The organism is Pseudomonas sp. UBA5706, assembly GCF_002419965.1.
Lineage (GTDB): Bacteria > Pseudomonadota > Gammaproteobacteria > Pseudomonadales > Pseudomonadaceae > Aquipseudomonas.
This window is the reverse complement of record NZ_DIHC01000035.1, coordinates 1-47,323: the sequence shown is the minus strand read 5'-3', so window position 1 is coordinate 47,323 and position 47,323 is coordinate 1. Positions and strand designations below refer to the sequence as shown.

The following is a 47,323-nucleotide window of genomic DNA, read 5'->3' as shown; positions in this document are numbered from 1 at the left end:
TACCGGACACTAGTGACCCTCCCGCGTGGGAACGCCGCCCTGGATGCTCCGCGTCCATCCGCTGGCTGACGCGCCGCGTCAGAGGGTGCATCGCCACGCAGTGGGGCTGATGAATCCATCAAGTTACAGATATGTGTTGTTCTGATCGTTCCCACGCTCCTGCGTGGGAACGCCTCCTGGAGGATCCAGTTGTTGTGGGCCAGCAACCGAAAAACACCAACTCCCTCACATGCTGACTGCTGGCACATTGATATTTTTAACCCTTGCCAAGAGTTGGACAGCTTTTCTGATCGTTCCCACGCTCCTGCGTGGGAACGCCTCCTGGAGGATCCAGCTGTTGTGGGCCAGCAACCGAAAAACACCAACTCCCTCACATGCTGACTGCTGGCACATTGATATTTTTAACCCCTGCCAAAAGTTGGACAGCTTTTTGCAATAACTGCGTTACAGCGCCTCTGGCGTCAAAAGTTTGATTTAACGCGAAGGTAAAGAATCGGTGGATCGCTCACAGTTAATCTCTAACGCTCGCATTGGACTGGTCGGCCTGGGTCGCGGCCAGTTGGGCGTGCCATTGCTGTTGCTGGTCATGCTGGCGATGATGATGCTGCCGATGCCGCCGTTCCTGCTGGACGTGTTCTTCACATTCAACATCGCGTTGTCCATCGTCGTCCTGCTGGTCTGCGTCTACGCCCTTCGCCCTCTGGACTTCTCGGTCTTCCCGACGATTCTGCTGATCGCCACCTTGCTCCGGCTGGCGCTCAACGTAGCCTCCACGCGTGTGGTCATGCTCCACGGCCAGGACGGCCATGCCGCTGCCGGTAAGGTGATCCAGGCCTTTGGTGAGGTGGTGATCGGCGGTAACTACGTGGTCGGTATCGTGGTGTTCGCGATCCTCATGATCATCAACTTCGTAGTAGTGACCAAAGGTGCCGGTCGCATCTCCGAAGTGAGCGCGCGCTTCACCCTCGACGCGATGCCCGGCAAACAAATGGCGATCGATGCCGACCTTAACGCCGGCCTTATCGACCAACCTGAAGCCAAGCGTCGTCGTCTGGAAGTGGCCCAGGAAGCCGAGTTCTACGGCTCCATGGACGGTGCCAGCAAGTTCGTACGCGGCGACGCCATCGCAGGTCTGCTGATCCTGTTCATCAACCTCATCGGCGGCGTCCTGGTAGGTATCCTCCAGCACAACATGAGTTTCAGTGACGCTGGCAAGGTCTACGCCTTGTTGACTATCGGTGACGGTTTGGTGGCGCAGTTGCCGTCCTTGCTGCTGTCCACCGCGGCGGCGATCATGGTGACCCGCGCCTCCGGTTCGGAAGAGATGGGCAAGCTGGTCGGCCGTCAGATGTTCACCTCGCACAAGGCTCTGGCCGTGTCGGCGGGCATCATGGTCGTCATGGGCCTGGTGCCGGGCATGCCGCATTTCTCTTTCATCAGCCTGGGCCTGATGGCGGCGGGCGGCGCTTATCTGCTGTGGAAAAAACAGAATCAGGTCAAGCTGGCGGCGATTCAGGAAGTCAAGCGTCAGCAGGAATTGTTGCCATCGCCGACCCGCGCTCAGGAATCCAAGGAGCTGGGCTGGGACGACGTCACCCCTATCGACATGATCGGCCTGGAAGTGGGCTACCGCCTGATTCCACTGGTGGACCGCAATCAGGGTGGTCAACTGCTGGCACGGATCAAGGGTGTGCGCAAGAAGCTCTCTCAGGAGCTGGGGTTCCTGATGCCCACCGTGCACATTCGCGACAACCTCGACCTGGCGCCGAGCGCCTACCGTCTGACGCTGATGGGCGTGACGCTGGCCGAAGCGGAGATCTACCCGGACCGTGAACTGGCGATCAACCCCGGTCAGGTATTTGGCAGCCTCAACGGCATCACTGCCAAAGACCCGGCGTTCGGCCTGGAGGCGGTGTGGATCGAAATCAGTCAGCGCGCCCAGGCGCAATCGCTCGGCTACACCGTGGTGGACGCCAGTACTGTAGTGGCAACGCACTTGAACCAGATCCTCTATAAGCACTCTCATGAGTTGATCGGGCACGAGGAAGTCCAGCAGTTGATGACATTGCTGGCCAAAAGCTCGCCCAAGCTTGCCGAGGAACTGGTTCCGGGTGTGTTGTCGCTGTCGGCGCTGCTCAAGGTGCTGCAGGCGCTGCTGGCCGAGCAGGTTCCGGTACGCGACATCCGCAGTATTGCCGAAGCCATCGCCAACAACGCTGCGCGGAGTCAAGATACCGCCGCCTTGGTGGCCGCCGTACGGGTCGGATTGTCCCGAGCGATCGTGCAAAGCATTGTCGGCATTGAGCCGGAGCTGCCTGTTATCACGCTCGAGCCAAGGTTGGAACAGATATTGCTCAATAGTCTGCAGAAGGCAGGTCAGGGTCAGGAAGAAGGCGTTCTACTCGAACCGAGCATGGCTGAGAAGCTTCAGCGCTCGTTGATCGAAGCGGCGCAGCGTCAGGAGATGCAGGGGCAGCCGGTTATTTTGTTGGTCGCAGGTCCGGTTCGCGCCATGTTGTCCCGCTTTGGACGTCTGGCAGTACCGAATATGCATGTTTTGGCTTACCAGGAAATTCCTGACAACAAGCAAGTCACCATCGTAGCGACTGTCGGGCCTAACGGCTGAGGTAGTGAGTCATGCAAGTTAAGCGTTTTTTCGCCGCCGATATGCGACAAGCCATGAAACTGGTTCGCGATGAGCTGGGCGCTGAAGCCGCCATCATCGGTAACCGGCGGATCGCCGGCGGCGTGGAACTGACTGCCGCGCTGGACTATAAACTGTCGGCGCTGGCGCCGCGTGTGCCGAACGTGGAGCTTGAGGACGAGCTGCGCAAGACTCAGTCGCGCATCGTCACCGCGCAGGCCGAACTGACTCATCGTAGCGAGCTGGACACGGTCGCCAACCGCCAGCTGTTCACCGGCTTGGCGATGGATGACAGCAAACAGATCGAGCCGACGCTGGACGAGCCCTTTCGCCCTTCGATCCATGCCGCTATCGCCGCTGACCGCGCCGAACGTCAAGCGGCAGCCGAGCCCGGTGTCAGCCAGCGTGCCTATGAGTCGATGCGCTCGGAATTGAACGGCCTGCGTGAACTGCTGGAAGTCCAGTTGGGTTCGCTGGCCTGGAATCAGCTGCAAGGCAGCCGTCCGCAGCAGGCCAACCTCTGGCGCCGCTTGCAACGCGTCGGGCTGTCCGGCCCGCTCTCGCGCGATCTGCTGGCCATGGTCCCGGACACCGATGATCAGCCTCATGCCTGGCGCATGGTGCTGGCCCATCTGGCGCGCATGATCGTCACTCCCGACATTGAGCCGCTGGAAGAGGGCGGTGTCATCGCGATGGTCGGCCCTGCCGGCATGGGCAAGACCACCACTCTGGCAAAACTGGCGGCCCGTTATGTGTTGAAATACGGCGCGCAAAATATCGCGCTGGTGAGCATGGACAGTTTTCGTATCGGGGCGCAGGAACAGCTCAAGACCCTGGGACGCATTCTTAATGTGCCGGTGACCCACGTCGACCCGGGGCAATCCCTGGCGCAGGCGCTGGAACCGTTGCTGCGCAAGCGCGTGGTGCTGATCGATACCGCAGGCTTGCAGGCCAGCGATCCGGCACTACGCCTGCAGCTTGAGAGCCTGGCCGGTCGTGGAATCAAGGCGCGCAACTACCTGGTCCTGGCCACTACCAGCCAGAAACAGGTGTTGAGCGCGGCGTATCACAGTTACAAGCGTTGCGGCTTGGCCGGGTGCATCCTGACCAAGCTCGATGAAACCGCAAGCCTGGGCGAAGTGCTGAGTCTGGCGGTGACACATGAACTGCCCGTGGCCTATCTGACCGATGGCCCACGGATACCCGATGATTTGCATCTGCCACGTCGGCACCAGTTGGTCAGCAGGGCTGTCAGCGTGCAGATGCAGGAGGAGCCTAGCGAGGAAGCGATGGCAGATATGTTTGCGGATCTTTATCACAGCCCCGGCAAACGTGCGGGCTAGGTAGGGAAAATGACACTGGAATCTACCTGCATCGATGGTCTGCCAGGCATTGTTCACACACTGAACGTGCAGCCCGAAATGTGGCTTTGGTCTAAGCAAGACAAGGTAAAAAATTAACATGGGCAGCATGCATCCCGTACAGGTTATCGCGGTGACCGGTGGCAAAGGTGGCGTAGGCAAGACCAACGTGTCAGTGAATCTCTCGCTGGCATTGGCCGAGCTGGGACGTCGCGTCATGTTGCTGGACGCCGATCTGGGTCTGGCCAATGTCGACGTATTATTGGGGCTGACCCCCAAGCGCACCCTGGCGGACGTCATCGAAGGGCGCTGCGAGCTGCGCGACGTGCTGCTGCAAGGCCCGGGCGGCGTTCGTATCGTGCCTGCGGCGTCCGGCACCCAAAGCATGGTGCACCTGACCCCGGCCCAGCACGCCGGTCTGATCCAGGCGTTCAGTGACATCGGCGACAACCTGGACGTGCTGGTGATCGACACCGCTGCCGGGATTGGCGAGTCGGTGGTCAGCTTCGTACGCGCAGCACAGGAAGTGCTGCTGGTGGTCTGTGACGAGCCAACGTCGATCACCGATGCCTACGCGCTGATCAAGCTGTTGAATCGTGATTACGGCATGAACCGCTTCCGCGTGCTGGCCAACATGGCGCAGAGCCCGCAGGAAGGACGCAACCTGTTCGCCAAGTTGACCAAGGTCACCGACCGCTTCCTGGACGTGGCCCTGCAATATGTCGGCGCGGTGCCGTATGACGAATGCGTGCGCAAGGCCGTGCAGAAGCAGCGGGCGGTGTACGAAGCGTTTCCGCGTTCCAAGTGCGCGCTGGCGTTCAAGGCCATCGCGCAGAAGGTCGATACCTGGCCACTGCCGGCGAACCCGCGTGGTCACCTTGAATTTTTCGTTGAGCGCCTGGTTCATCAGGCCAGCGCAGGGCCTGTGTCATGACACCAAGTGGCTATCGCATGTACAGCAAATCATCCAAAGATTCCCAGTATGAGCTGATCGAACGCTATGCCCCTCTGGTCAAGCGCATCGCCTACCATTTGCTGGCGCGACTGCCGGCCAGTGTGCAGGTCGAAGACCTGATCCAGGCGGGCATGATCGGGCTGCTTGAGGTGTCGACCAAATACGACTCCACCAAGGGTGCGAGTTTCGAGACGTATGCGGGTATCCGTATTCGCGGCGCGATGCTCGACGAGGTGCGCAAGGGCGACTGGGCACCGCGTTCCGTTCACCGCAATACGCGCATGGTCAGTGACGCGATTCGGGCGATTGAAGCAAAAACCGGCCGTGACGCTAAAGATCACGAGGTTGCTGCCGAACTTCAATTGAGTCTCGACGATTATTACGGGATTTTGAACGATACCTTGGGCAGTCGCTTGTTCAGTTTCGACGACCTGTTGCAGGACGGCGAGCATGAAGGACTGCACGAAGACGGCGCGAGCCAGTCGCTCGAGCCGTCACGGGATCTGGAAGACGAGCGTTTCCAGAGTGCACTGGCGGAGGCCATCGCCAACCTGCCAGAGCGTGAACGCCTGGTGCTGGCGCTGTACTACGACGAAGAGCTGAACCTCAAGGAAATCGGTGAGGTCCTGGGTGTCAGCGAGTCCCGTGTCAGCCAGTTGCACAGCCAATGCGCCGCACGTCTGCGAGGACGTCTGGGAGAGTGGCGCGCACGTTGATTCCAGGCTGCAGGCGTGTGCCGCTTGTTTGCGTCTGGAAGCAGGGCGGGCCGTGCAAGGCGTAGTGTGGGAAGCAAAAAGAAACAAGGCAGGCGCTGGTCGGATCAGGTTTTCAGGACTGTTTTGAGCAGCGCTTATTACATGTTTCTTCGAAAGACCCCCTCGTTTTCGTGTAACCGGTGGTTTGCTGTGCCGGTATTGATTGAACGCGCGTCCAGGGGCTGGACGCGTTAAAGACTGCTTGGAGGTCGAATTGGACAAGAACATGAAAATCCTCATCGTTGATGACTTTTCAACGATGCGGCGGATCATAAAAAACCTGTTGCGTGACCTCGGGTTCACCAACACGGCCGAAGCAGATGACGGTACCACCGCATTGCCGATGCTGCACAGCGGTAGTTTTGACTTCCTGGTGACTGACTGGAACATGCCTGGCATGTCCGGCATCGACCTGTTGCGTCAGGTGCGTGCCGACGACCGCCTGCGCAGCCTGCCGGTACTTATGGTCACCGCCGAAGCCAAGCGCGAGCAGATCATCGAGGCCGCCCAGGCCGGCGTGAATGGCTATGTGGTCAAGCCGTTCACGGCCCAGGTGCTCAAAGAGAAAATCGAGAAGATATTCGAGCGCGTCAATAGCTGATGTCCGCTGCGAGGGCGCTATGGATTCTAAAGATTCGACAATGGGTGACTTCGAGTCGACCCTGAAGAAACACGCACAAGAACTCGTCGCCAGCCTTGAAAAGGGCAAGTTCGGCGATGCCGTGCAACTTATCCATGAGCTAAATCAGACACGCGATCGCGGCCTGTATCAGGAGGTTGGCAAGCTGACGCGCGAGCTGCACAGTGCAATCGTCAATTTCCAGATTGACCCGCACATGCCGCAAGCCGAGGAAGTGTCCCAGATCACGGATGCCGCCGAGCGCCTGTCGTATGTTGTCAGGCTCACGGAAGGTGCGGCCAACCGCACGATGGACCTGGTAGAGCAGAGCACGCCATTGATGAATGGTCTCACTGCCGATGCCAAGGCCTTGAGTGCTGATTGGGGACGCTTTATGCGTCGCGAGCTCAGCGCTGAGGAGTTTCGCGAGCTGGCCCGCCGCGTCGATGGTTTTCTGACACGCAGCGAGCAGGAGACTCACGAAGTCGCGACTCACCTGAATGACATTTTGCTGGCTCAGGACTATCAGGACCTGACCGGCCAGGTGATCAAACGCGTCACGACCCTGGTGACTGAAGTCGAAAGCAACCTGCTCAAACTGGTGCTGATGGCCAGCCAGGTGGACCGCTTTGCCGGCATCGAGCACGACCAGGAAGAGTTCCGCAGGCAAAAAGAACAGGAAAAACTTCATTCCAAGGGTGAAGGTCCGCAGATTCATGCCGATAAACGTGAAGACGTCGTATCCGGTCAGGATGATGTTGACGATCTGCTATCCAGCCTCGGGTTCTGATGTGAAGAATCAGGCCCCAGGTTCTATGTGAAAGTGGCTGCAGGTCTGCGCGCCAATGCTTCGACGAAGGCAATGCGCGCAGGCCGATGATGCACCTGCTGGATCGGTTTGACGGTTAATTTTAGGAGCACCCCCCAATGAGCTTCGGCGCCGATGAAGAAATCCTTCAGGATTTTCTGGTAGAGGCCGGCGAAATTCTGGAGCAGTTGTCCGAGCAGTTGGTCGAGCTGGAAAGCCGACCGGATGATGCGGATCTGCTCAATGCAATTTTTCGCGGTTTTCACACTGTAAAAGGGGGCGCCGGCTTCCTCCAGCTCAACGAGTTGGTCGAATGCTGCCACATCGCCGAAAACGTGTTCGACATCCTGCGCAAAGGTGAGCGCCGGGTCGACTCGGAGCTCATGGATGTCGTGCTTGAAGCCCTGGACACCGTCAACAGCATGTTCGGTCAGGTCCGCGAGCGGTCGGATGTCACGCCCGCCACCCCTGAACTGCTCGCAGCACTGGCACGCCTGGCAGAACCTGCAGCCGCTGAGGAAGTGGTGGCGACGCCTGCGGTGATTGAGGAGCCGGTGGCCGAAGCGCCCTCCGAAGACATCACCGATCATGAGTTCGAGCAACTGCTGGACTCGCTCAATGCGGTCAAGGCTGAAGCGGCAGGGGCTGTTGCAGCGGCTCCCGCGGCGCCTGTCTCGACGCCTGCGCCCGTTGCGCCGGCGGCCAAAACCGACAGTGACGAAATCACGGATGCTGAATTCGAGTCGCTGCTCGATCAACTGCATGGCAAGGGTCAGTTCGCCGTTGATGCGGTGGTTGCGCCCAGCGCCGCTCCTGCGCCGGCTGCCGCACCGGCTGCGCCTGCCGGCGACGAAATCACCGATGACGAATTCGAGGCATTGCTCGATCAGTTGCACGGCAAAGGCACCTTCTCGCCTGACGCTGCGGTAACGCCAACGGCTGCGGTACCCGCTGCGACGCCCGCGGCGAATGCGCCGAATGCGCCGACGTCGGATGAAATCACCGATAACGAATTCGAAGCACTGCTTGACCAACTGCATGGCAAGGGTAAGTTCGAGCCTGCCGTTGCCGCGAGTGCTCCGGCTGCGGCGGCCACAGTGCCCGTGCAGAAGGCTGAGCCCGCAAAAGCCGAGCCTGCCAAACCTGCGGCCTCTGCACCTGCCGCAACCCCGGCGCCCGCAAAAGCGGCTCCGACACCCGCAGCGGCTCCTGCGGCTGCCCGTGCCCCAGCACCGGTGGCGGCCGATAAAGCCCATACCGAAGCCGAGACCACCGTGCGCGTTGACACTGCGCGGCTGGACGAAATCATGAACATGGTTGGCGAGCTGGTGCTGGTGCGTAACCGTCTGGTGCGCCTGGGGCTCAACAGCGGCGACGAAGCCATGTCCAAGGCCGTGTCCAACCTGGACGTGGTGACCGCCGACCTGCAGACCGCGGTGATGAAAACCCGCATGCAGCCAATCAAGAAGGTCTTCGGTCGTTTCCCGCGACTGGTTCGCGACCTGGCGCGTCAATTGAAGAAAGAAATCAATCTTGAACTGGTAGGTGAAGAAACCGACCTGGACAAAAACCTGGTCGAGGCCCTGGCCGACCCGTTGGTGCACTTGGTGCGCAACGCGGTGGACCACGGCATCGAATCGCCTGAAGAGCGCGAAGCGTCGGGCAAGGCCCGTGGCGGTCGTGTCGTGCTATCAGCGGAGCAGGAAGGCGATCATATCCTGCTGTCGATTTCCGATGACGGCAAAGGCATGGACCCGGCGGTGTTGCGCGCCATCGCGGTCAAGCGCGGGGTAATGGACAAGGACGCGGCCGATCGCTTGAGCGACACCGACTGCTACAACCTGATCTTCGCTCCGGGCTTCTCGACCAAGACCGAGATCTCCGACGTCTCAGGCCGCGGCGTGGGCATGGACGTGGTGAAAACCAAGATCGCGCAGCTCAATGGCTCGATCAACATCTACTCCACCAAGGGCCAGGGCTCGAAGATCGTCATCAAGGTGCCGTTGACCCTGGCGATCATGCCGACCCTGATGGTGATGCTGGGCAATCAGGCCTTCGCCTTCCCGCTGGTCAACGTCAACGAAATCTTCCACCTGGACCTGTCGACCACCAACGTCGTCGATGGTCAGGAAGTGGTCATCGTGCGCGACAAAGCGTTGCCCCTGTTCTACCTCAAGCGCTGGCTGGTCAGTTCGGCCGCGCACGAAGAGCAGCGCGAAGGTCACGTGGTCATCCTGTCGGTTGGAACCCAGCGCATCGGCTTTGTCGTCGATCAACTGGTGGGGCAGGAAGAAGTGGTTATCAAGCCGCTGGGCAAGATGTTGCAAGGTACGCCAGGCATGTCCGGCGCCACGATCACCGGTGACGGCCGCATTGCGCTGATCCTCGACGTACCGAGCATGCTCAAGCGTTACGCCGCGCGGCGTATTTGATGTCAGCGAGCATGCTCGCCGCCACGGCATCGCACGCTCTGTAACAGCACGGCTTGGCAGCGGGGGCGTCAGTCCTATCGGCGCCGCCAAGCCGTGCTGCTCCACAGCCGTGACCGTGTTTTGACACTCTTAGTGTCAAGTTTGATGAAACGGGCTGCAGGCATGGCCCGTTTCGCCTAATGGAGTTTTTATGGCAGTCAAGGTTCTGGTGGTAGACGATTCCGGCTTTTTTCGCCGGCGCGTCTCGGAAATTCTCTCTTCAGATCCCACGATTCAAGTGGTGGGTACCGCCACAAACGGCAAGGAAGCAATCGACCAGGCGCTGGCCCTTAAGCCAGACGTGATCACCATGGACTACGAAATGCCAATGATGGATGGCATCACTGCTGTCCGGCACATCATGCAGCGTTGTCCTACACCGGTTTTGATGTTTTCCTCGCTGACCCACGAAGGCGCCCGGGTGACGCTGGACGCGTTGGACGCTGGTGCGGTTGATTTCCTGCCGAAGAACTTCGAAGACATCTCCCGCAACCCGGAGAAGGTCAAGCAGATGCTGTGCGAGAAGGTGCATACCATTTCCCGCAGCAACCGTCGCTTCACCGGCTACGGCTCCGCCCCGGCAGCGCCGGCTCCCACCCCAACCCCAACCCCAACCCCAGCCCCTGCGACGGCCGCTCCAACAACCAGCTCCTTGCGCAACCCGGCGCCGTCGCCTAGCGCTACCCGGCAGCCGGTGCAGGCTGCTGCGTCGGCGCGGGTAAGCACTTCTCATGCACCGACCTCGCCAGCGCCCAAGCGCAAAGCCTACAAACTGGTGGCCATAGGCACTTCAACCGGTGGCCCGGTGGCGCTGCAGCGGGTCTTGACCCAATTGCCTGCCAACTTCCCGGCGCCCATCGTGCTGATCCAACACATGCCCGCTGCGTTCACCAAGGCCTTCGCCGAGCGTCTGGACAAGCTGTGCCGGATCAGCGTCAAGGAAGCCGAGGACGGTGACATCCTGCGCCCGGGCCTGGCGCTGCTGGCCCCTGGCGGCAAGCAGATGATGGTCGATGGCCGCGGCGCAGTGAAGATCCTGCCTGGCGACGAGCGTCTGAACTACAAGCCGTGTGTCGACATCACCTTCGGTTCTGCAGCCAAGTCCTATGGCGACAAAGTGCTCGCGGTGGTGCTGACCGGCATGGGCGCCGACGGTCGTGAAGGCGCGCGCCTGCTCAGGCAGGGCGGCAGCCACATCTGGGCCCAGGATGAGGCCAGCTGTGTGATCTACGGCATGCCGATGGCCATCGTCAAGGCCGATCTGGCGGACGCTGTTTACAGCCTGGACGACATCGGACGGCATCTGGTCGAGGCCTGTCTGTGATGGATGTGTTGACGCTCCTTGGGATCATCCTCGCTTTCGTCGCGATCATCGGCGGTAATTTTCTGGAAGGCGGTCACCTGGGCGCCTTGCTCAATGGGCCAGCGGCGCTGATCGTACTGGGCGGCACCCTGGCGGCCTGTCTGTTGCAGACGCCGATGAGTGCCTTCAAGCGCGCCATCCAGATCTTCATCTGGATTCTGTTTCCACCGCACATCGATCTGGCGGGCGGCATCGATCGGGTCGTGTCGTGGAGCCTGACCGCGCGCAAGGAAGGCCTGCTGGGGCTGGAAAGCGTTGCCGACTCCGAGCCTGACGACTATTCGCGCAAAGGCCTGCAGTTGCTGGTCGACGGTGTGGAACCCGAGGCCATCCGCAGCATTCTGGAAGTGGATTTACTGACTCAGGAAAGCCGCGATATCCAGGCCGCCAAGGTGTTCGAAAGCATGGGTGGCTACGCGCCGACCGTGGGCATCATCGGCGCGGTCATGGGCCTGATTCACGTGATGGGCAATCTGGCCGACCCCAATCAACTGGGCAGCGGCATTGCCGTGGCGTTTGTGGCGACCATCTATGGGGTGGCCTCGGCCAACCTCATCCTGCTGCCGGTGGCCAACAAGCTCAAGTCCGTAGCCATCCGTCAGTCGCGCTACCGCGAAATGCTGCTCGAAGGGCTGCTGTCGATTGCCGAGGGTGAGAACCCGCGGTCCATCGAGCTGAAGCTGCAAGGCTTCATGGAGTGATGCGCTGATGGCACGTCGACGTCGCGTTGAAGAACACGAAAACCACGAACGCTGGCTGGTGTCCTATGCGGACTTCATTACCTTGCTGTTCGCGTTTTTCGTGGTCATGTATTCGATTTCATCGCTCAACGAAGGCAAATACAAGGTGCTTTCGGAGGCTCTGGTCGGGGTGTTCAACGAGGCCGAACGTAGCGTCAAGCCGATTCCGATTGGCGAGCAGAAACCCCAGACCATGCGTCCCGCGGACCCCCTGGTGCAGGACAGCGAGCAAACCGACGCCGGGTTGGGGCAGGCAACGCAGGACCCGCTCAAGACGATTGCCGACGACGTTAATACAGCCTTTGGTGACCTGATCGCTTCAGACCAGATGACCGTGCGTGGCAACGAGTTGTGGATCGAGATCGAACTCAATTCCAGCCTGCTGTTCGGCAGTGGCGATGCCATGCCCAGCAACCAGGCGTTCGACCTGATCGACAAAGTGGCGAAGATCATCAAGCCGTTCGACAATCCGGTTCACGTCGAAGGCTTCACGGACGACCAGCCGATCAGCACCGCGCAGTTCCCGAGCAACTGGGAGCTGTCGTCCGCTCGCTCTTCGAGCATCGTGCGTTTGCTGGCCATGGACGGGATCAACCCGGCGCGTCTGGCGTCCGTTGGTTATGGCGAGTTTCAGCCGCTGACTTCCAACGCCACCGCTGATGGTCGCGCGCGCAATCGTCGCGTTGTGCTGGTGATCTCGCGCAATCTGGAGGTGCGTCGCAGCCTCACCGGCTCCGGCACTGCTGCCAATGCAACACCCGATGCAGCGTTGCGTCGTGCTGGCACACAAACTGCACCTGTCCCAGCCAAAGCGCCGCAGGGCGTCAAATCTTCGTCATCTGCCCCTTAAATCAGTCTCGGTCATGGTTGTGATGACTGGGGGGAACGCGAACACATGAGAGTTTGGGCAGTAGCCAATCAGAAAGGCGGGGTCGGCAAGACCACCACCTCCATCGCTTTAGCCGGTTTGCTGGCCGAGGCGGGCAAGCGCGTGGTCGTGGTTGACCTGGACCCCCACGGCTCGATGACCAGCTATTTCGGGCATGATCCCGATACGCTGGAGCACAGCTGTTTCGATCTGTTCCTGCATAAAGGTGTGGTGCCTGATGGCTTGCCCGGGCAATTGCTGTTGCCGACCAGCGATCAGCGTATTTCTCTGCTGCCGTCGAGCACCGCGCTGGCCACCCTTGAGCGCCAATCGCCTGGGCAGAGCGGTTTGGGCCTGGTGATTGCCAAGAGCCTGGCGCAGCTATGGCAGGATTTTGATTACGCGATCATCGACAGCCCGCCCCTGTTGGGCGTGCTGATGGTCAATGCGCTGGCCGCCAGCCAGCAGCTGGCGATTCCGGTGCAGACCGAGTTTCTGGCGGTCAAGGGGCTGGAGCGCATGGTCAACACGCTGGCGATGATCAACCGTTCGCGCAAGGTGCCGCTGCCGTACACCATCGTGCCTACCTTGTTCGATCGCCGCACCCAGGCGTCGATGGGTACGCTCAAGCTATTGCGCGACAGCTACCCGGAGCATGTCTGGAAGGCTTACATACCGGTTGATACACGCCTGCGTGATGCCAGCCGGGCAGGGCTGACACCGTCGCAGTTCGACAGCAAAAGCCGCGGTGTATTGGCATACCGCACGCTGCTCAAGCACATGCTTACCGAGCAGCTCGTCGGGCAGGTGGCCTGAAGTGTCCGCTGATCGTTTATTTGCACGCCTTGCGTCTGCGCATTCAAGTCGATCTGCCGTGCAGCCGATAAGAAGTACAGGCGGTAATCGCATCACTTATTTTCGGGCTCCCGTATGAACCGCCCCTTGGACATTGCAACACGGCCACAACTGGCGCTGCAGAACTATCTGGACGCGTTGCTTCAGGACGCCACCGAAGAACTGGAAGTGGTCCAGAGTATCGATGACTTTCAAGCCGCGGTTCTGGAAGAACAGGCCCACGACGCGCGTATGCACGCGGCGGCCGTGTCCGCACCGGTCAACCGTCCGGCGCCGGTGCCGCTGGCCTACGAGCCGCAGCCCGCACCTGTGCGTGAGGCCCAGCCTGAACCGCGGCCTTTTGCCGAGCCGGTTGTTGAGACCGTTGTCGCCAGAATGCTTGAGCAACCGGTCACGCTGCCTCAGGTCATCGCACCCGCGGTCGCCCCGGCAGTGGTCGAGCCGGTCGCCGACGTGTATTTGCCGACGCAACGCACACCGACCCCTCCACCGACCGCCGATGCGCGTCCGGATTGGGCCGCCGAACCCTTCGAATGCCTGTTGTTCGATGTGGCCGGGCTTACGCTGGCGGTGCCGCTGGTGTGCCTGGGTTCGATTTATCCCTTGGCCGGGCATGATTTGACACCCTTGTTCGGCCAACCAGACTGGTTCCTCGGGATTCTGCCCAGCCAGGCGGGCAACTTGAAGGTGTTGGATACCGCGCGCTGGATCATGCCCGATCGTTATCGCGACGACTTTCGACAAGGCCTGCAATACGTGATTTCGGTTCAGGGCTATGAGTGGGGATTGGCGGTGCATCAGGTCAGCCGTTCGCTGCGCCTTTCGCCCGACGAGATCAAATGGCGCACCCATCGCGGTCAACGGCCCTGGTTGGCCGGGACGGTGATCGAACACATGTGTGCGTTGCTGGACGTTTCCGAACTTGCCGAGCTGATTGCCAGCGGCGCGGTCAAGCAGATGCAGGCACGCAACTAAACATCATCAGATAAACACAAGACGCCGCGCACGCGTCGTCTGCAGAGCACAACACGCAAGGGGTTAGGGGTATGAACAAGTCGTCAGCACAGGGTTCCGAAGATCCGATCCTGCAATGGGTCACCTTTCGCCTGGACAACGAGACGTATGGCATCAACGTGATGCAGGTTCAGGAAGTGCTGCGCTACACCGAGATCGCGCCAGTCCCGGGCGCGCCGAGCTACGTGTTGGGCATTATCAATCTGCGCGGTAACGTGGTGACCGTCATCGACACCCGCCAGCGCTTTGGTCTGCCGCCGGTTGAAGTCAGCGACAACACGCGTATCGTGATCATCGAGGCCGACAAGCAAGTGGTCGGCATCCTGGTCGACAGCGTGGCTGAAGTGGTCTATCTGCGTCAGTCGGAAGTCGAAACCGCGCCGAACGTGGGCAACGACGAGTCGGCCAAGTTCATCCAGGGCGTCTGCAACAAAAACGGCGAGCTGCTGATTCTTGTGGAGCTGGACAAGATGATGTCCGAGGAAGAGTGGTCCGAGCTGGAGAACATCTGATTGATTTTCGAGGTGGCGGTCATTTTTCTGGCGGTGTTGTGGGTTGCGACCATTGCGATGTTCATGGCCCATACCAAGCGCCAGCGCACGTTGGCCATGCAGCAGGTCGAAGCTGACTCGCTGCGTGATCAGCGCATCCGTGAGCTGGCCCGGCGCCTGGAAAACTACCAGGGCGGTACGGTGAAGATGGGCGAGGATCTGCACGAGTTGCGGGCCATCGTCGCGCCGCTGCCGGACAAGATTACGGCGCTTGAACAACGTGATCCTTCCACGCTGTCCTTTGCCCAGGCTGCACGTCTGGTCGGCATGGGCGCCAGTGTCGATGAGCTTACTCAGTCCTGTGGTCTGACTCAGGCCGAGGCGCAGTTGATGAGCAGGCTGCACGGGAACCGTTGATAGCGGTGGTGGTTGCGGCAGCCGAGGGGCAGAAGCAGCCGTTCAGTCAAACTTATGTCGCCTGACCCACCGCCTTCGCCACTGTCGCACAGCTCTAGAAGCTCCTACAGGTCCAGCGGGGTTTGCATGGCTTCCGCCAGACGCGATCCCTGTAGGAGACGCCGGAGGTTACGACGGCAGCGAAGGCGACCGTTCAGTCAACTCAACGCCACCTGCCCGATCGCTTTCGCCAGCCAGCGGGCGCTTACAGGGCAATGATTACCGGTTTCGCCCAGGGGTGATATCCCGCTCGACAGGCTGCGGATCCGGGTCGAAGCCCACCGGGTATTTGCCTTTCAAATGCCAGGCGAATGCGATGATTTCGGCGATGGTCAGGTACAGCTCCTGCGGGATGCTGTCGCCCAGTTCCATGCGCGCGAGCAGGGTCACCAGTTCGGCGTTTTCGTAGATCGGTACTTTGTATTCGCGGGCAATGGCCAGGATCGCTTCCGCCAGGGCGTCGTCGCCTTTGGCGGTGAGGGTCGGAGCCTGGTGGCCGTCGTAATTGAGGGCAATGGCCTGGCGCGGTGGGGATTCGGACTTGCTCATCAGGCGTTCTCGTCGATCCAGCGTTGTTCCAATACGGTACGCGGACCTTGGGCCGGAATTCCGCGATTGCACGCCAGGTCCTTCACATTCAGGCCGCAGGCCACCAGACGCGCCCGAAGGTTGTCCAGTTCTGCTGAAATCAATTCGGCAGCGCCTTCTCGCTGGGCCCACATCTGGCTGGAGAGACTGCCGCCGATCAACTGAGCCTGAACCTGCAACGGCCCCAGTGGCTCCAGGTCGAATGCCAGTTCGACGCGCCAGAGCTTCTCCTTTTCCTTCTCCTTGACCTCAGGGCTTGGGGTTTGCGGGGTGTCCTCCTGCTCAGGAGCGTCTTCACGTTGCAGCTTAACCTGCAACGGTACGATGTCGTGGGCGTTGCGCATGGGTATTTCCAGTTGCCAGGTGGTGACCTGAGTGCCATCGGCGTTGGTGCGCGTCTGCTCCAGCCCACCGAGTTGATGACTTTGCAGACGAGAGATGGCTCCCGCTGCTAGCTTTAACAGGGTTTCCAGATCGTCCTTGCTTTCAGGATTACCCAAGGCCCGCGACGGTAAAGGAAAGTTGATCGGCACGCTGGGCGCCGCAACCAGTCCCAAGGTGCCCAAGGCATTGCGAATCACACTGGGCATCGCCCGCGCCAGGGTGTTGGCGGCAGCAGCGGCGTCGTAGCTGACGTTATCCGGCAGCCCCGGGAGCAACTGCGCGATGACCCGCAACAGGTTGGCTTTCATGTCCGGCACCAACGTCGGGTTTTGCCCGGCCAGAAGGCGCGACTCCATGAACAGCCCGCTGGCATTCAGCGCCTGTGCCACGCCTTTTGCGGTGGTCATTTGCTCCAGGTCGGGCAGGTCTGCGAACAGTTGATCAATGCTGGCGCGCAGTGACGGCGGCAGGCTGTCGACGTCGCCGGTACTGGCACCCGACGGGGGCGGTGGAAGGTTCTGCAGTGCCGTGAGCAAACCTTGCAGCGAACCCTGACGGCTTTGCTGAGTGGAAAGCTGCTGCGCCAATGCCAGTTCGTCAAGACGATTGGGCATGGCCACGAAATTCAGCGCCTGACTGCCCTGCACCTGAGCGCTGAGCAAGCTGCCGACGCGCAGCGGTTGGGGACTGTCGAGGGTCAGGCTGCTGCCCGCCAGGGCGGTATTGAGCAGCATCACGATCGAGCGGTAAGTGGTCGGCTGCGTCGCCGCGTTGGCACTCGGTTGTCCCGTAAGCTGTGCGGCATTGGTTGCCGCGACCTGCGTGGTCAGCACTTTGCCCTGCAGCAATGTGCCCGCCGGAAGCTGACGGGTGTCGAGGCTGGTCAGGCTGTTGGCGATGGCTTTCTGCAGGTCCTGCACGTTGATGGTCAGGGTCTCGGCGGAATCCTGGGCGACGTTGACGGTGGTGCCCGGCGTCAGTGGCAAGGGGCTGCTCACTGGCAACGTCGTCTGACGGCCATTGTCCATCGTCAGCTTAAGCAGCAGCTGAAAGTCCTCGCCGAGCTGCTTAAGGCTGACCACCTCGGCATTGGCCACCTGGCCAGCGTTCAGAAGGCCCTCGCGCGGCTCCATCAGCTTGAGCACTTCGCCCGGCGCGATGCCGGCGCGCAACAGCGCGGTAGCGGCGGCCACTGGAGAAAGATGGGGGATATCGCCTGTCATCGGATCAAGACTCGGTAAATTTGCGCTCTACAGGGCTCAAGCTGGCATAATCCTGCCCCGACGTCATTGGCGGGCGGTCAAGGTGCATCACTATAGCGGCCGGCCTGCCCCCGACTTGAACCGCCGTGCACACTTGCTATCCGAAAAGAAGGCCCACATGTCGATCCTTGTTCTTGAAGCCGTGGCGCTCAGTTGTGAGCGTGACTGGCGCCTGCTGTTCGAGAATCTCGACCTGCGGCTGACAGCGGGCGACATGGTACAGATCAGCGGGCCCAACGGCAGTGGCAAGACCAGCCTGCTGCGGCTGCTGAGCGGTTTGATGCAGCCCACCTCGGGCGATGTCCTGCTCGATGGCAAACCCTTGACGCAGCAACGCAGTGAGCTGGCGCACAACCTGTTGTGGATCGGTCACACGGCAGGGATCAAGGAGCTGCTCACGCCGGTCGAAAATCTCTCGTGGTTATGCGCCTTACACCGCAGCGTGGCCACCGATGTCATCTGGCAGGCCCTTGAAACGGTTGGCCTGAGCGGTTTCGAAGACGTGCCCTGTCACACCCTCTCAGCCGGTCAGAAGCGCCGCGTGGCGTTGGCTCGCCTGTATCTGCCAGGTCCCGCCTTGTGGATGCTCGACGAGCCGTTCACAGCCCTGGACAAGCAGGGTGTTGCGCAATTGGAAGCGCATCTGGCCGGGCATTGCGAGCAGGGCGGCAGGGTGGTGTTCACCACGCACCACACGCTCAGTCGCAAACCGACCGGCTACCGTGAACTGGACCTGGGGCAGTGGGCGGTATGAGTCGTGTGTTCAGGCTGTTGATTGCCCGTGAGGCCCGTCTGCTGTTTCGGCGTCCTGCCGAATTGCTCAACCCGCTGGTGTTCTTCGCCATCGTCATTGCCCTGTTTCCCCTCGCCGTCGGACCCGAATCACACCTGCTGCAGACGATTTCACCCGGACTGGTCTGGGTCGCGGCGCTGCTGGCGGTGCTGCTGTCGCTGGACGGGCTGTTCCGCAGCGACTTCGAAGACGGCTCGCTTGAGCAGTGGGTCCTGTCATCGCACGCATTGCCGCTTCTGGTGCTGGCCAAAGTGCTGGCACACTGGGCGTTTTGCGGGCTGGCGCTGGTTTTGCTCGCACCGTTGCTGGCATTGATGCTCGGCTTGCCGACAGACTGTTTACCGGTGTTGCTGTTGTCACTGTTGCTGGGCACGCCGGTGCTGAGTCTGCTCGGCGCGGTCGGAGCGGCATTGACCGTAGGCCTCAAGCGCGGCGGCCTGCTCCTGGCATTGCTGATCCTGCCGCTGTATATCCCGGTGCTGATCCTGGGCAGCGGCGCACTGCAAGCCGCCCTTCAGGGGATGCCTGCGACCGGTTATCTGCTTTGGCTTGGCAGCCTGACCGCACTGTCGGTAACCCTGACACCTTTTGCAATCGCCGCTGGTTTGAAGATCAGCGTTGGCGAATAATCGTTACCTGACCAGGTGGACAACTTTTAAACGCCTAACCAGGATTATTTAATATCCGCGACAGGACGCTTGAGCTAAAAGGAGCGCCTGATTGACCAAGACTGTGATGAAAGAAGGTAATGAAGGCAGCATGATGAACACACGCGCCAAGGCTAAAAATGGCATCAGTTGGGCCTGGTTCCACAAACTCGGATCGCCGAAGTGGTTCTATGGCATCAGTGGCCGTCTGTTGCCGTGGCTGAGCGTCGTTGCCGCAGTGCTGATCGGTATCGGCATGGTATGGGGACTGGCCTTTGCGCCACCGGATTACCAGCAGGGCAACAGTTTTCGCATTCTCTATATCCACGTGCCATCGGCCATGCTGGCGCAGTCCTGCTATGTGATGCTGGCGGTCTGCGGCGTGGTCGGTCTGGTTTGGAAGATGAAAATGGCCGACATCGCGCTGCAATGCGCTGCGCCCGTGGGTGCCTGGATGACTGCGGTGGCGCTGGTCACTGGCGCCATCTGGGGCAAGCCGACCTGGGGTTCGTGGTGGGTCTGGGACGCTCGGCTGACCTCGATGCTGATCCTGCTGTTCCTGTACTTCGGCCTCATCGCGCTGGGCAATGCCATCAGCAATCGTGACAGCGCCGCCAAGGCCTGCGCGGTGCTGGCGATTGTCGGCGTGGTTAACATTCCGATCATCAAATACTCGGTGCAGTGGTGGAGCACGCTGCATCAGGGCGCAACCTTCAGCCTCACCGAGAAACCGGCGATGCCCGCCGAAATGTGGCTGCCGCTGCTGTTCACCGTGTTGGGGTTCTACTGCTTTTTCGGCGCCGTATTGCTGCTGCGCATGCGCCTGGAAGTGCTCAAGCGTGAGTCCCGCGCCAGTTGGGTCAAGGACGAGGTACTGAAAAGCCTGGGCCACGTTTCGAGCAATGGCGCATCGCGCAAGGGGGGCGGGCAATGAGTTTCGATTCCTTCAGCGATTTTCTGGCGATGGGCAAACACGGGCTGTTCGTCTGGAGCGCTTATGGCATCTGTCTGAGCGTACTGGCAATTAACGTCGCGTCACCGCTGCTGGCGCGCCGGCGTTACCTGCAACAAGAGGCGCGCCGTTTGCGCCGGGAGAGCACTACGTGAATCCGCTGCGAAAAAAGCGCCTGTTGATCATCGTGGCGATCCTCGCGGGGGTCTGCATCGCGGTGACCCTGGCGCTCAGCGCCCTGCAGGAAAACATCAACCTGTTCTATACCCCGACCCAGATCGCCAGCGGCGAAGCGCCCCATGGCACGCGAATTCGCGCAGGCGGGATGGTCGAAAAAGGCTCGCTGCGACGCTCTGCCGATTCGCTGGACGTCACCTTCGTGGTCACCGACTTCAATCGGTCGGTGACCATTACCTATCGCGGCATCCTGCCCGATCTATTCCGTGAAGGGCAGGGCATCGTCGCGCTCGGCAAGCTCAATGCGGACGGCGTGGTCGTGGCCGATGAAGTGCTGGCCAAACATGACGAGAAATACATGCCACCGGAAGTCACCAAAGCCTTGAGGGACAGCGGGCAACCGGCGCCTGACTCGTCCACATCTGCAAAACAGGGGTAAACCATGATTCCCGAACTCGGCCACCTGGCCATGATTCTGGCCCTGTGCTTTGCCATCGTGCAGGCCAGCGTGCCGCTGATCGGTGCTTGGCGTGGCGATCGCATCTGGATGGGCCTGGCCCAGCCTGCCGCCTGGGGCCAATTCGCGTTTCTGCTGTTCGCGTTCGGTTGCCTGACCTACTCGTTTCTGGTCGATGATTTTTCGGTGACCTACATTGCCGAAAACTCCAACAGCGCCTTGCCTTGGTATTACAAGTTCAGCGCTGTCTGGGGCGCCCACGAGGGTTCGCTGCTGCTCTGGGCGCTGATTCTCGGAGGCTGGACCTTCGCCGTGTCGGTGTTCTCCCGGCAGTTGCCCCAAGTCATGCTGGCGCGGGTGTTGGCAGTGATGGGCATGATCAGCGTCGGCTTTCTGCTGTTCCTGATCCTGACCTCCAACCCTTTCAGCCGTATCCTGCCGCAGATCCCCCAGGACGGGCGCGATCTCAACCCCCTGTTGCAGGACCCAGGCCTGATCTTTCATCCGCCGATGCTGTACATGGGGTATGTCGGTTTTTCGGTGGCTTTCGCCTTCGCCATTGCGGCGTTGCTCGGAGGTCGGCTGGACGCCGCCTGGGCGCGCTGGTCGCGTCCATGGACCATCGTTGCCTGGGCGTTTTTGGGCATTGGCATCACCCTGGGTTCTTGGTGGGCCTATTACGAGCTCGGTTGGGGCGGCTGGTGGTTCTGGGACCCGGTAGAAAACGCCTCGTTCATGCCGTGGCTGGTGGGCACGGCCCTGATCCACTCGCTGGCGGTTACCGAAAAACGTGGCGTGTTCAAAAGCTGGACCGTGCTGCTGGCCATTGCCGCGTTCTCACTGAGCCTGCTGGGCACCTTCCTGGTGCGCTCCGGCGTGCTTACGTCCGTGCACGCGTTCGCCTCCGACCCGGCCCGTGGCGTGTTCATTTTGGTGTTTCTGCTGCTGGTGGTGGGCGGCTCGCTGACCCTGTTCGCGGTCCGTGCGCCGGTGGTAAAAAGCCACGTCGGCTTTGGCCTGTGGTCGCGGGAAACGCTGCTGCTGGGTAACAACCTGGTGCTGGTGGTGGCCGCCTCGATGATTCTGCTCGGCACCCTCTACCCGCTGGTGCTGGATGCGTTGAGCGGAGCGAAGATGTCGGTCGGCCCGCCTTATTTCAACGCGCTGTTCGTGCCGCTGATGGGCCTGCTGATGGCCGTGATGGCTGTCGGTGTACTGGTGCGCTGGAAAGACACCCCGGTCAGATGGCTGCTGAGCATGCTGGCGCCGGTGCTGGTCGCAAGCGCGGTGCTGGCAGTGGTCGCCGGTTTTGTAATGACCGATTTCCACTGGGCGGTGCTCGCCACCGTGGCGCTTGCTGCCTGGGTGCTGCTGGCCGGCGCGCGCGATCTGCTGGACAAGACCCGACACAAAGGTCTGCTCAAGGGCCTGCGCACGCTGACTCGCAGTTACTGGGGCATGCAACTGGCACACATCGGCATCGTGGTGGTCGCCCTGGGCGTGGTCTTGTCGAGCCAGAACAGCGCTGAACGTGACCTGCGCATGGCACCCGGCGACTCGGTGGAACTGGGCGGCTACACGTTCATCTTCGACGGCGCGCGGCATGTTCAAGGCCCCAACTACACCTCCGATGAGGGCACCCTTCGTGTGCTCGCCAATGGCAAGGCCGTCACCGTGCTGTACCCGGAAAAACGCCTATACACCGTACAACGTTCGATGATGACCGAGGCCGGTATCGACGGTGGTTGGACCCGCGACCTGTACGTTGCGTTGGGTGAGCCACTGGACAACGGCGCCTGGGCCGTGCGCGTGCATGTCAAGCCGTTCGTACGCTGGATCTGGTTCGGAGGCCTGATCACTGCGCTGGGCGGTTTGCTGGCGGCGCTGGACAAGCGCTATCGGGTCAAGGTCCGGGCTAGGGTACGTGACGCGCTGGGCTTGTCGCAGGTGGTGGTATGAAACGTTGGGTGTTGTTGATTCCGCTGGTGCTGTTTCTTGGCCTGGCGGTGTTTCTTTACAGAGGTTTGTATCTGGACCCGTCGGAGCTGCCGTCGGCGTTGATCGACAAGCCTTTCCCGGAGTTTTCCCTGCCCTCGGTGCAGGACGGCAAGCCGCTGACCCGGGCTGATCTGCTGGGCAAACCGGCGCTGGTCAATGTCTGGGGCACCTGGTGCGTCGCCTGCCGCGTCGAGCACCCGGTGTTGACGAAACTGGCGCAGCAGGGCGTGGTGATCTACGGCGTCAACTACAAGGACGTTAACGCCGACGCCTTGAAGTGGCTCAAGGATTTCCATGATCCGTACCAGCTGAACATCAACGATGAAACGGGCAGCCTGGGTCTGAATCTGGGCGTCTACGGCGCCCCGGAAACCTTCCTGATCGACCGCAAGGGCATCATCCGCTACAAACACGTTGGTGTGATCGACGAGACGGTGTGGCGGGAGAAGCTTGCCGGGCTGTATCAGGGATTGGTGGACGAGGATAAGCCATGAAGCGCTTGCTTGCTGCTGCCGCGCTGGCCTTGAGCTGCCTGGGCGTTGCCCACGCGGCCATCGACGCTTATACCTTCAGGGACGACGCCGAGCGTGCCCGTTACACCGAGCTGACCCGTGAGTTGCGCTGTCCGAAATGCCAGAACCAGGACATCGCCGACTCCAACGCACCGATTGCCGCCGACTTGCGCAAAGAGATTTACCGCATGCTTGGCGAAGGGCAGAGCAACCAGCAGATCATCGATTTCATGGTCGATCGCTACGGGGAGTTCGTGCGTTATAAGCCTGAACTCAATGCGCACACCTGGTTGCTCTGGTTCGGCCCTGCCGCTTTGCTGCTCGGCGGCGCGCTGCTGATTGGCGTCATTGTCGTGCGCCGTCGCCGCCAAGGGGACGAAGATGCCGATATGCTTTCCGACGAGGAGCGTCAGCGCCTCGCCCACCTGTTGGATAAAAACCACGAATGATCGATTTCTGGCTAGCCACCAGCCTGCTATTGCTGGTGGCCTTGAGTTTCCTGCTGATCCCGCTGGTGCGGGGTCGCCGTGCACAGCGCGAGGAAGATCGCACTGCCCTGAACGTCGCGCTGTATCAGGAGCGGCTGACCGAGTTGCAACAACAGCAGGCCGAGGGTGTGTTGTCCACTGCACAGATGGACAGCGGCCGCGCCGAAGCTGCACGTGAATTGCTGGCCGATACCGAGGAGGGGGCAGCCGAACGGGTTGCTCGCTTGGGCAAACCGTTGCCAGTGCTGGTGGCGGTGCTGGTCCCGGTAGTGGGACTTGCGCTGTATCTGCATTTCGGCGCCAGCGACAAGGTCGAGCTAACGCGCGAGTTTTCCCAGCCTCCCGGCTCGCTGGCACAGATGACCGACCGCCTGGAACGTGCCGTGAAGGCGCAGCCGGATTCGGCACAAAGCCTGTACTTTCTCGCACGCACTTACATGGCTCAGGACCGTCCCGCCGATGCAGCCAGGATGTTCGAGCGCGCCGTCGCGGTGGCGGGGCGTCAGGCCGAACTGCTGGGGCAGTGGGCGCAGGCGTTGTACTTTGCAGGCAACAAGGCCTGGACGCCACAGATTCAGGGGTTAGCCGATGAAGCGCTGAAGATTGATCCTAACGAAGTGACCAGTCTGGGGCTCAAGGGCATCAATGCGTTCGAAAGCCGGCATTTTCAGGAGGCAGTCGACTACTGGAAACGTCTGCTGGCGGTGTTGCCACCGACCGATCCTTCGCGCTCGGCGCTTGAAGGTGGAATTGCCCAGGCCCGCGACAGGCTGGTCAAGAGCGGCGGTCAGGTGCAGGACGAACCGTTACTGGCAGCGCCTGCTGCACACCTGAAGGTTCGAGTGACACTGTCGGATGCGCTGAGAAGCAGGGTTCAACCGGGTGATACCGTGTTCGTGTTTGCCCGTGCGGTCTCCGGGCCGCCCGCACCCTTGGCGGTCAAGCGTGTAAAAGTGGCTGATCTGCCGGTGGAAGTAGAACTAACCGACGCAGATGCCATGATGCCTGAGCTGAAACTGTCCAACTTTCCTGAAGTCCAATTGGTGGCTCGGGTGTCACGCGCAGGCCAGCCCACTGCCGGAGAGTGGATAGGGCGCAGCCCGCCGTTGCCCAGCAACGTGACTGCCCGTCAGGCCCTGACCATTGACAGCCCCGATCAGTAGCCTGATCGCGCGGCTCAGCCACAGTCCATACACACAATTGGGGAGGACCTATGTATCGCGTCGCACGATTTGCCTTGTTGAGCGTGGTGGTGGCCTTGAGCGCCGCCTGTGCGGTCCAGCACCCTGGTCCGCAGAGTTCGGAGCCGATTCCGACCGTTCCGGGAGGCTCTGCCAACCCGCAGCCGACCCCCCAGCCGGGCACGCCTCGCACCACGCCACAGACCCCGCCGTCGATACCCATACCGTCCGGCCCGAAAACCTCTGCCAACTTCGCGCCGCCGCCGGGTGGCAACAGTCACTGGGATGCCAAGCTCGGGGTGCATGTACTGGACAACGTGCCCAACACTTTCTACCGCCAACGCACCTACTACCGCTGGAACAACGGTTGGACCTGGGCCACCTCGCCAGCCGGCCCATGGCAGCAAACCGACGCCAGCGGCGTACCACCGGGGTTGAGCAAACAGTTCGGGAATTGAGCGGATCTGCAGGATTGTGCTTCTGCGGAAGGTGGGCAGGGGCTTGTTGCGGCGTCAAGTGGCGTTGCTGTGTGGGATGACGCTTGACCCACTTGTAACTCGGGTTTCATCCGGGGTGCAAAAGTCGTTGAATTGTCACCTCGATCCGCTTGGTTTACTCGGCATTATTTTTCGGTTGCATCGGGTTATGTTCAGCATCTTTTCTTATCCCCCACCGATGGTATTCAGGTTTTAGGCAGCGTTCGGGGATCACATCTCGCTCGACAGACAAAAACGGCGACCTTCTTTAGGTCGCCGTTTTTTGTCTGGCCCAGTCCGCTTATTTGGCCGGATAGATCTGGTCGAACACCCCGCCATCATTGAAGTGGGTCTTCTGCACGGTGCGCCAGTCGCCGAAGGTTTTCTCCACGTCGAGGAAGTCGACTTTCGGAAAACGGTCGGTGTATTTGGCCAAAACCGCGGGGTCACGAGGACGCAGGTAGTTGTCCGCAGCGATCTGCTGACCCTTCGGAGACCACAGGTATTTGAGGTACTCCTCAGCGGCGGCGCGGGTGCCTTTTTTGTCGACGACTTTATCGACCACGCTCACCGGCGGCTCGGCTTCGGCGGATACGCTGGGGTAGACGACTTCGAACTGATCGCGGCCAAACTCGCGGGCAATCATTTCGGCTTCATTTTCGAAGGTCACCAGTACATCACCGATGTGGTTGGTCATGAACGTCGTGGTCGCGCCGCGGCCACCGGTATCGAGCACCGGCACATGGCTGAACAGCTCACCGACGAACTTTTTCGCCGCTGCTTCGTCACCGCCATTTTTCAGCGTATAGCCCCACGCAGAGAGATAGGTGTAGCGTCCGTTGCCCGAGGTTTTCGGATTGGGCACGATCACTTCCACGCCATCTTTGACCAGATCGTTCCAGTCTTTCAGCGCCTTGGGGTTGCCCTTGCGCACGATGAACACCGTGGCCGAGGTAAACGGCGCGCTGTTGTTCGGCAGACGGGTGACCCAGTTATCCGGCACCAGTTTGCCGTTATCGGCCAGGGCGTTGATGTCGGTGGCCATGTTCATGGTGATGACGTCCGCCTGCAGGCCATCGATGACCGCACGCGCCTGTTTGCTTGAGCCGCCGAAGGACATCTGCAGCGTGACATCTTCCTGATGCTCGGCTTTCCAGTGTTCCTGGAAGGCAACGTTGTAGTCCCGGTAGAAGTCGCGCATGACGTCATACGAGACGTTGAGCAATTGAGGCGCGGCATGGGCGGCGCTGCCGAAGGCCAGTCCGGCAGCCAGCAGGGAAGCGGCGAAAAGTTTGTTCACTGCGAAATTCCTTTGTCGTGTGTGGAATTGTTCTTATGAATAAAAAGCTGGCTAATGGCCGCGACTATATCGAAAACCCCCTGCGGCCCATAGATTAAAAACGTCTGTGCTTATGTTTTTCCAGAGGGCGTGGATGCAGGAATCGAGTCAACCTTAGGGAACAGCGCGTTGCCGCACCTCGAGCAGAATGCGGCGCTGTGCTCGTGGCTGTCCTTGGCGCATACCGGGCAATGGTGCTCCAACTGACCGCCGCGCATGGCATTGGCCAGCTCCGCAGTAAAAATGCCAGTGGGAACGGCGATGATCGAGTAACCGGTAATCATCACCAGTGAGGAAAGTATCTGGCCGACGGGAGTCTTCGGCACGATATCGCCGAAACCGACGGTGGTCAGCGTGACGATTGCCCAATAGATGCCTTTCGGAATGCTGGTAAAGCCGTGCTGCGGGCCTTCGACGACATACATCAGCGTGCCGAACACCGTCACCAGGGTGGACACCGTGACCAGAAAGACGATGATCTTCTGCTTGCTGCCTTGCAGGGCCGCCAGCAGGTAATTGGCCTGTTTCAGATATGGGCTCAGCTTGAGCACGCGGAAGATTCGCAGCATCCGCACCACACGTACGATCAACAGGTACTGCGCATCGCTGTAATAGATCGCCAGGATCCCCGGCACGATGGCCAGCAGGTCAATCAGCCCATAGAAACTGAACGCGTATTTCAGCGGTTTCGGTGAGCAGTACAGGCGCAGGATGTATTCGACGGCGAAGATGAAGGTAAGGCCCCACTCGATCCAGGCAAACAGATCGGCGTACTGGCGATGCACCGACTCGATACTGTCGATGATTGCCACCAGCAGGCTGCAGAGAATGATCACCAGCAGGATCTTGTCGAAGCGTCGGCCGGGTTTGGTGTCACTTTGGAAAATGATAATGCGCAGCTGTTCGCGCCAGCGGGTGTTGCTGTCCATGAGGCAGTTCCGATTGCAAGGTCGCCAGAGCCTGTGACAAACCGCTCAGGAGCGCAACCGTTGATCGTCGATTGTCTGCTGCCACAGGCGGGCGCTAGCCTGCACCAGCCAACACGCGAGGATGAAGGGGGCGGTCAGGGTGGCCAGGCCCAGGCTTAAGAATCCTGGTTGAAGCAATATGGCGAGGATAATGGCGACGCCTGGCATCCAGGGCCTGTCACGCGTCTGACTGAAGGCCAACGCCGCTAGCGTCGGGTTGTAGCCGCAAAGACCCAGCACAGTGAAATCGCTCTGCTGCTGGGACAGCGCAAAGACGACGCCGCTGGTGCAACCCAGGACCGCCCAAAGCGCAGCACGGCGATTGGCGATCAGCAGACCAACGCCGATCAACGCTCCCGCCAGCGGATGGTCCAGCAGAAACACCTGGCCCAGACCCAGCGGCAGCGCGTGAAGCAAGTTCGAATCGGCAAGTTGCGGAGCGGGCAACGGTTCGGTGAAGACTAGCAATATCCAGCTGAACAGCACGAAGGGCGCGGTGTAGGCTTTCAGCGACGATGCTCGTGGGGCGAATTGCTGCCAGGCGTGAATCAGCATGGCACTGAGGCCGCCGCAGGCGATGATCAGCAGCGGTACCAAGGGCGAGGATTCGAACCGGTAACAGATCAGCAGCCCAAGCAGCACGCCGTTATAGCTGTAGATCCCCGACTGTCGCTCGGCCTTGGCATAGCCGCGACGCTGCGCAGTGAGCAGTCCCGCGACCGCACCCAGCAAGGCGCCACCGAGGGAGGAGGGGGCACTGACGAGAATCGCCAGCAGGCAAAGCAGGCCACAGGCAGGGCTGCGTTGCAGCAGCACCTGGCTGAAGCCGTTGAGCAGGGCTTCAGCCCAATCGGGGCAATGGGAGGAGGTATGATTCAGGATGTGCATGTGTGTATTCAATATTGTTATTTATTGTATACATAATGGCTTTGCACTCTAGGTTAATCAAGATCCTGAATGATCGTTTCCCGGGAAAAGCGCGCTCCTGCAGATGTTCGGTGGGTCGGACGTAGCTGCCTTGGATCACGCACCGTCTTCCTGCTGTCGTAAGCAGCCACGTCTCCCACAGCAACTGCGCACGACCGCAGATGTCCGCGCTCATAACGCCAGGCGGCTTTCTTCACACCCGGAACTGCCTCAACAACGTACTCAACTGCTCACTCAACCCTTTGAGTTGCGCACTGGCGGCGCTGGATTGTTCGGCTGCCACCGCTGTGCTCTGTGATAACTGCGCGGCCTGAGTGACGTTCTGATTGATGTCCTCAACGACATGGGATTGTTGCAGAGTGGCACTGGCGATGGATGCATTCAGCCCGTTGAGATTGCGCAATGCCTGACTGATGGAGGTCAGGCTCTTGCCAGCCAGATTCGCTTGCTCGATGGTCAGTTGCGAGGCGCGGCTGCTGTCGCCGATGACCTTCACCGCCGCATCGGAATGGGCTTGCAGGCGTTCGATCATCGTCTGAATTTCGGCGGTGGACTTTTGCGTACGCTGTGCGAGCAGCCTGACTTCGTCGGCCACCACCGCAAAGCCGCGCCCCTGATCCCCCGCCCGCGCGGCTTCGATGGCGGCGTTCAAGGCCAACAGGTTGGTTTGCTCGGCAATCGAACTGATCACCTCCAGCACCCCGCCAATCTGCGTGCTTTCACTTGCCAGGGTACGGATCACCTCCACGGCCTGATCGATGGTGCCTGACAGATGATCGATCTGCTTCAGGCTGCTGTCGATATTGGCCTGCCCCTGCTGCGCCTGGGACTCGGCGTTGCGCATCTCGCTGGCCGCATGCTCGGCATTCTTGGCCACATCCTGTACGCCGTACGTCACCTCGTTGACGGCGGTCGCCACCTGCTCCATCTGCAATGACTGCTGCTGGCTGCGTTCCTGGGCTTGCAGCGCATTGCTGCCCAGCTCGCTGGACGCTTGGCCCAGGCCGATCGCCGACCGTTGCAACTCGGTGACCACCCCACGCAGCTTGGTGGTGAACGTGTTGAAATGGGTAGCCAACTGGGTGATTTCGTCGCGGCCTTGGGTTTGCAGGCTTCGGGTCAGATCGCTTTCGCCACTGGCGATATTGGCCATTGCCTCGACGGTCGCATTCAGCGGGCCGGCGATGCTGCGTCCAATGACCGTCAGCAAGATCGCCATCAACACAATGATGCCAAGGCTGATCGACGCTGCCCTCATCACCTGCTGCCGAAACTCGGCCTGCACGTCGTCCACGTACACGCCCGAACCGATCACCCAGCCCCAGGGCGTAAACAGCGAAACGTAAGAGGTTTTCGGCACGGCGTCGCTGGCGCCAGGTTTTGGCCAGCGGTAGCTGACCAGCCCTGCGCCCTTGGCTTTGGCCACCGCGACGATTTCATTGAAAACCTGGAAGCCGTCGGGGTCCTTGATACCTGACAGGTCCTGACCCACCAGCTTGGGATTGGCCGGGTGCATGATCATCACCGGACGCAGGTCGTTGATCCAGAAGTAGTCAGTCTTGTTGTACCGCAGGCCGCCAATAGCATCCATCGCCTGTTGCTGGGCCTGCTCGCGGGTCAGGGTGCCGGCGCTTTCCAGGCCGTGGTAGTAGTCGAGCAGGCCGCTGGCGGTCTGTACCACGTGCATGGTCTTCTGTGCCTTGGCTTCGTAAAGGTCGTCATGAACCTGCCTAAGCATGGCTGCGGCCAACGTAAACAACATCAACACAGCGACGATGAGGATCAGCCACAGACGCCGACTGATCGAGAGGTTGCGCATAGTCATACCGTCACTCCGTTAGTTGTTCTTGTTTTGCGCGAGTCGTTTCCATTTGCGACTCGCGTGCCGGCAAATCTGCTGCGGTCTTTGAACGCCCAAGCAGGTCCGTCTACAGCATCTCGGCGCTGCTCGACCAAACCTGAGAGCGCTGTCCACATTTATCCACGCAGCCGCGGATTGCCTTATGTGCCCTCGTGCGATCGAAAAAATGACGTCATTTTTTTAACGTTTGTAGCCAAAGGCTTACACGAAGTGGAGATTTTTGCTCTATGTTGGATCCCATCAGCGCGATATATTGGATCCATCAACTGCAGCAACGGACCGCTGCAGGATCAGGGACGATCGACCGTTGCCAAGGTACTGGCGGCCAACAGGAAGTTGGACGGTGTTGCACAAACCCGCTTCGGCGGGTTTTTTATTGCCTGCAAAAAGGCCCATTCTCCCTGCCGCGCTTTGCACCGTGTTGCAGCGTCCTCAACAGCAACCCCAAGGCTTACGAGCCGTACCGTGCCCGTGCATCAGGCGAACCCCTATTCTTACGCTGTCGCGCATTTCCGCTGTTTAACAACCGTTTAAACCAAAACTTATCGCGAAATGGAATTTCCTGCGCCGTCGCCGCTCACATTACCGACAACACCCGAGTCCAGGACAGGGCCGGCCGGGCAGGCAATGGGAAGAATTATCGTGGAAGCAGCGCAAATGGCAGCAAACGTGGAACAAAAAGGGCTGATTCTGGTGGTTGAGGATGAGTCGATCATCCGGGATTTCGTTTGCGAGATTCTTGGTGACGAGGGCTTTTCGACTCATGCGCTCGAAAACGCCGACGAGGCCGAACTTTATCTCAAGGCAAACGCTGACGGCGTATCGCTTCTGCTGACCGACATCTTGATGCCGGGTAGCAAGAACGGTGCAGAGTTAGCCAATCTTTCAGCCGAAAACTGGCCGCAGATTCCGATTCTGATCATGTCGGGTCACGAAACGCCGGAGAGTTCGGGCGTCACGCATCCGGTGACGTTCATTCGCAAGCCTTGGAGCTTTGGGCAACTGCTCGACGGCGTCGATCAGGCACTGGAGTCCGTCAAGACCTCTTGACCGTCAGGGTCGATGGTCCGGCTCGCACCCTTTGAGAACCAGACGAATGATGGTCCGGGCGGCGGCTTCATAGTCGGATTCTTCCAGCTTGGCTTTGCCGGTGACCGTGGAAATCTGCCAGTCGAAATCGGCGTAGGTTTGGGTCGCGGCCCAGATACTGAACATCAGGTGGTGAGGATCGAGCGGCGCGATCAGCCCGTCGTCGATCCAGCCCTGTATGCATTCGATGTTATGGCGGGCCTGGCCATTGAGCTGTTCAACCTGCTCGGGCGTCAGGTGCGGGGCGCCGTGCATGATTTCGCTGGCGAACACTTTGGAGGCGAAGGGCAGGTCGCGCGAAATGCGGATCTTGGAGCGGATGTAGCTGCTCAATACCTCGGCTGGAACCCCTTGGCGATTGAATGGCGTCGATGCCTGCATAATCGGCTCGATGATGCTTTCGAGCACCTCTCGGTACAGGTTTTCCTTGGATTTGAAGTAGTAATACACGTTGGGCTTGGGCACACCGGCCTTGGCGGCGATATCGCTGGTCTTGCTAGCGGCGAACCCCTTGTCGGCGAATTCTTCACTGGCTGCGCGCAGGATCAGTTCTTTGTTGCGCTCGCGGATACTGCTCATAAAGCGGAATTTCCTTGCCTGCTCGGCGGTGGCGAATGTTAGCACCGGCCTTGCGACAGTCTCAAGATTGCTGCACAGCCGCGGCGTGGCCTCCAGTGACACAGGTGCTATTGTGAGCCGGTGGTAGCGTGAGCGGGAAATACGAGGCGCCTTTTTCAAGGCCTGGATGGGTATTCGGTGGCGAGGTGTCGGTTTATGAACAGCCCTTTGTTTTCCAGCGTGGTCGCCTATGCCCAGCACTGTGAGCGGCAACTGGTGGAAATTCTTCATCGCCGGCCGACGCTGGATCGCCAGCAGGTCATGAGCTGGGTCGACGAGCAAAGTCACGCAATGAAAGACCGTGATCCTCTGGATCTGCTGCGCACCCTTAATGCACGGGTCCGAGCGGGCAAGCCCATGCCTTGGGAACGACAGTAGCTCCGATTTCATTAAAGGCGGCTCTGCAATACGGCTCGCCGGCGGCAGGTCTATTAAAGGCGCCGCCGGCCAGCCGTTTTGCGACAGGGTTGTCGGCGGCGCGAAAAAATTAGCGGCAGCGCCGCTGCTGATCAGAAGAACACTTTGACCAACAAACTCGCCGTATTCTGGTCCGTGTCGAAGTAGCGCGAGTCTTCGATCCCGTATTTGTTGGTCCAGTAGTCGTATTCGATGCCCACGTACAGCTGGCGGTCTGGCAGGCTCAGCGCCTTACCCAGGTCATATTTGATCTGCGGATTAAAATGCAGGTTGGAGTGGTAGTCGCCCTTGGTGTTGGACTGCTTGTTGTCCACCACCCAGTCCATATAACCGTCGATCAGGATGTCGGATTTGCCCACGGGAATGGTGTAGGACCAGACCGGGGTGATCTGCCAGGCACCGTAACCAGCGCGATGACCGTCGTTATAGCGCTTGTAGAAGTTGAGCTGAAAATAGTCGAAGCCCGGGATATTCAAGTCGAAACCCGGACCGATCAGATAGGATTCGACATCGCCTTCGCCAAACTCGTAAGTACCCGCCAGTAATACGTCTTTGATGGGGCCAAGTTCAAACTTCTGGTCGAAGATTTTGCCCAGCGAGAGGCGAGGGGAGAATTCGCCATACAGCGTGTTATTACCTACGCCCGGGTCTTTTTTACCGTTGTAAAAGATGTTGTCGACAAACAGGAAGTTGTCGCCGTATTTCCAGCCATCAGCATGTTCGAAAGTAAATGTCTGCTGAATCTCAGGGTTCACGGCAAAGTCTTTACCGTAAAGATACGTCAGGCTGTTGCTCTGCCACTGCAGCAGATCGCCGGACATGGCCGGAGCGGCGGCAAGCAGGCTGCCTGCGGCCATCAGGCTGGAAAGTGTGCGGTTCATGCAAATACTCCCTAAGGTAAAAGTCGATGTTGCCCGGTGATCGACGCTCTGTTTCGGCGTCTTGTTATTGGCTGAGTAACTTGTCTGATTGGTCAGCTTTATGTGGATAGCAAGAGCTGCGCCAACACCCTGAAAAAAGGCACAAAAGTCTCGTCCGCTGTTTGAAAAACAGCCGATTGGGTGATTTTTTGATGCCTTGCCGCGAGTGCAGTCACCGATCGGTTAGTTGTCCGGTCAGTCAGATAACTGTGCAGTAGTGTTTAGGCCCTGTTTTTACGTGCAGTCAGGCGGCGGCGGAGGATACTGACTCGTGCAGCCGCACTCAAGTGCTCTGCCAGAGAGCACATCAGTCAAAAACAGGGCACTGGCGTTAGTGCGAGTGCAGCGGCCCCGCCATGGAAGCCCGCTCAGCACCGCCGAGCACGTTGAACAGCAGGTTCAGTAACACGGCGCTCAAGGTTGCCATAGCGATGCCGCTGTGGGTGATCGGCCCCATCCAGTGGGGCAACTGGCTGAAGAACTCCGGTCGCACCACAGGGATCAGGCCCATGCCGACGCTGACGGCCACCAGCAGTTGGTTGCGACGGTCCGAAATGTCAGCCTCCTGGAGGATCTTGATCCCGGTGGCGGCGACCATGCCGAACATGGCAATGGCTGCGCCGCCCAGTACTGCCGGCGGAATTGATGCCACCAGGTAGGCCGCCTTCGGCAGCAGGCTGAGCACGATCAGGAATCCACCGGCAACGATGGTCACCGAGCGGCACCGAACGCCCGTCATTTGCACCAAGCCGATATTTTGGGCGAACGAGGAGTGGGTAAAGGTGTTCAGAAACCCGGCCAGGAACGAGGCAGCGGCGTCGCACAGCAGACCGCGGCGGAGCATGCCCGGGGTGACTTCGCGATCAGTGATCTTGCCCAGGGCGAGAAACATTCCGGTGGACTCGACGAAGATGATCACCACCACCAGGCACATCGACAGAATCGGCGCCAGGCTGAATTGCGGCATGCCGAAATGCAGCGGCGTGACCACTTTTATCCAGTCGGCCTGGGCCAGACCGCTGAGGTCGACCATGCCGATGAAGCCGGAAAGGATATAGCCCAGGCCCATACCGATCAGCACCGAGATGTTCACCCAGAAGCCATGCATGAAGCGGTTGATCAGCAGGATGGTAAGCAGGACCAGCGCGGCAACGCCCAGGTACAGCGTGTCACCGAAGATGACCGCCTTGCTGCCGCCGCCCGCCCAGTTCACCGCAACGGGGAATAGCGACAAGCCAATGGAGGTGATAACTGTGCCGGTCACCAATGGCGGAAAGAAGCGCACGATTTTCGACATGAACGGCGCGACCAGCATGCCGAAGAACCCCGCGGCGATGGTGGCGCCAAAGATGCCCGGTAAGCCCACGCCAGGCATGCCCGCCATGGCGACCATGCTGCCGACTGCGGCGAAGCTGGCCCCCATCATGATCGGCATGCGGATGCCCAGCGGGCCGACGCCCAGGGACTGGACGACGGTGGCGATGCCAGCCACCAGCAGGTCGGCGTTGATCAGAAAGGCGATTTCTTCACGGGAAAGACCGGCGGCCTGGCCGATGATCAGCGGCACCGCAACGGCACCCCCATACATCAACAGGACGTGTTGCAGGCCCACCAGAATCAATTGCATCAGTGGCAGGGGCTGTCTTGGTGGCGCAGCAGGGATGCGCGCGTGAGTTGACTCGGACATGCAACACCTCATTTGTTATTATTTTTGAGTGCGCCCGGTGCGGCTGGGCGGTGAAACGTTTGGCACGATGAAGCGCGATTCCTGCGGGTGCATGACGCGCCTGCAGGATTTGCGTTGACCCGAGCGGGTCGCTGCCTTAGTTCGTATGGGCCCCCTTGTCGATCCACTGCCCCAACAGGTCACGTTCCTGCTGGGTCATCTGGGTGATGTTGCCCAGTGGCATGATCTGCGCGGTCACCGCCTGAGCCTGGATGCGCGGGGCCAGTTGCTGGATCTGCTGCGGCGTGTCGAACATGATCCCGGCCGGTGCAGTGCTGAACAGCGGGCTGGTCGGTTTGGCCGAATGACAGACTGCGCAGCGTTCCTGAATCACACTGTGCACTTTCTCGAAATCCACGCCACCGCTGTTGCTGGCCTGCACGGGCGCGGGGGCCGATGCCGGGACGGCTTCTGGCTTGGGCTCGTCGGCACGGTGACCGCCGATCGCCGTCGCTGGCAGAGGCTGGTATTCGATCTTCGCTGCGTCCGGACCACGGGGCATCTGAGCAGGGCCGGTCACGTACGCCAGGCAGATCATCCCTAATGCGCCAACCGGCAATGCCCAGGCGAACCTGTGGCTGTTGTGACGAGTGTTGAAGTAGTGGCGCACCAGCACCGCACACACTGCAATACCGGCCAGGATCAGCCAGTTGTACTGGCTGCCGTAGGTGCTCGGGAAGTGGTTGCTGATCATGATGAACAGCACGGGTAGGGTGAAGTAGTTGTTGTGGCGCGAACGCAGCAGGCCCTTGGCCGGCAGCGTCGGGTCCGGGGTGCGGTTCTCGGCGATGGCGGCGACCAGTGCCCGCTGCGCCGGCATGATGATGCGGAACACGTTGCCCACCATGATCGTGCCGATGATCGCACCGGTATGCAGGTACGCACCGCGCCCGCTGAATACCTGACTGAAGCCATAGCAGGCGCCAATGACCAGCACGAACAGCACCAGGCCCAACAGCCCGGGACGCTTGCCCAGCGGCGAGTCGCACAGCACGTCGTAGATGAACCAGCTGGCGATCAACGCGCCGACGCCAATGGCGATGCCTTCGCCGCCGCTCAGGGTGCTGCCGGGGGCCAGCAGATAGAGGGTTGGGTTGGAATAGAACACGATGCACAGCAGCACGATGCCCGACATCCAGGTCCAGTAGGCTTCCCATTTGAACCAGTGCAGGTTGTCCGGCATGGTCGGCGGGGCCAGCTTGTATTTTTCCAGGTGATAAATACCGCCGCCGTGGATCGCCCACAGATCGCCCGACAGTCCGTCACGGGGTTTGGCGCGGTTGAGATTGTTTTCCAGCCAGACGAAGTAAAAGGAAGCGCCGATCCAGGCGATCCCGACGATCATGTGAATCCAGCGCACGCCCAGATTCAGCCATTCCATCAGATGTGCTGCCACAGTCTTTACCGTTAGTCTTCTGCTACTTAACGAGCAGTCAGACCCTTCTTATTGGTGGGGATCGAGAATCATTTTCTGACTCTCTTCGAAGAAATGCTCATCGCAGTTATTGCCGTTGCCACTGCGATCAACCACCAGGAAGTCATCCCGCTTTTCGATCGTCAGCACCGGGTGGTGCCAGACGCCGCGATGGTAATTAACACCCTGCCTGCCATTGGTAAGGAAGGCGCGGGTCAGCTCCGGTACAGGCACATCGCCAAATGGCGCGACCACGACCAGAAAAGGGTTGCCGAGCAGCGGAATGAACGCCTGACTGCCCAGCGGATGGCGCTCCAGCATGCTGATGGTCAACGGCATGTCCTGCGCGTCGGCGCGGAAAATGCTGATGATCGCCTTGTCTTCCGGCGTCGCCGTTGCTACCTCGGCCAAACGATGGAAGCGCATGGTCGAGCCGTTGTTGATCATGAAATGATCGCTACCATCGGTTTCGATGACGTCACCGAAAGGGGCGAAGGCTGCTTTGGTCAATGGCTCGATAATCAATGTGCGCATGCAGGTTCTTCTGTTCTCGGGTTCAAGATAAATGTGCGTTTAGCGCGGTACCTGTCGATCGTTCCCGCGCTCAGCGTGGGAACGCCTCTTTGGTCGCTACGCGTGCGCCGTACACGCACGCCCGGCGTCCGACGGGCCGTTACCAAGCAGAGCGTGGGAACGATGCTCCACCTTACTTCGCCACCTTGCCCAACACCCGCAGCCGGCTCACACCACCGTCCGGGAACACGTTCAGACGAATGTGGGTGATCGGGCCGAGCGTTTTGATCTGTTCGACGAAGGTGTGCTCAGCGTGCATTTCCAGCTTCTGGCTTGGCAGCAGTTCGCGCCAGAACAGGCTCTGGGTTTCAATCTGGCTGTCGGTGCCGCCTTTGACGAAGGCGCCCTGGATCGAGCAGCTGTCCGGGTAATTGCCTTTGAAGTGCAAGGTGTCGACGGTGATCTGTTCGACTTCACCGGCATGCCCCAAAGCCACGATCACCCAGTCGTTGCCCGGCGTGCGACGCCGCGCCGTTTCCCAGCCATCGCCCATGTTCACGCCACGGCCAGGATTGAGGATGTTGCTCATGCGGCCGAAATGCTCGTCGGAGCAGGCCAGGGCGCGACCGCCATTGAGTGCTGCCGCCAGGTCCACCTGTTCGTTGTCGCCCACTGCCAACCAATCGCGATGAGGCACGCCGTACACCCGTAGACGCGCCACGCCGCCATCGGGGTAAATATTGAAACGCAAGTGGCTGTACGCCTTGGCGTCGCTGATCTCGTGATAGTGGTGACTGTCGCCTTTCAGCTCCACGGCCGGCAGCACTTCAGTCCAGACGGTGTTTGCATCCGGCTCGCCCGACGCCAGGAAGCAGGCTTCCAATGAGGCTGATGGCGGGTAGTTACCGGTGAAGTACGAGGTGTCGATGTCCACGCCCTTGATGGAGCCTGCCACGCCCAGGCGGATGACGGCGCTGTCGTAACCTTCGAAACGCTTGCGGCGCGATTCCCAGCCGTCCATCCATTTGCCGTTGTCGTCGAACACGCCCTCTTTCCACACCGCAGGGGTTGGCTGGAACAGGCGGTTGGCGTCGGCGAACCAATCGTCGGTCACGGACAGGATTTTGGTGCCCAGCCGGGCATCGGCCAGGTTGACGAATTTTTCGAAGGGTACGGCGTAAGCTTTCATTCTTTTTGTCTGCCTTTGGTAATGGGCGTGGGGATGGTCAGGGCTCAAAGCGCCTGCAAGCGGAACATCGCGATCTTGTTGATCTCGGCCAGGGCGCAGGCGAACTCGGTTTGCACCGGGTTGTGAATGCGCGTCTCGAACGCCGCGAGGATCTGATGCCGGTTGCTGCCTTTTACCGCCATGATGAAGGGGAACGCGAACTTGGCCTTATAGGCGTCGTTCAGCTCGGTGAAGCGTGCAAACTCCTCAGCCGTGCATTGGTGGATACCGGCGCCAGCCTGTTCGTGGGTGCTGGCTTCGGTCAGTTGACCTTGCACGGCAGCTTTGCCGGCAAGATCCGGGTGAGCGTTGATCAAGGCCAGTTGCCTGGCATGATCGGCGCTCAACAGGATGTCGCTCATACGCGCATGCAGCACCTGGACGTCGTCGATATCGCTGCCCAAGCCCAGGTCGTAAGCCTTTTCGGCGACCCAGGGCGAATGCTCGTAGATGTCGGCGAAGGCTTTAACAAAGTCTTCGCGGCTCAAGGATGAAGGGGTCAGCGTCTGAAAGCGGCTCACTGCGCGTCTCCTTTCAGAGGGTTGCCCTTGAACGGATGGACGTCGTGCCAATGGCGGGCGATTTCCACGCGACGGGCGAACCACACCTGCTCATGGCCTTTGACGTATTCAAGGAAGCGTTGCAGCGAGGCCAGACGGGCAGGGCGTCCGATCAGTCGGCAGTGCAGGCCGATGGAGAGCATCTTCGGCGCCTCGGCGCCTTCGGCGTACAGCACGTCGAAAGCGTCCTTTAGGTAATCGAAGAAGTCGTCGCCCTTGTTGAACCCCTGCACCTGAGTGAAGCGCATGTCGTTGGTGTCCAGGGTGTAAGGGATCACCAGGTGCGGCTTGCCGGTAGGGTTGCTCGGCTCCCAGTAGGGCAGGTCGTCGTCATAGGTGTCGCAGTCATAGAGAAAGCCGCCTTCCTCCATCACCAGGCGGCGGGTATTCGGCCCGGTACGACCGGTGTACCAACCCAGCGGACGTTCGCCGGTAAGTTCGGTGAGGATGCGGATCGCTTCGAGCATGTGCTCGCGCTCCTGCGCCTCGTCCATGTTCTGGTAATCGATCCAGCGGTAGCCGTGGCTGCAGATCTCATGACCGGCCTGGACCATCGCACGGATCACGTCTGGATGACGCTGGGCGGCCATGGCCACGGCAAAGATGGTCAGCGGGATGTCGAACTGTTTGAACAGTTTGAGGATGCGCCACACGCCGGCGCGGCTGCCGTATTCGTAAAGCGATTCCATGCTCATGTTGCGCTGCCCCTGAAGCGGTTGGGCCGCGACCATTTCGGAGAGGAACGCTTCGGATTCCTTGTCGCCATGCAGGATGTTGCGCTCGCCGCCTTCTTCGTAATTGAGTACGAACGACAGCGCGATACGAGCATTGCCTGGCCAGTGGGGATGGGGCGGGTTACTGCCGTAACCGATCAGGTCGCGTGGATAGTCGGCGCTCACTGCAATCTTCCTTATCTACGTGTTGTCTGTGGCGGTGGCCGTCATGGATCAGGCATCGAGGCGTGATCGCATTGCTGGGGAACGCACCGTCGCTGCGATGGATAGATTGTATACAAGTTTATTTGCGATTTGTAAGTCTGTTTTTTGCTTTTCTCATCTCTTGGATGACTGCAAGATACTTGCCCAACTGGTCAGGATCTGCGGAATAATTGCAATGCAATCCTCGAGCGCCGGGAAATCTGGACTTTCTTTGCGAGCCTGCTTTCGGTGACCAAAAATGCCGTTTTTATTGTGTACAATTTTATTAGAAAATGTCTTAATCGCTCATCGCGCGCTTTTCCGTGGCGTGAAAAGCACTGAAAGAGTGCGCTTACCCCATCCAACGATTGAAAGAGGCACTGACACGCCATGGGACGACTGACCACACACGTACTGGACTCCGCGCACGGCTGTCCCGGCAGCGCAATCCGCGTCGCGCTGTATCGGGTCGAGGGCGAACGCCTGGAGAAAATCGCTGAGGCATTGACCAATAGCGATGGCCGCTGCGATGCCCCCTTGCTGCAGGGTGATGCGTATCGTTCCGGGGTCTACCAACTGCAGTTCAGCGCTGGCGATTATTTCCGTACCAAGGGCGTGCCCCTAGGCAATCATGCATTTCTTGATGAGGTGGTGCTGCGCTTCGGCATCGACGCCAGCCAGGATCATTACCATGTGCCGCTGCTGATATCGCCATACAGCTACTCCACTTATCGCGGCAGCTAGGCCCGGCGTTTTCCGTTTCATCGTCCTGCCCCCCCGTTTCTCTTGCCCGCCCCACACTGCGGGCTTTTTTTCGTCCGATATATATGTAGGCCATTTGGCGGCGTGGCATGTGAACACTCCAGTGTTCCTCAGCATTCTGGAGAATTCCCATGACCACCATTGCCGTGCAGCCCCTGGACCTGTTGCCAGCGGACGAAGCCGACGACCAGCCGCTTCAGGAACTGATTGCTCCCATGCCGCCTTGGCTGAGCAACGTCGAACAACCCGTGCGCGATGAATATTGCCGTCGACTCATCGATTATCACGCCAGTGCCGAAGCCCTCGAAAGCCACCTTGAGCAGGTGCTGCCCTCTTTCGAGGATTTCATTCGAGAGACGGTGGCGGCGCGGCTCAAGGAGGATCTGCGCATTGATCTCGACCCGGACACGGCCTTCGTCGATCTGCCGGCCAGCGTGTGGCGCGACTACCGCATCGACCCTCAATTCGCCCGGGTCACCCACTACCAGGCGCCTTGGGTCGCGAGCAGCGAACGCGAGCAGATGAGCCTGTCTGAACTGGCGCGGCGAAACTTCGCGGCCGACGACGAGCAGATGGCACGGCGGCTGGATTTTGTGCAGATCCATGACGCTCCGGCCCTGACCGGGGTGTGGCTGCACGCCGTCATTCCTCAACTCGACGTGACCCAGCGCTATCGTAACCGACTCAGGCAGGTATTCCGGGTGGACCCGGCGGTAACAGAGCAAGACCGGCACGAAGTCGAGCGCCTGCTGCAACCCTACGCGCGCAAGATCGAGCTGGAAGCATTCTGCGAACGCGCCCGCAAACGTCTGAGCGAGGAGGGTTATCAGTTGCTGCAACTGGCAGCGCAGGCGCGTTGTACAGCCGAAACCGACGCCGTGGACCTGGAAATGAACTGGCTGCAGTTCAAGCCGGGCACTGCGGTCAGCGGAGAGCACGACAGCCACACGCTCGCCGGCCTGTGCATGATTCGCCATCAGCATTCGGGCCACACGGTCATTTACCTGCCTGACGCCCCAGCGGATGTCCCGATCATCGAGGCCAATGACCCGCTGTTGGCCAGGTCGCGGCTGATCCAGCATTTGCTCAGCAAACCTGCGTTGGTCAATTACCTCGCTGAGCGCACGCTCGACCCACAGCGCGTTGCCAGCCACGGCAGTTACATCAATCAGGCACTGGCTCGCGGGTTCGACGGCTTTATTCAGTTCGTGCCTGCGCTCGATCTGCAAATCGCCGCGCAGCAGTTGCATGCCCGCGCCTTGATGCATCAGCGCATGACCCGCGTCAGTGCGCGCAGCCGATTCGACATTCAGACAGAGCGCAATTGGGAGCGTAGCGAAGCGTGCCTGGGGTATTTGAAAGCGTGGCTGAGCCTGCTACCTGGCATCGGCACACTGCTCAGCGTCCAGGACGGCTGGCTAAGTGGGCATGAGGCGGCCAAATCCCTTGGCGAAGGGCGCTTGAATGACGGCATGCTGGCCTTGGGCGGGACCGCCTTGAGCGTGCTGGATGTGGTGTTTTCGGTGGTACCGGGCGCCACCGGTATTTTCGTGCTGGCGCGAATGGCGCGTCGCGGCGCGCGCCTTCGTGCGGCGTCTTCAGGGCTTCGCCAACACGTACTCAAACCCTTCGATGGTTACGAAGTGCCGACCTCCCTGAGCACCGCGGTGCCGCAAACCGGTCGTGATCTGGGCACGCGCCTCAAGGACGGCCAGCTGTGGATCGAGCGCGAAGGGCGGGCGTATGCAGTCTATCGGCGTAATGGCGAGCAGACGCTGCGCCTGAGGAAAACCCCGCTGCAGAGCTACGAACCGCCCGTGCGTTTCGAGAATGGCGCCTGGGTGTATCACTGCGACGTTGGTCTTAAGGGCGGGGTGCGCTCCACTATCGCTGAAACGCTCATCGCCAGAGCCCACGATGATCCGGCTTTTACTCATCGACAGGCCCGCGAGTTGCTCGATCGTTACGAATTCCCGGCGGATCAGCAACGCCGTTTGGAACTGGACCTTGCCGTTCACTACCAGAAGCACAAGGTGATTCCCCATTGGGCCGAGGCGTACAGACGCGTTGAACCCCTGCCAGCGCCGCAACCGGGCACCACGCTCAAGCGCAAGGATCCTCCTTCTCCAGCCGCTCAGGGGTTATCATCGGGACAGCCCGGCCCATCCACATTGTCTGCCGTGCCCCCGGGTGTCGAGCATTGGAAACGCTGGGGCCGACCGCTGGATGAGGCGACGGCGCTGCAACAGATCGAAGTCCAGCCGCCGGTCTTGCGCTTGCTCGGTGAACCGGGCAGCGCCGGCTTCGTCAGGATCGACGGCTCGCGGTATGACATCCTGCCCCGCGGCGCGAGTCAGCATCCTTCGATCGTTTTTTTGAAGAACCCGGCGCCGCTGGAGGACGGTTATTCCGGCCTCAACCAGGTGATCCGCCGTGACCGCTTCGAGCAGCCCTGCATGGCGTCTTACCAGAACGGACAGTGGACGGTGCATGGACCGCTGTTCAGGTTGCCGATCCGAGACCTGCTGGAAGAAGCACGACCGGGTCTGACTCCGGCGAGCTACCGGATTCTTGCCGAAAAAATCTTTGACGCTGCCGATCAGACTCACACCGGGCTCACGGCAACCCGGTTGATTAACATCAAGGCGACGCTCAACGCGTGGAAAAAAGGGCAGCGTGCACCTCTGCCCGGGCTTGACGATCCATTGCTGATGCTTGAAGGCTCGCGCATGACCTCCACCGACACGGTCATGCCTCGTCTATGGATCAGTTACGGACCCTCGTCGCGTGAATGCACACGGCTGGATTTTCTGGTCACAGAGCCCTCCCTGGCCCGGCTCCTGGAGACCGTGAGCGGTGGCATGCAGTCGGGCATGTCGGCGAAAAGCGCCATGCGTGAGTTCATGTCGGCACTGCTGAACCACGCAGGGTATCAATTGATCTCGGCGAACGAAGCAGTGTTGAAGGTACGCTCGATTCTGCTGTTTCGCCGCCCTGGCCAGGAGCAGCTCTACCTGCTGAAAACGCGACTGACTTCTGCGCCGCAGCTCGAGTTTCGTCGCACCGATGTGGCGAGCGCCATTGCCTTTTCCAATCGATGGATCGACGAGTGGGCGGCTGCCTGGCCCCGCGACACCGCGCTAAAGACGCTGGTCGAAGCGCGGGATCAGGGGCGGCTGGTCAAACTGGTCGGCGGCGTGAGGATCGGTGGCCGCCTGGGCTCGGGGCCTCAAGTGTTCGTTCAGCGTCTGGTGACTGATGACTGACCGGCAAGCTGCGACGGTAATGAACGGCCTGCGTGCGCGATACATCAGTGACTGAGCAGCGCTGCGGTGCCCGCGCCGCCGAACAATCCGGCACTGATACGGTTAAACCAGCTCTGGCCCTTGCCGGTGCGCAGATAGCGTGCGGCGCCTTGGGCGCTCAAGCCGTAGAACAGCTTGCAGGCCAGATCCAGCAGGGTCCAGGTGATGATCATGGTGATCAACTGGCCCGCAAACGGCTGGTCGGGCTTGAGGAACTGCGGCAGGAAAGCCGCGAAGAACAGGATGTCCTTCGGATTGCTGGCGCCCAGCACGAAAGCGCGGCCGAACAGCGCAGCAAACGCCGGTCTACTCATGGCCGCGGGGACTTGCGATCCGGTGGCAGGCTGGCGCGATTGCTTCCAGCTCTGCCACGCCAGGTAGAACAGGTACAGGCCGCCCACGATCTTCAGCGCGCTGAATAACTGCTCCGAAGCCATCAACAACGCACCCAGGCCCAAGGCCGAAGCGCTGAGCAGGCAAATCGACGCACAGACCCCGCCAAGGAAGGCCGGGTACGAGCGCAGCAAGCCGTAATTCAGGCTGTTGCCAATCATCAGCAACGACAGCGGGCCCGGGATCAGAATCACCACCAGTGCAGCGCCGCTGAACAGCAGCCAGGTTTCCAGCGTCATTCGGGTTCTCCTTAATATGAACATTGCCCCGATCCGACAGGGTGTGCGGCGTATCCGGGATTGGCACCCAGGTTCGGTATTGCAGCGAATCTACAAAAACACAAACTTGGCAATGAAGATCGCGCACAACGCCCATAGGCTCACCGAGATTTCCTTATGGCGCCCGGTACAGGCCTTCAACACCACATAGGTGATAAAACCCAGCGCAATGCCGTCAGCCACCGAGAACGTCAGCGGCATCATGATCGCGGTGACGATTGCCGGAATCGCGTCGGTGGCCTCGTCCCATTCGATATGAGCCATCCCGCCCATCATCAGCATGGCCACGTATATCAACGCACCGGCGGTGGCATAGGCCGGAATCATGCCCGCCAGTGGGGCGAAGAACATCGCGGCGACGAACAGTACGCCGACGGTCACGGCGGTCAGCCCGGTGCGGCCACCGGCCGCTACGCCCGAAGCACTTTCCACATAGCTGGTCACGGGAGGCACACCGACCATCGCCCCGAACACGCTCGACGCACTGTCGGCCTTGAGCGCGCGGGACAGGTTTTCGATACGACCGTCTTCATTCACCAGTCCGGCTCGTTGCGCCACCCCCATCAACGTGCCCGCCGTGTCGAACATGTGCACGAACAGAAACGCGAGCACCACGCTGATCATGCTGACGTTGAACACACCGGCGATGTCCATCGCCATCCAGGTCGGTGCCAGGCTTGGCGGGGCAGACCAGATGCCGTTGTAATGCACCAGGCCCAGACCCCAACCGGCCAGGGTCACGACGATGATGCTGATCAGGATCGCGCCGAATACCCGGTGGTAACTGAGCACCGCGATCATCAAAAAGCAGATCGCCGCCAGCAGCGGGCCAGGCTCACGCAGCGAGCCGAGCTTGATCAGCGTCGTCGGGCTGTCGACCACGATGCCTGCGGTTTTCAGACCGATCAGCCCGAGAAACAGGCCGACCCCCGCACCCATCGCAAAACGCAGGCTTACCGGAATGCTGTTGAGCAACCACTCGCGAATCCTGGAAAGCGTCAGAACCATAAAGATCAGCCCCGAGATAAACACCGCGCCCAGCGCCGTCTGCCAGCTGTAGCCCATGGTACCGACCACGGTATAGGTGAAGAACGCGTTGAGTCCCATGCCCGGCGCCAGGCCCACCGGCCAGTTGGCATACAGCCCCATCAACAGGCACCCCAGCGCGGCAGCGATACAGGTGGCGACGAACGCGGCGCCGTGATCGATGCCGGCGTCGGCCATGATGTTGGGGTTGACGAAAATGATGTACGCCATGGTGATAAAGGTCGTCAGCCCTGCCAGCAGTTCAGTCCGGACGCTCGTGCCATGCAGGCTCAGTTTAAAGATGCGTTCAAGCAAGCCTTTACTTGTTGGGGTGATATTCAACGCAGCGGCTTCGGTTTTGCGACTTTCCACAATGGAATCCTCGGAACGTTCTTATTGTTTTTCAGAGCCGGGACCTGCTCCGTGAGGTGAATCGACCGTCGGCCTTTTGTTGACTGAAAGGTCAGAAACGTGCACGGATGAATTATGCTTTTGTATACAAGAATTGCAAATAATGTTTTTGATTTTGTGACGGTTATTTTTCCGATTGTATTCATGAAGGCTCGCCCGGCAGAAAAGTGTTCAGACCCCGCACTCTGTGTACAATGCGCCATTACGCTTACTGTGACTTCGCACTGATATCTGCTATTGCTTTGTTCATCAGCAGTCACGGTTACGGCCTCCGGGCCGCATTCAGTCTTACGAGTGCCCATGAACGATCAGTTGCAACCTCTCAAAAAACAGCCGCGCGCCGCCAAGACTGGCCGCAGCGGCACCCAGGACGATATCGTCTACGCGCACATTTTCGAGGCGATCCTGGAACAACGACTGGCTCCCGGTACCAAGCTTTCCGAAGAGGCCCTGGGCGAGATTTTCGGCGTCAGTCGCACCATCATCCGCCGCGCATTGTCGCGTCTGGCCCATGAAGGCGTGGTGCTGTTGCGGCCAAATCGCGGGGCAGTGGTCGCCAGCCCCAGCGTTGAAGAAGCCCGTCAGGTGTTCTTCGCCCGACGCATGGTCGAGAAGGCCATCACTGAACTGGCCGTTGAGCACGCCACTGTCGAACAGCTCAACGAGCTGCGCAAAATGGTCAGCGACGAGCGTGACAGCTTTTCCAGAGGAGATCGGGGCGCAGGCATTCGGCTGTCCGGCGAGTTTCACCTGAAGCTGGCCGAAGCGGCAAAGAATGCCCCGCTGATCAGCTTCCAGCGCAGCCTGGTGTCGCAGACTTCATTGATCATCGCTCAGTACGAGAGCGGTAATCGCTCGCACTGTTCCTACGACGAACACACCCGGCTGATCGACGCCATCGAAGCTCGTGATGTAACGTTGGCGGTGCACCTGATGATGCATCACATGGACCACATCGATAGCAAACTCAACCTTGACGAAGACAGCGCATCCGACGATTTGCACGCGGTGTTCTCGCACTTGATGCTGCCCAAGAAAAAGCCAGGGCGCAGCACGACGGTTTGATCGGGTAGTCGCTGCATCTATCGTTCCCACGCTCTCGTCGGTTTTGGACGCGCAGCGTCCGGGTATGCGTTCCCCGGAGCGTGGGAACGATCGGTCATCCGTAAAGCCCGCCGATGCTTCGTGTCTGACGCCACCGCGCAGGCTGAGTCTACTGCCGGTGCCCGGCAGATCGCTGGCAAGCCAGGCTCCTACGGCCTGCGGCCAGAAGCGCATAACATCGCTCGGCGAATGGCTTATCACTCCATGAGCAATGATCGTTCCCACGCTCTGC

General features: G+C 60.2%; 45 protein-coding genes. 29 read left to right on the top strand and 16 right to left on the bottom strand.

All coding sequences use genetic code 11. The features are described from left to right. Window positions 1–496: 496 nt before the first annotated feature. The 14 genes from flhA (at window position 497) to B3I26_RS16905 (ending at window position 15,361) form a co-directional block, all read left to right on the top strand. On the top strand, window positions 497–2,626 hold the full coding sequence (gene flhA, locus B3I26_RS16970) for a flagellar biosynthesis protein FlhA (RefSeq protein WP_296259247.1): 2,130 nt from the start codon (window positions 497–499) through the stop codon (window positions 2,624–2,626). Between the two features lie 11 nt (window positions 2,627–2,637). Then, window positions 2,638–3,987, top strand: a complete 1,350-nt coding sequence (gene flhF, locus B3I26_RS16965; RefSeq protein WP_296259246.1) for a flagellar biosynthesis protein FlhF — start codon at window positions 2,638–2,640, stop codon at window positions 3,985–3,987. A gap of 118 nt (window positions 3,988–4,105) precedes the next feature. Beyond that, a complete protein-coding gene (gene fleN, locus B3I26_RS16960) occupies window positions 4,106–4,939 on the top strand; it encodes a flagellar synthesis regulator FleN (protein ID WP_110947918.1) in 834 nt (277 codons plus the stop codon). Next, window positions 4,936–5,676: an RNA polymerase sigma factor FliA gene (fliA, locus tag B3I26_RS16955; protein WP_062385962.1), complete on the top strand. Its 741-nt coding sequence runs from the start codon at window positions 4,936–4,938 to the stop codon at window positions 5,674–5,676. The genes fleN and fliA overlap by 4 nt, the downstream gene beginning before the upstream one ends. Before the next feature lie 265 nt (window positions 5,677–5,941). Then, a complete protein-coding gene (locus tag B3I26_RS16950) occupies window positions 5,942–6,316 on the top strand; it encodes a chemotaxis response regulator CheY (RefSeq protein WP_296259242.1) in 375 nt (124 codons plus the stop codon). A gap of 19 nt (window positions 6,317–6,335) precedes the next feature. After that, window positions 6,336–7,124: a protein phosphatase CheZ gene (locus tag B3I26_RS16945; protein WP_296259233.1), complete on the top strand. Its 789-nt coding sequence runs from the start codon at window positions 6,336–6,338 to the stop codon at window positions 7,122–7,124. Window positions 7,125–7,261: 137 nt separating this feature from the next. Then, window positions 7,262–9,574 (top strand): chemotaxis protein CheA, encoded by a 2,313-nt coding sequence (locus tag B3I26_RS16940; RefSeq protein WP_296259232.1) that lies wholly within the window; start codon window positions 7,262–7,264, stop codon window positions 9,572–9,574. A 190-nt stretch (window positions 9,575–9,764) separates the two neighbouring features. Then, window positions 9,765–10,937, top strand: coding sequence for a protein-glutamate methylesterase/protein-glutamine glutaminase (locus B3I26_RS16935; protein ID WP_296259230.1), 1,173 nt, complete (start codon window positions 9,765–9,767; stop codon window positions 10,935–10,937). Then, window positions 10,937–11,677 (top strand): flagellar motor protein, encoded by a 741-nt coding sequence (locus B3I26_RS16930; protein ID WP_296259228.1) that lies wholly within the window; start codon window positions 10,937–10,939, stop codon window positions 11,675–11,677. Before B3I26_RS16935 ends, B3I26_RS16930 begins: the two co-directional genes overlap by 1 nt. A gap of 7 nt (window positions 11,678–11,684) precedes the next feature. Beyond that, the gene (gene motD, locus B3I26_RS16925; protein ID WP_296259227.1) at window positions 11,685–12,566 is read left to right on the top strand and encodes a flagellar motor protein MotD; all 882 of its coding nucleotides are present in this window, start codon (window positions 11,685–11,687) and stop codon (window positions 12,564–12,566) included. 45 nt (window positions 12,567–12,611) lie between these two features. After that, the gene (locus tag B3I26_RS16920) at window positions 12,612–13,400 is read left to right on the top strand and encodes a ParA family protein (protein WP_296259226.1); all 789 of its coding nucleotides are present in this window, start codon (window positions 12,612–12,614) and stop codon (window positions 13,398–13,400) included. Window positions 13,401–13,514: 114 nt separating this feature from the next. Then, on the top strand, window positions 13,515–14,414 hold the full coding sequence (locus B3I26_RS16915; RefSeq protein ID WP_296259225.1) for a CheW domain-containing protein: 900 nt from the start codon (window positions 13,515–13,517) through the stop codon (window positions 14,412–14,414). 71 nt (window positions 14,415–14,485) lie between these two features. Next, entirely contained in the window at window positions 14,486–14,965 is a 480-nt protein-coding gene (locus B3I26_RS16910) for a chemotaxis protein CheW (protein WP_296259223.1), read from the top strand. Further along, complete coding sequence (locus B3I26_RS16905; RefSeq protein ID WP_296259221.1) at window positions 14,966–15,361, top strand: DUF2802 domain-containing protein; 396 nt, start codon at window positions 14,966–14,968, stop codon at window positions 15,359–15,361. A 258-nt stretch (window positions 15,362–15,619) separates the two neighbouring features. Here B3I26_RS16905 and B3I26_RS16900 read toward each other — a convergent pair whose 3' ends face one another. Together B3I26_RS16900 and B3I26_RS16895 are read right to left on the bottom strand one after the other, a co-directional pair. Continuing rightward, window positions 15,620–15,949, bottom strand: a complete 330-nt coding sequence (locus B3I26_RS16900) for an EscU/YscU/HrcU family type III secretion system export apparatus switch protein (RefSeq protein WP_296259220.1) — start codon at window positions 15,947–15,949, stop codon at window positions 15,620–15,622. Then, complete coding sequence (locus B3I26_RS16895; RefSeq protein WP_296259218.1) at window positions 15,949–17,595, bottom strand: flagellar hook-length control protein FliK; 1,647 nt, start codon at window positions 17,593–17,595, stop codon at window positions 15,949–15,951. The genes B3I26_RS16900 and B3I26_RS16895 overlap by 1 nt, the downstream gene beginning before the upstream one ends. Before the next feature lie 157 nt (window positions 17,596–17,752). On the opposite strand from B3I26_RS16895, the gene ccmA reads away from it, so the two are divergent. From ccmA to B3I26_RS16845, 10 genes are all read left to right on the top strand, one after another. Continuing rightward, window positions 17,753–18,388, top strand: coding sequence for a cytochrome c biogenesis heme-transporting ATPase CcmA (gene ccmA, locus B3I26_RS16890; RefSeq protein ID WP_296259217.1), 636 nt, complete (start codon window positions 17,753–17,755; stop codon window positions 18,386–18,388). After that, window positions 18,385–19,056 carry a heme exporter protein CcmB gene (gene ccmB, locus B3I26_RS16885; RefSeq protein WP_296259216.1) on the top strand — a complete coding sequence of 224 codons (672 nt, stop codon included), beginning with the start codon at window positions 18,385–18,387 and terminating at the stop codon, window positions 19,054–19,056. Before ccmA ends, ccmB begins: the two co-directional genes overlap by 4 nt. 133 nt (window positions 19,057–19,189) lie before the next feature. Beyond that, window positions 19,190–20,008: a heme ABC transporter permease gene (locus tag B3I26_RS16880; protein ID WP_296259250.1), complete on the top strand. Its 819-nt coding sequence runs from the start codon at window positions 19,190–19,192 to the stop codon at window positions 20,006–20,008. Continuing rightward, window positions 20,005–20,181 (top strand): heme exporter protein CcmD, encoded by a 177-nt coding sequence (gene ccmD, locus B3I26_RS16875; protein WP_296259215.1) that lies wholly within the window; start codon window positions 20,005–20,007, stop codon window positions 20,179–20,181. Before B3I26_RS16880 ends, ccmD begins: the two co-directional genes overlap by 4 nt. Next, on the top strand, window positions 20,178–20,642 hold the full coding sequence (gene ccmE, locus B3I26_RS16870; RefSeq protein ID WP_296259213.1) for a cytochrome c maturation protein CcmE: 465 nt from the start codon (window positions 20,178–20,180) through the stop codon (window positions 20,640–20,642). Before ccmD ends, ccmE begins: the two co-directional genes overlap by 4 nt. Window positions 20,643–20,645: 3 nt before the next feature. Then, window positions 20,646–22,619 (top strand): heme lyase CcmF/NrfE family subunit, encoded by a 1,974-nt coding sequence (locus tag B3I26_RS16865; RefSeq protein WP_296259211.1) that lies wholly within the window; start codon window positions 20,646–20,648, stop codon window positions 22,617–22,619. Continuing rightward, the gene (locus B3I26_RS16860) at window positions 22,616–23,152 is read left to right on the top strand and encodes a DsbE family thiol:disulfide interchange protein (protein ID WP_296259210.1); all 537 of its coding nucleotides are present in this window, start codon (window positions 22,616–22,618) and stop codon (window positions 23,150–23,152) included. Before B3I26_RS16865 ends, B3I26_RS16860 begins: the two co-directional genes overlap by 4 nt. Continuing rightward, complete coding sequence (locus B3I26_RS16855) at window positions 23,149–23,619, top strand: cytochrome c-type biogenesis protein (protein ID WP_296259208.1); 471 nt, start codon at window positions 23,149–23,151, stop codon at window positions 23,617–23,619. The genes B3I26_RS16860 and B3I26_RS16855 overlap by 4 nt, the downstream gene beginning before the upstream one ends. Beyond that, the gene (ccmI, locus tag B3I26_RS16850; protein ID WP_296259207.1) at window positions 23,616–24,821 is read left to right on the top strand and encodes a c-type cytochrome biogenesis protein CcmI; all 1,206 of its coding nucleotides are present in this window, start codon (window positions 23,616–23,618) and stop codon (window positions 24,819–24,821) included. Before B3I26_RS16855 ends, ccmI begins: the two co-directional genes overlap by 4 nt. 50 nt (window positions 24,822–24,871) lie before the next feature. Beyond that, entirely contained in the window at window positions 24,872–25,297 is a 426-nt protein-coding gene (locus B3I26_RS16845; RefSeq protein WP_296259205.1) for a hypothetical protein, read from the top strand. 319 nt (window positions 25,298–25,616) lie between these two features. On the opposite strand, the gene B3I26_RS16840 is transcribed toward B3I26_RS16845, so the two are convergent. From B3I26_RS16840 to B3I26_RS16825, 4 genes are all read right to left on the bottom strand, one after another. Next, on the bottom strand, window positions 25,617–26,615 hold the full coding sequence (locus tag B3I26_RS16840) for a sulfate ABC transporter substrate-binding protein (protein ID WP_296259203.1): 999 nt from the start codon (window positions 26,613–26,615) through the stop codon (window positions 25,617–25,619). A 110-nt stretch (window positions 26,616–26,725) separates the two neighbouring features. Continuing rightward, window positions 26,726–27,583: an ion transporter gene (locus B3I26_RS16835; protein ID WP_296259202.1), complete on the bottom strand. Its 858-nt coding sequence runs from the start codon at window positions 27,581–27,583 to the stop codon at window positions 26,726–26,728. 45 nt (window positions 27,584–27,628) lie between these two features. Further along, window positions 27,629–28,510, bottom strand: a complete 882-nt coding sequence (locus tag B3I26_RS16830; protein WP_296259201.1) for an urea transporter — start codon at window positions 28,508–28,510, stop codon at window positions 27,629–27,631. Between the two features lie 232 nt (window positions 28,511–28,742). Beyond that, window positions 28,743–30,374: a methyl-accepting chemotaxis protein gene (locus B3I26_RS16825; RefSeq protein WP_296259200.1), complete on the bottom strand. Its 1,632-nt coding sequence runs from the start codon at window positions 30,372–30,374 to the stop codon at window positions 28,743–28,745. A 693-nt stretch (window positions 30,375–31,067) separates the two neighbouring features. On the opposite strand from B3I26_RS16825, the gene B3I26_RS16820 reads away from it, so the two are divergent. Beyond that, on the top strand, window positions 31,068–31,460 hold the full coding sequence (locus B3I26_RS16820) for a response regulator (protein WP_296259248.1): 393 nt from the start codon (window positions 31,068–31,070) through the stop codon (window positions 31,458–31,460). Between the two features lie 3 nt (window positions 31,461–31,463). On the opposite strand, the gene B3I26_RS16815 is transcribed toward B3I26_RS16820, so the two are convergent. After that, entirely contained in the window at window positions 31,464–32,078 is a 615-nt protein-coding gene (locus tag B3I26_RS16815) for a TetR/AcrR family transcriptional regulator (protein ID WP_296259198.1), read from the bottom strand. A gap of 195 nt (window positions 32,079–32,273) precedes the next feature. On the opposite strand from B3I26_RS16815, the gene B3I26_RS16810 reads away from it, so the two are divergent. Next, window positions 32,274–32,495, top strand: coding sequence for a hypothetical protein (locus tag B3I26_RS16810; protein WP_296259196.1), 222 nt, complete (start codon window positions 32,274–32,276; stop codon window positions 32,493–32,495). A gap of 131 nt (window positions 32,496–32,626) precedes the next feature. Here the strand turns inward: B3I26_RS16810 and B3I26_RS16805 are convergent, their stop codons facing one another. The 7 genes from B3I26_RS16805 to puuE all read right to left on the bottom strand — a co-directional run bounded on the left by B3I26_RS16805 (window position 32,627) and on the right by puuE (window position 39,794). Then, a complete protein-coding gene (locus B3I26_RS16805; protein WP_296259195.1) occupies window positions 32,627–33,415 on the bottom strand; it encodes an outer membrane protein OmpK in 789 nt (262 codons plus the stop codon). Window positions 33,416–33,785: 370 nt separating this feature from the next. Beyond that, window positions 33,786–35,141 carry a nucleobase:cation symporter-2 family protein gene (locus tag B3I26_RS16800; RefSeq protein WP_296259194.1) on the bottom strand — a complete coding sequence of 452 codons (1,356 nt, stop codon included), beginning with the start codon at window positions 35,139–35,141 and terminating at the stop codon, window positions 33,786–33,788. Between the two features lie 136 nt (window positions 35,142–35,277). Continuing rightward, window positions 35,278–36,576: a urate hydroxylase PuuD gene (locus B3I26_RS16795; RefSeq protein ID WP_296259192.1), complete on the bottom strand. Its 1,299-nt coding sequence runs from the start codon at window positions 36,574–36,576 to the stop codon at window positions 35,278–35,280. Window positions 36,577–36,624: 48 nt separating this feature from the next. After that, window positions 36,625–37,128: an ureidoglycolate lyase gene (locus B3I26_RS16790; RefSeq protein ID WP_296259191.1), complete on the bottom strand. Its 504-nt coding sequence runs from the start codon at window positions 37,126–37,128 to the stop codon at window positions 36,625–36,627. A 172-nt stretch (window positions 37,129–37,300) separates the two neighbouring features. Then, the gene (gene alc, locus B3I26_RS16785) at window positions 37,301–38,296 is read right to left on the bottom strand and encodes an allantoicase (RefSeq protein WP_296259190.1); all 996 of its coding nucleotides are present in this window, start codon (window positions 38,294–38,296) and stop codon (window positions 37,301–37,303) included. A gap of 44 nt (window positions 38,297–38,340) precedes the next feature. Continuing rightward, window positions 38,341–38,856 (bottom strand): 2-oxo-4-hydroxy-4-carboxy-5-ureidoimidazoline decarboxylase, encoded by a 516-nt coding sequence (gene uraD / locus B3I26_RS16780; RefSeq protein WP_296259188.1) that lies wholly within the window; start codon window positions 38,854–38,856, stop codon window positions 38,341–38,343. Further along, window positions 38,853–39,794: an allantoinase PuuE gene (gene puuE, locus B3I26_RS16775; protein WP_296259187.1), complete on the bottom strand. Its 942-nt coding sequence runs from the start codon at window positions 39,792–39,794 to the stop codon at window positions 38,853–38,855. The genes uraD and puuE overlap by 4 nt, the downstream gene beginning before the upstream one ends. Before the next feature lie 408 nt (window positions 39,795–40,202). On the opposite strand from puuE, the gene uraH reads away from it, so the two are divergent. Together uraH and B3I26_RS16765 are read left to right on the top strand one after the other, a co-directional pair. Then, on the top strand, window positions 40,203–40,556 hold the full coding sequence (gene uraH / locus B3I26_RS16770; protein ID WP_296259186.1) for a hydroxyisourate hydrolase: 354 nt from the start codon (window positions 40,203–40,205) through the stop codon (window positions 40,554–40,556). A gap of 149 nt (window positions 40,557–40,705) precedes the next feature. Continuing rightward, window positions 40,706–43,840, top strand: coding sequence for a dermonecrotic toxin domain-containing protein (locus B3I26_RS16765; protein ID WP_296259185.1), 3,135 nt, complete (start codon window positions 40,706–40,708; stop codon window positions 43,838–43,840). A gap of 44 nt (window positions 43,841–43,884) precedes the next feature. On the opposite strand, the gene B3I26_RS16760 is transcribed toward B3I26_RS16765, so the two are convergent. Beyond that, window positions 43,885–44,511, bottom strand: coding sequence for a LysE family translocator (locus B3I26_RS16760; protein ID WP_296259184.1), 627 nt, complete (start codon window positions 44,509–44,511; stop codon window positions 43,885–43,887). Between the two features lie 90 nt (window positions 44,512–44,601). Continuing rightward, window positions 44,602–45,948 (bottom strand): NCS2 family permease, encoded by a 1,347-nt coding sequence (locus B3I26_RS16755; protein ID WP_296259182.1) that lies wholly within the window; start codon window positions 45,946–45,948, stop codon window positions 44,602–44,604. A gap of 339 nt (window positions 45,949–46,287) precedes the next feature. Here B3I26_RS16755 and B3I26_RS16750 point away from each other — a divergent pair, with 339 nt between their 5' ends. Next, entirely contained in the window at window positions 46,288–47,052 is a 765-nt protein-coding gene (locus B3I26_RS16750) for a GntR family transcriptional regulator (protein WP_296259180.1), read from the top strand. The last annotated feature ends 271 nt before the right edge of the window (window positions 47,053–47,323 follow it).

Coding starts and splice junctions, on each gene's coding strand:
- motD (WP_296259227.1), top strand. CDS start 11,685: ATGGCACGTCGACGTCGCGTTGAAGAACACGAAAACCACGAACGCTGG.
- B3I26_RS16910 (WP_296259223.1), top strand. CDS start 14,486: ATGAACAAGTCGTCAGCACAGGGTTCCGAAGATCCGATCCTGCAATGG.
- B3I26_RS16895 (WP_296259218.1), bottom strand. CDS start 17,595: ATGACAGGCGATATCCCCCATCTTTCTCCAGTGGCCGCCGCTACCGCG.
- B3I26_RS16880 (WP_296259250.1), top strand. CDS start 19,190: ATGAACACACGCGCCAAGGCTAAAAATGGCATCAGTTGGGCCTGGTTC.
- B3I26_RS16800 (WP_296259194.1), bottom strand. CDS start 35,141: ATGTCCGAGTCAACTCACGCGCGCATCCCTGCTGCGCCACCAAGACAG.
- B3I26_RS16790 (WP_296259191.1), bottom strand. CDS start 37,128: ATGCGCACATTGATTATCGAGCCATTGACCAAAGCAGCCTTCGCCCCT.
- B3I26_RS16920 (WP_296259226.1), top strand. CDS start 12,612: ATGAGAGTTTGGGCAGTAGCCAATCAGAAAGGCGGGGTCGGCAAGACC.
- alc (WP_296259190.1), bottom strand. CDS start 38,296: ATGAAAGCTTACGCCGTACCCTTCGAAAAATTCGTCAACCTGGCCGAT.
- B3I26_RS16860 (WP_296259210.1), top strand. CDS start 22,616: ATGAAACGTTGGGTGTTGTTGATTCCGCTGGTGCTGTTTCTTGGCCTG.
- B3I26_RS16945 (WP_296259233.1), top strand. CDS start 6,336: ATGGATTCTAAAGATTCGACAATGGGTGACTTCGAGTCGACCCTGAAG.
- B3I26_RS16865 (WP_296259211.1), top strand. CDS start 20,646: ATGATTCCCGAACTCGGCCACCTGGCCATGATTCTGGCCCTGTGCTTT.
- B3I26_RS16810 (WP_296259196.1), top strand. CDS start 32,274: ATGAACAGCCCTTTGTTTTCCAGCGTGGTCGCCTATGCCCAGCACTGT.
- B3I26_RS16750 (WP_296259180.1), top strand. CDS start 46,288: ATGAACGATCAGTTGCAACCTCTCAAAAAACAGCCGCGCGCCGCCAAG.
- B3I26_RS16845 (WP_296259205.1), top strand. CDS start 24,872: ATGTATCGCGTCGCACGATTTGCCTTGTTGAGCGTGGTGGTGGCCTTG.
- B3I26_RS16900 (WP_296259220.1), bottom strand. CDS start 15,949: ATGAGCAAGTCCGAATCCCCACCGCGCCAGGCCATTGCCCTCAATTAC.
- ccmD (WP_296259215.1), top strand. CDS start 20,005: ATGAGTTTCGATTCCTTCAGCGATTTTCTGGCGATGGGCAAACACGGG.
- flhF (WP_296259246.1), top strand. CDS start 2,638: ATGCAAGTTAAGCGTTTTTTCGCCGCCGATATGCGACAAGCCATGAAA.
- B3I26_RS16930 (WP_296259228.1), top strand. CDS start 10,937: ATGGATGTGTTGACGCTCCTTGGGATCATCCTCGCTTTCGTCGCGATC.
- B3I26_RS16765 (WP_296259185.1), top strand. CDS start 40,706: ATGACCACCATTGCCGTGCAGCCCCTGGACCTGTTGCCAGCGGACGAA.
- B3I26_RS16940 (WP_296259232.1), top strand. CDS start 7,262: ATGAGCTTCGGCGCCGATGAAGAAATCCTTCAGGATTTTCTGGTAGAG.
- B3I26_RS16760 (WP_296259184.1), bottom strand. CDS start 44,511: ATGACGCTGGAAACCTGGCTGCTGTTCAGCGGCGCTGCACTGGTGGTG.
- B3I26_RS16950 (WP_296259242.1), top strand. CDS start 5,942: ATGAAAATCCTCATCGTTGATGACTTTTCAACGATGCGGCGGATCATA.
- B3I26_RS16830 (WP_296259201.1), bottom strand. CDS start 28,510: ATGCACATCCTGAATCATACCTCCTCCCATTGCCCCGATTGGGCTGAA.
- B3I26_RS16835 (WP_296259202.1), bottom strand. CDS start 27,583: ATGGACAGCAACACCCGCTGGCGCGAACAGCTGCGCATTATCATTTTC.
- B3I26_RS16825 (WP_296259200.1), bottom strand. CDS start 30,374: ATGACTATGCGCAACCTCTCGATCAGTCGGCGTCTGTGGCTGATCCTC.
- fliA (WP_062385962.1), top strand. CDS start 4,936: ATGACACCAAGTGGCTATCGCATGTACAGCAAATCATCCAAAGATTCC.
- B3I26_RS16820 (WP_296259248.1), top strand. CDS start 31,068: ATGGCAGCAAACGTGGAACAAAAAGGGCTGATTCTGGTGGTTGAGGAT.
- fleN (WP_110947918.1), top strand. CDS start 4,106: ATGGGCAGCATGCATCCCGTACAGGTTATCGCGGTGACCGGTGGCAAA.
- uraH (WP_296259186.1), top strand. CDS start 40,203: ATGGGACGACTGACCACACACGTACTGGACTCCGCGCACGGCTGTCCC.
- ccmI (WP_296259207.1), top strand. CDS start 23,616: ATGATCGATTTCTGGCTAGCCACCAGCCTGCTATTGCTGGTGGCCTTG.
- B3I26_RS16815 (WP_296259198.1), bottom strand. CDS start 32,078: ATGAGCAGTATCCGCGAGCGCAACAAAGAACTGATCCTGCGCGCAGCC.
- ccmA (WP_296259217.1), top strand. CDS start 17,753: ATGTCGATCCTTGTTCTTGAAGCCGTGGCGCTCAGTTGTGAGCGTGAC.
- B3I26_RS16855 (WP_296259208.1), top strand. CDS start 23,149: ATGAAGCGCTTGCTTGCTGCTGCCGCGCTGGCCTTGAGCTGCCTGGGC.
- B3I26_RS16915 (WP_296259225.1), top strand. CDS start 13,515: ATGAACCGCCCCTTGGACATTGCAACACGGCCACAACTGGCGCTGCAG.
- B3I26_RS16935 (WP_296259230.1), top strand. CDS start 9,765: ATGGCAGTCAAGGTTCTGGTGGTAGACGATTCCGGCTTTTTTCGCCGG.
- ccmB (WP_296259216.1), top strand. CDS start 18,385: ATGAGTCGTGTGTTCAGGCTGTTGATTGCCCGTGAGGCCCGTCTGCTG.
- B3I26_RS16805 (WP_296259195.1), bottom strand. CDS start 33,415: ATGAACCGCACACTTTCCAGCCTGATGGCCGCAGGCAGCCTGCTTGCC.